This is a genomic window from Luteibacter sp. OK325, assembly GCF_003050935.1.
Lineage (GTDB): Bacteria > Pseudomonadota > Gammaproteobacteria > Xanthomonadales > Rhodanobacteraceae > Luteibacter.
The window spans coordinates 1-56,723 of the sequence record NZ_QAOX01000015.1 but is presented as its reverse complement, the minus strand read 5'-3'; the positions used below and the strand labels follow the sequence as shown (position 1 = coordinate 56,723).

Sequence of the window (56,723 nt, the reverse complement as noted above, 5' to 3'; positions counted from 1 at the left end):
GCGTGAGGTCGGCGCCATCCGGTACAAGAAGTTCCGCGGCGGCCGAAGGCGTCGCTGCGCGCAGGTCGGCCACGAAATCGGCAATGGTGAAGTCCACCTCGTGACCCACGGCGGAGACCACCGGCACGGCGCTGGCATGAATCGCCCGCGCAACGGCTTCGTCGTTGAAGGCCCAGAGGTCCTCAAGCGAGCCGCCTCCGCGGGTAATCAGGATCACGTCGTAGCGACCGCTGGCCGAAGCCCGGCGAAGCATGGAGGCGATCGCCGGCGGCGCCTCGCGACCCTGCACCGGCACCGGCAGTACGTCCACTTCGGCAAGACCAAGACGCCGGCCGAGCACGCTCAGCACATCGCGAATGGCTGCGCCGGAAGGCGAGGTGATGACACCGATGCGTCTTGGAAACGCCGGCAGCTCGCGCTTGCGTTCCTGATCGAACAGCCCTTCCGCACCGAGCCGCGCCTTGAGCTGCTCGAACTCACGCTGCAGGGCGCCTTCGCCCGCCGGCTCCATATGGTCGGCGACCAGCTGGAACTCACCACGCGCTTCGTAAAGACCGACCTTGGCACGCATGAGCACATGCATGCCGTCGACAGGGCGAAAGCGCAGGCGTGACGCGGCCGTGCGGAACATCGCGCAGCGCACCTGGGCACTGGCGTCTTTCAGTGTGAAGTAGACATGCCCTGAAGCGGGCCGCGAGACGTTGGACAGCTCGCCTTCGATCCACACGCCCATAGGCAGGGCGTCTTCCAGCAGATCGCGCACCAACCGGTTCAGACCGGACGGCGTGAAGATCTCGGGGGCAGGGCGGTTGTCGAAGTCGGACATGGACCGGAGAGGTTATCACGCTGCCCTGTAGTGTCGACAGGGCAGTGACTTACGGTCCCTTTCTCAACGAAAGGCTCACATACGGAACACGCCAAACCGCCCCTGCTCGATCGGCGCATTCATCGAAGCCGAGATAGCCAGCCCGAGCACGCGCCGCGTATCCGCCGGGTCGATGATGCCGTCGTCCCACAGCCGTGCGCTGGCGTAGTACGGATGACCCTGGCGCTCGTACTGGTCGCGCACGGGTGCCTTGAAGGCTTCTTCGTCCTCGGCGCTCCAACTGCCACCGCCGGCCTCGATGCCGTCGCGGCGTACCGTCGCGAGCACCGAGGCGGCCTGTTCGCCTCCCATCACACTGATGCGCGCGTTCGGCCACATCCACAGGAAGCGCGCGCCATAGGCGCGGCCGCACATCGCATAGTTACCGGCGCCGAAGCTGCCGCCGATCACCACGGTGAACTTCGGCACGTGCGAGCAGGCCACGGCAGTGACCATCTTCGCGCCATCTTTGGCGATTCCCGCGTTCTCGTACTTGCGACCGACCATGAAACCGGTGATGTTCTGCAGGAATACCAGGGGCACGTTGCGCTGGTTGCACAGCTCGATGAAGTGCGCGCCTTTCTGCGCTGACTCGCCGAACAGGATGCCGTTGTTTGCCACGATGCCCACGGGGTAGCCGTGGATATGCGCGAAGCCGGTGACCAGTGTCTTACCGTAGCGTGCCTTGAACTCGTGGAACTCGGAATCGTCGACGACACGCGCGATGACTTCGCGGATATCGAACGGACGGCGCGTGTCCTCAGGAATCACGCCATAGAGTTCCTCCGCGGAGAAGCGCGGTTCCAACGGCGGGCGCACGGCCAGCGGCATCTTCTTGATGCGATTGAGCGAGCCGACGATGTCGCGGGCGATGGCCAGCGCATGCGTGTCGTTCTCGGCGAAGTGATCAGCCACGCCCGAGATGGAGGTATGCACATCCGCGCCGCCGAGGGCTTCGGCATCGACCACTTCACCCGTCGCCGCCTTCACCAGCGGCGGGCCGCCGAGGAAGATCGTGCCCTGTTCGCGCACGATGATGGTTTCATCGCTCATCGCAGGCACGTACGCGCCACCAGCGGTGCACGAACCCATTACCACGGCGATCTGCGCGATGCCCTGGGCGCTCATGCGTGCCTGGTTGTAGAAGATGCGGCCGAAGTGTTCGCGGTCCGGGAACACTTCGTCCTGCAGCGGCAGGAAGGCGCCACCGGAATCGACCAGGTAAACGCAGGGAAGGCGATTTTCCATCGCCACTTCCTGCGCACGCAGGTGCTTCTTCACGGTCATGGGGAAGTACGTGCCGCCTTTCACCGTGGCGTCGTTGGCGAGTACGACGACTTCCTGGCCCATGACGCGACCGATACCTGCGATGACACCGGCAGAAGGTGCGGCATCGTCATACATGCCATGCGCGGCGAGCGGGGCGATTTCAAGGAACGGCGAGCCGGGATCGAGCAGGGCGCGGATGCGCTCGCGAGGCAGAAGCTTGCCGCGCGCCACGTGCTTTTCGCGGGCCTTGGCACCGCCGCCTTCGGCCGTGCGCTTGAGTGTTTCGCGCAGGTCGTCGGTCAGAGCACGCAGACGCAGGCTGGCAGCCTGGAAGTCGGCGGAGCGGGGGTCGATCTGCGATTCGAGAATAGGCATGGGGGCGTTCGCGCGGGGACGAAACGACCATGATAGCGGGCGCCGACGGTAGGCAAACGCTGCGGCGCGCCAAAGCGCTCCTTGTGGGAGCCGATTCATCGGCGAAAGGGCGCTTGCGGGAAGCTGGCCCGCTGCCGCGGGATCGCCGATGAATCGGCTCCCACAGAAGATCGGCTCCCACAGAAGGCAGAAAAAAAACGGCCACCCGAAGGCGGCCGTTTTCCAGAGAATAAACCCGAGGGCTTACTTCTTGGTGGAGCTGTCGTCCTTGCCGCTATTGGCATTGGAAGCAGCGTCCTTGGCCTGGTCAGCCGACTTGTCGGCCTGATCGGCGGCGTTGGAGGCAGCGTCCTTCGCGGCTTCCGGCGCATCACCGGCGGTTGAAGCGGAAGCGGCGGCCTGGGCCTGGCCGGCAGCGTCCTTGGCCTGGTCGGCGGACTGCTGAGCCTGATCGGCGGCCTGCGTGGTCGCGGCGTTCTGCGACTGGTCGGCGGCCTGCTGTGCCTTGTCAGCCTGCTGCTGTGCATCCGCAGCCGACTTCTGGGCGTCCTGCGCGGAATCCGTCGCGCCGTTGCTGCAAGCTGCCAGAAGCGCGACGAGCGCAGAGGCGAGAAGGGTACGCGTCAAATTCATGGTGTTTCTCCTTAGCCGTGGAATGCCGTTAGGCGGGCGTATTAATAGCCTAGTTGTTATGACTTAGCTACCGATCGAACAGGTGTCCTTCAGGGCGCATTAAAGGCCATGCAGAGCGCGTGATCGTTATCAAAAGTACGCCCACCCGGTTTATCGACGTCAGGTTCACACCAGTTCGATGGCGATCGCCGTGGCCTCGCCGCCGCCAATACAAAGCGCTGCGACACCCCTTTTTGCCCCACGGGCCGTCAACGCATTGAGAAGAGTCACCACGATACGCGCACCGCTGGCGCCGATCGGGTGGCCGAGCGCGCATGCGCCGCCGTTGACGTTGATCTTGTCGTGCGGCACGCCGAGTTCGCGCATGACGGCCATCGGCACGACGGCGAACGCTTCGTTGATCTCGAAGAGATCGACGTCACTCGCTTTCCAGCCGGCTTTTTCAAGGACTTTCGAAATGGCGCCCACCGGTGCGGTGGTAAACCATTCCGGTTCCTGCGAATGCGTGGCGTGCGCGACGATACGCGCCAGCGCGGTAATGCCGCGGGCCTTCGCATCATCGGCATCGAGCAGCACGAGTGCGGCGGCGCCGTCGGAGATGCTGGAGGAGCTGGCTGCCGTAATCGTGCCGTTTTCCTTGCGGAACGCAGCGCGCAACGTAGGAATTTTCGCGGTGTCGGAACGGCCCGGCTGTTCGTCTTCGGCAAAGTCCTGCGTACCCTTGCGACCCTGGACGGTCACCGGGACGATCTCGTTGGCAAAAGCATTCGCCTTCTGTGCGGCCTGAGCACGCTCCACCGAAGCGATGGCGTAAGCGTCCTGCTCTTCGCGGGTGAAGGTGTATTTGTCCGCGCACTTCTCGCCGAACACACCCATGGACTGGCCGTCGTACGGATTGGTCAGGCCGTCCCAGGCCATGTGGTCGACCAGCTGGCCGTCGCCGTAGCGGATGCCGGTACGCGCGTTGACCATGTGCGGCGCATTGGTCATCGACTCCATGCCGCCGGCGACGACGACTTTTGCCGAGCCGACCTTGATCAGGTCGTGGGCGAGCATCAGCGCTTTCATGCCGGAGCCGCACACCTTGTTGATGGTGGTGCAGCCGGCCGAAACGGGCACGCCGGCTTCGATCGATGCCTGGCGGGCCGGCGCCTGGCCGAGGTTGGCGGGCAGCACGCAGCCCATGATCACTTCGCTGACGTCGGCCGGGGCGATGCCCGACTGCTCGAGGGCGGCCTTGATGGCAATGGCGCCGAGCTTCGGCGTGGGGACGCCGGTGAACTGGCCAAGGAAGGAACCGATGGCGGTGCGCTTGGCGCCCGCGATGACGATCTCAGACATGGGAACTCCGTGGGACTCGCATGGCCGCCCTTGGGGGGCGGAAAACTTGTCGAGTATCGCAGCGGGGGCCGTGGCGGGGCAATCTGCGCCGCGTCAAGGGCTGTGCACTGCCGCACGCCAGGCGGCCTGCGGGTGTGCGAGTATCGGGCCAGGTGCGCCGTCGGGGGATGCTGGCGACGCGACATTGATGTCGAACCAAGGGGTTAAACGTGAATCAGAGCAATCTCCCGCGTCAGCGCGAGTTGGCGCTTGCCGTCTGTCTGAGCCTGGGTCTGGCGGCTTGCGGCGGTGGTGGCGGTGGCGGTACGAAGAGCGGGGGTGGAACCGGAATAGTCGTCGCGCCGCCGGCCACGCCGCCGGTTACGCCCCCGACACAACCCACCCAACCGGACCCCCCGCTGGATGCCCAGCTTTCGCTGACCAACGTCACCGCCGCCCAGGCGGCCGGGTTTACCGGCAAAGGCGTAGTCATCGGCATTATCGATAGTGGCGTGACTTCCACGCATCCGGCGCTCGCCGGCCGGGTCACGACCAACCTGACTTACGTGGATCCCAGCACCAATAACACCGGTGTCGACGATGTTGTGGGTCACGGTACGGCGGTGGCGGAAATCGCCGCAGGGCGCCCTTTCGGCAAGTTTGCCGGCGGTGTCGCGCCTGACGCGACCATCATCTCGGCCCGCATCATTAGCGACAAGGCGCCGACCGACGACGGGTCGGGCCAGGGCAATCAGGCGACGAGCTCCGATCCGCTCGGCAAGGTCAACGCCGATGTGACCGCCGCCGGGGCGAAGATCCTCAACAACTCCTGGGGCGGCGTCTATTGGGATGCCTCCGACACGGCCGCGACGAAGAGCTTCCACGACGCCTATGCGCCGTTCACCGCCGGTCACCTTTTCGTGTTTGCCGCTGGCAACGACGCCGGCGCCAATCCGTCCACGGTGGCGGCACTACCCGCGCGGGCTCCGGATCTCGAGGCCGGCTGGCTCACGGTAGTCGCGCTGGACAGCAACAACCCCACGCAGATCGCCACGTACTCGAATCGCTGCGGCGTGGCGATGAACTATTGCCTCGCGGCACCCGGCGCCGTTATCACGGCCTCGGCCACGTCAACGGCGACCAACATCTCCTACGAAGTCTGGACAGGTACCTCGCTGGCGGCACCGCAGGTCTCCGGCGCCGCCGCCGTGGTGATGCAGGCCTTCCCGACGCTCGGCGTGAACGCAGTGCGCCAGATCATCCTCGGCACGGCTGACGACCTCGGCGCTGCCGGGCCGGATGTCGTCTACGGTTACGGGCGCCTCAATGTCGGTCGTGCCATTCGCGGCCCGGCGACGTTCGACTGGGGCAACTTCGATGCACCGACCGTCGCCGGGCAGGACGCCGCCTTCCTCAACGACATCAAGGGTGCAGGCGGCCTCAACGTTTCCGGCAACGGCAAACTCACGCTGTCGGGCACGAACACGTATGCGGGAACGACGAACCTGACTGGCTCGGCGACGCTGGAATCGATGCTTGGCGTGCCGGGTGCGGTGACCATCGGCAGCGGAGCGGCCAACCTGATTGCCCACGGCGACATTGGCGGTAGCGTCAACAACGCGGGCCAGCTGACGACGCTGGATACGTCGACGCACATCACAGGTGACTTCACGCAGACGGGAAGTGGGCGGCTCTCGCAGAAGCTGGGTGCGCCTCTTGTCGTCAGCGGCACCGCGACGCTCGCCGGCGACTTCTACATCGCGGGCGCGATTTCCGGTTACACGGTGACCTCGCACCAGCAGGTGCTCACGGCCAATGCCATCTCCGGCGCCTTCACCACCACGACGAAGGCGTCCGGCGTCTTCCTCAGTTCGACGCTGCAGTACCTGCCCAAGGAAGTCTGGGTCGACACCACGCAGCTGAGCATCACCCAGGTGGCGACGACGAGCATGTCGCAGTCGGTGGCCGCAGTGAACTCTGCGCAGCGCCTCGACGGTGCATTCGCCCAGATCAACGCGAGCCTTGCCAGCGTGTCGCCAACGGTGACGGCGATGGATGAGCACACGTTGATCGCGGCGGGCAGCATCCAGCAGTCGTCCTCGCAGCAGGTAGCGCAGGCTTCGCTGGAATCGTTGTCGGGCCAGCTGTATGCGGCAAGCACGGCGGTGACGCTCGCCGGCATCGATGCGGGCAACGATGCCCTGATCAACCATCTCGACCAGCAGGCCCCGACGGGCGCGTGGACGCAGTCGCTCGGTTCGCAGGGTGGCCTCAGCCGCGCCGGTTTCGGCAACGTGAACTTCAACCTCGACGGCGCACTCGTCGGCAACGACGTAAAGATCGGCAACAACGGTTTCGCCGGTGTGGCCGTCAGCCAGATGCGCAGCACGGGCCAGTTGTCCGGCAGCGTGGATCGCCAGACCAATCGCGCGACCGAAGGCATGTTGTACGCCGGCTCGCGCGGTGCGAACTGGTATGGCGTCGGCCGCTTCGGCTTCGGCAGCTTCCATGGCGATACGCAGCGCCTGCTTCGCCTGGGCGACCAGGGCGCGTTTGCGGGTACCGACAACACCGGTCACTACAACGTGGCTTACGGTGAATTCGGCTATCGCACGAACGTCGGCGCGTTCACGCTCACGCCGTATGCGAACGCGCAGTTCGCGAGCATCCGTCGCGCGGGTTTCGACGAGGCTGGTGGCGACGGTTTTGGTCTTGCCGCCAATGGCCAGACCACCTCACGCTGGCAGGCGGGTTTCGGCCTCCGTGCGGGTAGCTCGTGGCTCACGTCGTTTGGCAAGCTGCGCATCGATGCCAAGCTCGGCTGGCAGAACGCGTTCGCCACCAGGGGTGAGGTGTTTTCGGCGCGCTACAACGGCATCGCGCAATGGGCGCCGGTGGAAGGCATCGGGCTGTCGCGCCGCGCCGGCACGGCGGGCTTCACCGTAGGTATGGACTTGAGCGAACGCTCAACGCTCGGCATCGACGTAGAGCAACGCTTCGCCGACCGCGATCACTCACACTCCGCCACCGCAAGCTACCGCCTGGCCTGGTAAATGCCGGCTCTCTGTAGGAGCCGATTCATCGGCGATGCCTTTCGCATCCACACCTACAGGCAATCATCGCTTCATATCGCCGCTGAAGCGGCTCCCACAAGGATCCATGCCAAAAAAAAGGCCGCCCCACCTTCGCGTGGGAGCGGCCCAGGTCGCAAAACGAAGCTGTGCCTGTTATGACTTGCCGTGGAACAGCTCGCGTCCGATGAGCATGCGACGAATTTCGTTGGTGCCCGCGCCGATCTCGTAGAGCTTCGCGTCGCGGAGCAACCGCCCCGCGGGGAACTCGTTGATGTAACCGTTACCGCCGAGGGACTGGATCGCTTCGAGAGCGACCTTCACCGCGTTGGTCGATGCATTGAGCAGGCAGGCCGCCGGATCGATGCGCGACTTCACGCCGTTGTCGAACTGCTGGGCCACCATATACGCGAAGCCGCGTGACGACTGCAGCGCGGTATACATGTCGGCCACCTTGGCCTGCATCATGCCGAACGTGCCGATCGGCGCGTTGAACTGCTTGCGCTCACGCACGTACGGCAGCACGAGGTCCACCGCCGCCTGCATGATGCCGATGGGGCCGCCGGAGAGCACGAGGCGCTCGGTGTCCAGGCCGCCCATCAGCACGCGTACGCCTTCGTTCACTTCGCCAACGATGTTCTCGGCGGGAATCTCACAGTTGTCGAATACCAGCTCGCAGGTGTTCGAACCGCGCATGCCGAGCTTGTCGAGCTTCTGCGCGGTGGAGAAACCCTTCATGCCCTTTTCGATGATGAAGGCGGTCATGCAGCGGCTGCCGGCCGGACGCGGCGCCGTGCGCATGTAGACCAGCAGCACGTCGGCGTCGGGGCCGTTGGTGATCCACATCTTCGTGCCGTTGGCCACCCAGACGTCGCCGACCAGCTCGGCGTGGCAGCTCATCGAGCCGACCACATCGGAGCCGGCGCCCGGCTCGCTCATTGCCAGCGCGCCGACCCACTCACCGCTCGTGAGCTTGGGCAGGTACTTGCGGCGCTGCGCGTCGTTGCCGTTGTGGTAGATGTTCTGCACGCACAGGTTGGAGTGCGCGCCATAGGAGAGGCCGACCGACGCCGACGCGCGGGAGATCTCTTCCATCGCAACCATGTGGGCAAGGAAACCCAGGCCGGAGCCGCCGAATTCCTCAGGCACGGTCACGCCGAGCAGGCCCATCTCGCCGAACTTCAGCCAGAGGTCTTCCGGGAAGACATTTTCGCGATCGATACGATCGGCGCGGGGGGCGATTTCCTTCTCGGCGAAGGCGTGGACGCTTTCGCGCAGGAGGTCGAGGTCTTCACCGAGGGAAAACGGGCGCATGCGTGCAACTCCGGGGGGATACGGGGAAAAAGCTTCCCATCGTAACGCGCCGGGGCCCCCAATCCACGGCGCGACGCAGCAATCAGGTCCCCGGCATGGCCGCGATCCGGTCGTGGACGCGGACCAGGAGGAGGCACTGGCGGTCTACAAGGCGCACAGCCTCCGGGGCTTCCGCGAGGCGCAGCGAGGTGCCGACGAACAGGGCCGAGGTGCCTAGCAGCGGAGCCGGTGAGCCGGCCCGTACGTGCTCGGCCAGCCCATCCAGGCCATGGGCGATGCGCCTGGTGAGTTCCTCGACGGCGGTGGCATCCACCGCGGCCAGGGGCTGGCGGTGCGCTCCGAGTGTGGACAGATGGGCCAGGCCGGCTTGCAGGGCGGTGAGCAGGCGCAGTGCTCGCTCGCCGCGTTCCCTCGGGTGACCAGGCTCGGCCAGTAGCTCGGTCACGTTGCCGGCGACAGCGGCCTGCGCGGCGTGCGCGTCGCGGCGGGCGATACGGTAGGGCAGGTCGTCGGCCTTGCCGGTACGGTATTGGGCGGCGATGCGCTGCAGGTAGCGTCCATAGGCCAGCAAGGCGTCGGCGACGACCTCCTCCAGGCGGCGCACGCGCCAGTCTGGCAGGACGAAGCGGATCGCCACGGCGGCGACGATGGCGCCCAGGAGCGTATCCAGCAGTCGCGGGCCGATGGCGTCGTAGCCCGCGCCGATACGGTCGAAGCAAAGCAGGACGAACAACGTGATCACGGCGGTGGCAAGCGCGTAGCGGCGCAGGCGAAAGGCAAAGAAGCCGGCGCCGGTCGCGACCAGTACCGGCAGGCGCCAGTCGCCGCCGGGCAGCAGGCGAAGCATGGCCCAGCCGGCTACCAGGCCCGCGGTCGTGCCGATCACCCGCTGGACGAGGCGACGGCGTGTGCTGCCGTAGCTCGGCTGGCAGACGAACAGCGTCGTCAGCAGGATCCAGTAGCCATGCGTCGGATGCAGCGCGAGCATCAGCAGGTAGCCGCCAAGCATCCCGGCGGCGAGACGGACGGCATGGCGGAAATGCATCGAGCGGCGGTTGAGCCGGATGCGGACGCGCGCAATCGCGTCCTTCAGCGACGACGGCTCGTTGCCTTGCAGCGAGGTGTCCATGTCCTGCGGCAGGCTTCCTTCGTCTTCGATGGCAGCCTGCAGGCGTTCCATGTTGTTCATCAACGCGGAGAGGGCATCGTCGATGGCTTCGTCGGGCGGGTCGCTGCGGCGGCGGTAGGCGATGGCCTCGCGCAGGTCGTCGAGTGCGGCCCTCGGCAGGGCGATGGCGCTGAGTGGCGCGATGCGCCTGATAGCGTCGGCGCGCTCGCGACAGGCGATGGCCTGCAGGCGCAACAGGCGACCGAAACGAAACATCAGGTCGCTGTGATACAGGGCATCGGCGAGCTCGTCGTACGGGTAGTGCGAGGAGCTGATGCGCTCGTGGATGTCCTGCGCAACAAAGAACATCGCCAGCCGAGCCGCGCTGCGTCCGCGCGGCTGGCGCCGCCCGATACGATCGATCAAGGCAGTGCGTGCACCGGTCAGGGCTTCGACCGTGCGCAGGTTGCGTTTGGAGAACTCGATGTCGAGCGCGTTGCGGTCCAGGCCGTAAACGGGCTCGAACAGGGCGGCCTTGGCTTCGATGAGCCCGGCGAGCGATTCGAACAGACGCGCCAGCGAGTGGCGCACCGCACGCTGGGGCGCCAGCGCGCTCCAGATCAACGAGAGCAGGCCATACCATGCGGCACCCGCGAGGATCGCCAGCGTGCCTTCATTGCCGGTGCCCGCGACAGTCGCATCGGAGGCGATCATGGTGTAGACCGAGAGGATCAGCGTGGCGGTGGCGATGGTTGCATAGCGACCACTGGCCGCGCCGAGCATCACGAGGATGAAGGTGCCCAGTGGCAGCGCGACGGCGAAGAAGATGGGTTGGCCGATCAGGGCCTTTACGCCGACGGCGGCCGCGGCGAAGCAGAGCAGGGTGACGACGAGCCCGCGCAACCGTCCGCGCCAGGCGTCGTCGGTCTCGGCCAGCGCGCAGGCGATGGCGCCGAGGAGTGCCGGGACGATGGCGCTGGCGGGGCCGAGGAGGGTGCACCAGGCGGTGATGCCTGATAACGTGAGGAAGGTGCGCAGGACATCGGCGAAGCGGTCGGATTCGGCGAGGTGACGTAGGGAGGGCATGGGGGTACTTTACCGTGCCTACGTCGTCTCTCCGTCGCTATCGCCGATGAATCGGCTCCAACAGGCATGGTGTCCCGGACCTAATGCCCTCGCGCGGCCTGGAGACGGCCGAACTCCCGCGCTACCGTGCGTGGCGCGATCTTCGTCCCTTCCCAGTAAAACAACTTCTCGATCCACTCCGCAGCTGTCACATCGCCGAGAAGAAAGGCGCGCAGGTAGTACCTCGCCGCTTCGTTGTAACTCTGTCGAATTCCCCATCCCCGGTAGTAAGACACTGCCAGGTCCGAACAGGCGGAAGCGATGTTCTTGTCGGCGGCGAGGCGGAGTAACCTGTTGCCCTCCTTCATGTTCCGTCGCACGTGCGTGCCGTGCAGGAACCATGTCGCGATCGCGTATATCGACGGTCCATCACCGTCATCCGCAGCCGCGCTTAGCAACGGGTAGGCGCCAGCCTCGTTACCCTCGCGCTGCATGAGGCGAAGGGCCCGCAGGTAGCGAGGGTCGACACCGGGCGCGTTCGCGTACGCGCTATCAATTGGAGGGGGATTTAGGTGGTGGCCAGGGGCCTTTCCAGTCTGAAGGCGGGTTGCGTCCAGGCCGGCGGGAGTCGTCGGCTTTTTCCCCGCCTTTGTCCTTGTCGCGTCTTGAGTTGCCTTTTTCATGCTTTGCCTCGGTGCTCTTTCGCTTGCCCTTGCTGTGCTCGGCCTGTTGCTGCACCGTGGCGACATCCTGAACCGCCTGGTGGGCCAGGACGATCGGTGTCAATGCAGCGACGCCGGTGCACGCAAAACTCGACGCACACGCCGACACGGTCTCGACGAGAGTACTTCCAGAACCGCTGACCAGAGTGCCGGTGGCCGTATCCAGCGTGGCCGTGGTGGCAGCCGCGGAACCCGTCGCCGTGGCAGTCGTGGCCGTCGTGGCGGTCATGGTGGTGGCGATCGCGCCACTTTCCGTCGTCGCCGCGACCGCCTCGGAAGCCTCGATGAGACCCGCGATGTACTCAATGCCCTCGAAGACCAGAATCGACTCGCCAACACAGAGATCTTCAACGCATCGTCCGCTCGGATCCGTATGGACGGTTGGGGCGTTCTCCGCATAAACAAAGCGATTCTGCGTGAACAGATCGCTAGGGGAGGGCAGTGACGGATCGGGGCTGAGGAATCTCCCCACGTTCGGGTCGTAGTAACGAGCCTGCATGTAAACCAGGCCGCTATCGTCGTCTGACACGTGGCCGGTGTAACCCGGACCGTTAGCGGGAGGATCCAGGACGCTTCGGCCAAACGGCGCATAGTCGTACGATGCGGTTACGGCGCCACTGGCGTCCATCTCGACCAGAGGTGTACCCAGCTGGTCGGTCAGGTAGTAGGTAACCTTGCTTGTCTGGGCCGAAGCCACGCCCGAGCATGCAACCAGCAGAGCCGCGAAGACGCTAAGGAGCGGTTTGCGCGCGCGCGTGACGAAAGCCGAACTGATTTCCATGAATCGTCCTTGTACGAAATTCAGATGTCGACGAACGAACTGAAAAGTGCAATGCGAGAGATTCGGTGGATCAGGTGCAAGAACGGGCGGCACGAACGAAGCGATCACGGCATGCCGTGTTCCGTTGCGTACTGCGGTGCGTTTCGCTATTCGGTCCCCTGGCGAGCGCGCGACGATGATTAAATGCGAGAAGTGCCCTGGTCAACGCGCAAGATATTGCGACTCACGCCCGTGTCAGCAAAGGCCGCCGTTAACCGCCAGCACCTGGCGCGTGATATAGCTGGCCTCGGGGCTGATCAGGAAGCGCACGGCCGCGGCGACTTCTTCCGGCGTGCCCGTACGCTCCATCGGGATGACCTTGAGAATCTGCTCCACCGGTACTTCCGGGTCGAGCATGTCCGTGTCGATGAGGCCGGGCGCCACGCAGTTCACGGTGATCTTACGCTTGGCCAGCTCCACGGCGAGTGCCTTGGCCGCACCGATGACGCCGGCCTTGGACGCACTGTAGTTCACCTGTCCGCGGTTGCCGATGATGCCGGAGACCGAGGTGATGCAGACGATGCGCCCGGGTTTGCGACGACGGATCATCGGCATCACCAGCGGGTGCAGCACGTTGTAGAACCCATCGAGATTGGTCCGCAGCACCTGGTCCCAATCCTCGGAGGTGAGGCCCGGAAAGGCGCCGTCTCGCGTGAGCCCTGCATTACAGACCACGCCGTAGTACGCGCCATGCTCGGCGACATCGGCCTCGAGCGCCGCGGCGGAGGCGGCGCGGTCGGCGATATCGAACTGCATGACGCGCGCTGCGCGACCCCTGGCAACGACTTCCGCGACGACGGCCTCGGCTTCTTCACGGCGGGAGCGGCAGTGCACGACGATGTCGTAGCCGGCGTCGGCGAGATTCAGCGCGATAGCGCGGCCGATACCGCGACTGGAGCCGGTGACGAGGACGGTGTCGTTCATGGCGCGGTTCCCTTGGAATCGAGAGTGTTGCGTGGGTCGAGGAAGGGCGTGGGATCCGGCGGGCTGAACACGGTCAGGCGTGCCTCGGCATGCACGCCCTGGGCGTCGACGGTACAGCTGAAGGAGCCCATGCCGTCCTCGTCATGGAAGGTTCGCAAGGCTTCGATAACGAGCTTTGCGCCATTCGGAAACGCGTCGGCGTCCACGCGATAGCTGCGCGAGCCCAAAAGGAAGCCCGGGCGGATCGCTCCACCGGCGGCGAGCACCTGGCAACCGTTCCACGCCGCGATGGCCTGCGCCATCAGTTCGATGCCGGCCCAGCCGGGCAGGCCGCTGGCTTCGATGAAGGCATCGCCTTTACGGATAACCCGTTCGCAGACGATGCGCTCCGCGTCCCATTCGACCACGCGGTCCAGCAGGATCATGCGACCGGCGTGGGGTAGCAATTGTTCGATGGGCCACAGGGTCATGGTGCGTTCGCCAGAATCAGGCTCGCGTTGTTGCCGCCAAACGCGAAGGAGTTGCTCATCAGGTGACGTCGACCCGGCGACAGGCGGCTGTCGCAGTCGGTGAAGGCCAGTGGCGGCAGTGCCGGATCGACTTCGCCATCCCACACATGTGGCGGCAGTCGCCGCTCGGTATCGGTAAGGGCGAGCCAGCAGAACGCCGCCTCGAGCGCACCGGCGGCGCCGAGCGTATGGCCGGTGAGTGCCTTGGTCGAGGAGCAGGGCACGGGACGGCCGAAGGTCGCGGCGATGGCGCGGCTTTCCATGGCGTCATTGTGTTCGGTCGCGGTGCCGTGCAGGTTCACGTAGTCGATCATGCCCGCGTCCAGGCCGGTGGACGAGAGGGCCCGGCCCATGGCGTCACTGGCACCGCGACCTTCCGGCTCCGGTGAGGACATGTGGTACGCGTCGGAACTCGCGCCGCCGCCGAGGAAGGCCACGGGAGCGCTTTCCCGCGTCATCAGGAATAGCGCTGCCGCCTCGCCGATGTTTATGCCGTCGCGCAACCGCGAGAACGGCTGGCAGCGCGCATCTGCCGTCGCTTCAAGCGCGTGGAAGCCGTTCGTCGCAAGACGGCACAGCGTGTCGGCACCGCCGCAGATCACGGCGTCGCAGAGGCCGGACTTCAGCAGGCGTTGGGCGCTGAGCAGCGCGCGGGCGCCGGAGGTGCAGGCGGTGGATATGCCGTACGCAGGACCGGCCACGCCCAGCCACTCGGCGAGGAAGGCCGCCGGCGCACCCAGTTCCTGGTCCGCGTAACGATAGTCCGCTGGCCAGGCACCGGTCTGTCCACGCGTCGCAATACTGCATGTCGCTTCCTCGATGCCGGTCGTGCTGGTGCCGATCACGACGCCGACACGCTCGGCACCGAAGCGTGCGATGGCTCCGCGAAGGTCCGCTTCGATTTCCTGCGCGGCGAGCAGCAGCAGACGGTTGTTGCGCGTGTCTCGGTGCGAGAGTTCGGCGGAAACCTGCGGTAGCGTGGCGGACACACGACCGACGGGCAGCGTCTGTCCCGGCACCCAGCCGTCCAGCTCGCGCAGGCCGTGATCCGCGGCATGGAACAGCGCCTCTGCCACGGCCTGTTTTCCCGCACCGAGCGAGCACACGACGCCGAGGGCATTCAGGTAGGTCGTCATCGCATCAGCCCGGCTTGCGCGCGGCAACGTTTACCAGGGTTTCCTCGCGCTTGCCCACAGGCGGCGCGGCCTTGATGCCCCAGCGCTCGAGCAGGCCGAAATCCTTCGCCCGGCTCCACCACAGATAGGGCAGCGACACTTGCGCATCCGTGAAGAGGAAACCGCGGGCACGCAGCATCTCGACATACTCGTTTGCGGTCTTCTGCACATGCATCGGATGGCGAAAGAACCAGCGGATCACCCAGCTATCGATGTATGCCTTGGTGGATTCGGCGAACAGCAGCAGGCCGCCAGGCTTGAGCACGCGCCAGAACTCGTCGAGCGCGTGCTCCTGCTCGACGAGGTGATGGAAGGTCTGGTGGCAGAAGACCGTGTCGACGCTGGCGTCGGGCAGGTCGATATTTGCGCAGTCACCGGTGAACAGCTCCACGTCGATACCTTCACGCGCGGCCTCGTCACGCGACAGGCCGATACTGTGTGGATCGGCATCGAGGCCGAGCATGCGCGTGGGCGCGAACACGTCTCGCAGGTAGCGGAACGAGCGGCCCTGGCCGCAGCCGACATCCAGCAGCGTGCCGCCCTGCGCCACCGGCTCGCCGGCAAGGCGCTTGAGGTCGTTGATCGCCACGCGCAGTACGTGGTGCTGCCAGGTATGGGTGCGCAGGAAGACGAAACCGATCCGGGTTTCCTCGACATAGGTGGCGCTGGCGTACTTCATCGTTGAGGCGTCCATGGCGATTCAGGGCGACGACTGGCGTGCGAGCTGGCGCTCGATGTCGTCGATGAAAACCGAAGGCGAGACCAGCTGCATTTCGCCGTCGGCGAGGCTGACCGCTACCTGGATCGTGCTGGCGCGGGTCAGGCGCTCACCGGTGACGGCGTCGCTGAGGGTGTAGTGGATTTTCAGGCGATTCTGCCATTCGACCAGTTCGGCGCGCAGGACCAGCTTCTGCCCGAAGCGAGCGGCACGGGCGTAGCGTAGCTGCAGGTCGATGATCGGCCAGGCATAGCCGGTGTCCTTCATGCGCACGTAATCGTGCCCGAGTGCGTCGAGCAGCGCGCAGCGCGCGATCTCCAGGTACTTCACATAGTGCCCGTGCCAGACCACTTCCATCGAATCGACATCGAAGAAGGGGACGGTCAATTCGGTATCGACGGCGAACACACCGTTAGCGCGCATCGGAGGCTCCGTTCGTACCGTGCCAGTACGCGTGAAAGTTGAACCATTGCAGCGGCGCGGCAAGGCAGTGCCGCGCGAGCCACTCGGCGTAACGGGTAACGGCGCCGGCGATAGTGGCATCGCGTGTCGCACGTTCCCATGTGGAGGCATCGTCGAAGCGACGCAGGTGGATCGTGTAACGGCCCGCCCGCTTGATGCAGCACACCAGGTTGACCGGGCACCGCAGCATGGCTGCCATCAGCCAGGGACCCTGCGGAAACGCAGCCGGCGCGCCGAGGAAATCGGCGTTCATGCGACGGCCGCCGTGTTCGGGTACGCGATCGCCGGCGATGGCGACCCACTCGCCGCGCTCCAGCCGCTGGGACAGATCGATCATCATCACTGTATCGAGGTCGCCCACGTGCATCAGGCGCAGGCGGCGATCGCCCGACTCGCCGAGCAGTCGATTGAAATGCGCGGCATGGGGCAGGTGCATCAGCACGTTCAGCGGCACGCCTTCACCGATCTCGGCCATGGCACGGCAAACATCCAGGTTACCCAGGTGCGTGCATACGAGCAGCTGGCCCCGTGTTCCTGAGCGGAGCGCATCGCGTACGGCGTCGGGATCGTCCATGTCCACCGAGGACAGACGCAGCTTGCCGCGCCAGACGTCGAAGCGATCGAGCATGCAATCGCCGAAGGCGAGGTACTGGGCGAGCACCGGGCGTTTGCGGGGAAACAGATCGGTGCGCCCGCTCCAGGTGGCAAGGCGCTGCTGGTAGTCCGCCACGCTGCGCCGTGTTCCCCGGCCCGTGACGAAGAAGTACAGGACGATGAGGTAGATCACCGGCGCGACGAGCCGGCGCCCGAGCAGGCGCACGGCAACGGCCGTGAGCTTCAGGCCGAGGAAGCTTCCGCGTTCTTTTCGTGACGACCAGTGCGTGGCCGCGCTTGTGGACTCAGGCATCGGTGCCTTCCAGGCGCAGGTGCGCGGACGAGTAATGCGCATCGCCGGTGCGGTAAGCGAAATGCAGGCGGCCACGGACGGTGTCGTACCTCAGCGTCAGCTCGATGCGATCGCCCGGGCGGAGCAGACGCTGGAATTTCAGCGCATCCATGCCGCGGCAGGTGGTCGGCGTGCCCAGGCGCGGCGCGGCGAGCTCGAGCGCCCAACCGATCTGCACCACGCCCGGCAGCACCGGGGCATCGGGAAAGTGGTCGGCGAAGCAGGCCAGATCCAGTGGCAACTCCAGCTCGATCACGTGGGTGTCGCCGTCGAGGCGTTCGCCGAGCACGCGGGGTGCCGTCGGCAGCGGCGCCTGCAGGAGGGCGTCGATCCGTGCGGATTCCGGGAGGACATCGACGAAGCGCCACACCATCGGTGTCGACAGCGCGTCGTCGCCGGCCGCCTGCTGTCCGAGCTCGTTGATGACGCCGGCGCGGCCGTGGCGCAGGAGCGCCGTTCGGCCGGCAGGGGCCAGCGCCACGACCATCCCCGGGCCGAGCTTGCCCGCGTAGCCTCCTGCGGCTGCTGCGGCCCAGGGATGCGAGAGCAGACGCTGTGCCGCGCCGTCCATCGGTGCCTTGTTGATCCGACGACGCAGGCGCTGCCGCAACATCCATTCGCCGATGAAGAGCACACCCATGACCGAGTACGCGAGGATGCCGTTGTAGAAGGTCCACCAAGACAACGGGCCCCACTTGGCCAGAAGACCCGAAGCGGTACCGTTGACGAAGAAGAACCCCACCCATAGCCAGGTGACCTTACGTGTGTAACGCACGGCTACGGGCGGCAGGTCGGGCTCGGTGACGCGCGCGATGCGCTCGATCATCGGTGGCCCGAACTTCAGGCTGAGGCCGAAGGTCGCCAGCAGCAGGGCGCAGATCAGGCTCGGGTACCAGCGCAGCAGGTCGTCTTCGCCGCCGAAGGCCAGTACAGCGCAGTAGACCAGGGTCACGCCGAGCATCCAGCGGCCGCCGGGCTGGTGCCAGAGGGCGGGCGCGCGCACCAGCCACAGTCCGCCGAGGATCAGTCCGAAGATCGGCGTGGACACGTGGTCCATGCCGAAGTAGACGATGAAGGGATAGAGCACGCCGACCAGCAGCAGTGCCAGGTTGCTCAGTCTGCGCATGGGGCCCGGTTCGCTTCGACGTAGTGGGCGAGGCTGAGCACGGTCTCGAAGTGGCGTCGCGCGTCGCGCGAATCCGAGGCGATCTTCAGTCCATAGCGGTTCTGCAGGGCGAGTGCGAGCTCGAGCGCATCGACCGAGTCCAGGCCGAGCCCCTGGCCGAACAGCGGCTGGTCCACGGCAATGTCGTCCACCTTGAGGTGTTCGAGCGCGAGCGTTTCGATGATGAGGCTGGCGATGTCCCGTTCGAGGTCATTCATGCCTTGAGTTCCCTGGCGTAGAGGTGATGAAGGTGTTCGTTGAGGCGACGCGAGGCTATCGGCGCGGGGGCGTCTTCGCTGAAGGCCGCCACCGGAATATCGTCGCCGACACGGATACGCACGTGCACCCGGCGTTTGGGCACGCTGTACCACGGCTCGGCCTTGGTCAGCGTGGTCGGCACCACCGTGATGAAGACCGGTGTGACCACGCGCGCGCCGCGTACCGCGATAGCCGCGGCACCCCGATGGAAAACGGGATCCTCCCCGGGTGTGGTGCGCGTGCCTTCGGGAAAGATGATCAGGGTCTGGCCATCACGTAGCACGTCAGCCGCGCGGTCGAGCATCTCGGCGCTGCCATCGTTGCTGATGTAACCGGCCGCGGTCACCGGCCCGCGCATGCACGGGTTTTTCCACAGGCTGTGCTTGACCACGCAGTTGGCCTCGGGGACGTGGCCGATCAGGTAGACCACGTCGATCAGCGAGGGATGGTTCGCCACGATCATCTGGCCGGGCTGGCCAAGACGTTCGACGCCATCGAAGCGAAAGACCACGGTGCCGGTGCGGTACATGAACTGCGAGTGCAGCCAGAACGCGCGCCCGACCGTTCTGCGGGCGCGGCGCCGACGCACGGCTTCCGGGGCGGGCCACGCCAGCACGACAGGCAGCACGGCCACGCGCAGCACGATGCCGCCGATGCCGAACAGGGCAAAGCTCAACGCGGTGCAGACGAAGCGCCAGGCCCAGAAGTCGCCCCGGCGCGTCACGGTATCGGCTGCCAGGTCCATCGTCGTGTCTTCCACGGGTGGTCGAGAGTCGCGCCATCGTGCAGTGCGCGAACGAAATGCAGGGCGTGCGGGCCTTCGGCCGACGGTGCGGCCTCCGTATTACCACGAAGCGACAACCGCCAGCGCGGGCCGGTCGCCGTGCCATCGGCGCGTGAGACGCGCAACGCGACGGCATAGGAGAAGGGGACGTCGTCGATCCAGCCGTCGTATGCCGCTGCGGGCCGCTCTTCGGCCATCACGACGATCACCGCCGCAGCACCGTTACCCAGCAGGGCGGCGGCCTCGACGATGGCGTGCTCGAACGTGTCTGCTTCGCCAGCGATCGCAACGGATTCGCCGCGCTGGCCGCGCAGGATGGACCATTGCCCGGCAATGGCGTTGTGCACGGACAAGCCGAACTGGGTGGGCGAGAGGGGCGCGTCGCGGCCGATCTCATCGAGCATGGCGAAGGTGCGCGTCGTCTCGCCGTGTCGTGAGGCGTAGACAAACGGCAGTTGTTCGTCGTCCTCGCATAGCGGCCAGGCGGCGTGCATGACGATGCGTGCGAGCCGGCTCAGACGGCGGCGCTGCATGGGCGCGACGAAGTCACAGGCGGGCTGTTCGCCGTTGTCTTCCAGCGCACGCGGTGCCGCCGACCAGCCAGCCCAATCGGCCGGCTCCTCGACTCCGGGCGCCCACGCGCGCCAGCGTTCGATGACCAGTTCGATCATGCCGCCGCCCCGGTGTACCGCCGGAAGACCAGCGCGGCGCAGCTACCACCGAAACCGAAGGTGTTCGACATCACGCTGTCCACCGACATCGCGACTTCGCCCTCGATCAACGGTGCATCGGCAAAGGCGGCATCGCGCCTTGCCGGCCTGGCGCCGCCGAGCAGCACGCCGTTCTCCATCATGGCGATGGAAGCGATGGCATCCAGCGCGCCGGCCGCGGCGGGTGCGTGACCGGTCAACCCTTTGATCGACGACATGGGCGGCACGGCCTGGCCGCGTTCGCCGAACACCCGGCTAAGCGCTTGCCACTCAGCCAGATCGCCGTTCACGGTCGCACAGGCATGCGTGTTCACGTAGCCGGGCAGCAGGCCGGCGACGCCGATGGCCTGGCGCATGGCCTCGGCCATGCCACCCGCTTCCGGGCTGACCATGCCATCGGGATCCGACGCCGCGCCGTAGCCCACCAGTTCGGCGAGGATGTGCGCGCCGCGTGCGCTCGCATGATCGAGCGATTCCAGTAAGAGTACGCCGGCACCGCCACCGAGCACGATGCCGTCGCGATCCGCGTCGTAAGGACAGGCCACGTGCTCGCCGGCCACGCTGGTGGTCGACAGCGCATTCATCACGTCGAAGCACATCGCGGCCTTGTCGTGAAGTTCCTCGGCACCGCCGCAGATGACGATTGCCTGCCTGCCCAGCTGGATCAGTTCCATCGCCTGGCCGATAGCGTGCGTCGCGCTTGTGCACGCCGAGCTGATGGTGAAGCCGCGGCCGCCGAAGCCGAAGGCGTGGGTCAGGGTCGCCGCTACCGCGCTGCCCATGCTGCGCGGCACGATGAAGGGCGACAGGCGCGAGATGCCGCGCGCGTGGAACATGTCCAGGCCCGCTTCGTATTCGGAGAGGGCGGCGGAGGCACCCATGAGGATGCCGACATCGCGTTCGCGAATGCGCGCGTCGTCTAGTCCGGCCTCCTGCAGTGCCTCGCGCGTGGCATGCCACGCGTATTCCGCTGCCTGCGGGAAGTACCGACGCAGTTTGCGATGCGGCGGTTCGAGATCACCGGTATCGGCCGGCGCGGCGACACGGCAGCGCATGCCCAGGGCGGCGAAATCGGGCATGTCACGAAAGCCCGCGCGGCCTGCGCGCAGGCCGTCGAACAGGGCGTGGCGGTCGGGCCCGAGGCAGGACACGGCGCCCATGCCGGTGACGACGACCCGATGCATCAGGCGTAAGCCTTGAAGATCAACGAGGTGTTGATACCGCCGAATGCGAAGTTGTTGTTCATCACGTAGGTGGTACGGATCTCGCGGCCTTCACCGGTGAGATAATCCAGCGGCGCGCATTCGGGATCGGGCGTGTCGAGGTTGATCGTGGGCGCGAACCAGCCGCCGCGCATCATTTCGATAGCCCACCAGGCTTCCATCGCACCGCAGGCGCCGAGCGTGTGGCCCACGTAGCTTTTCATGGAACTGATCGGCACGCCGGTGCCGAGCACATCCGCCGTGGCATGGCTTTCGGCCACGTCGCCGCGATCGGTCGCGGTGCCGTGTGCGCTTACGTAGCCGATGGCCGCCGGCGGCAGGTCGGCATCGGCGAGGGCCATGCGCATGGCGGCGGCCATCGTTTCACGCGTGGGCTGGGTGATGTGCTGGCCGTCGGAGTTGGTGCCGAAACCGACGATCTCCGCATAGATGCGCGCACCACGAGCCACCGCGTGCTCGTATTCCTCGAGAATCAACGTGGTCGCGCCTTCGCCGACGACGAGGCCGTCGCGTTTCGCGTCGAACGGGCGCGGGGTGACCTGCGGCGTGTCGTTGCGCGTGCTCGTAGCGAACAGCGTGTCGAACACGGCGGCGCCGGGGCCAGACAGCTCCTCGGCGCCGCCGCAGACCATCAGGGTCTGCTTACCTTGCTGGATGGCCTCGTAGCCGTAACCGATCGCCTGGCTGCCGGAGGTGCAGGCGCTCGAGGTGGTGATGATGCGACCTTTCAGGCCGAAGAACACGCCCACGTTAACCGCCGTCGTGTGCGCCATCATCTGTATGTAGCTGGTCGCCGTAACGCCCTGCATCGAGCCGGTTTCGAGCATGCGTCCGATGGTCCTGGCCGGCTCGATGCTGCCGCCCGACGAGCCATAGGCCACGCCCATGCGGCCGTCGGAGATCTCGGTGTTGCCGAGCAGGCCGGCATCGTCGAGCGCAAGTTCGCTGGCGGCCACGGCAAGCTGGGCCACGCGGCCCATCGAGCGTACGTGCTTGCGCGACCATGTCGTCGGCATGCTGAAATCGTCGACGGGGCAGCCGAGGCGACCGTTGAGTGCGTCGAAGTAGTCCCATTCGTGCATGCGCCGCACGGCATTACGGAACTGGCGCAGGCGCGCCTCGATCGTGGTCCAGTCCTGACCGAGCGGCGTGATGCCGCCGATGCCCGTAACGACGACGCGTTTCATCGCGCGACCTCCGGTGACGTGTGCTGGGTTGTTCATGCGGTTCGATTCTTCGGTGCGGGGACGCTCACCGGCGCAAGCAGCGCGGTGAAGCCGATCCCGAGGAGCAGGGTAAGGCCAAAGTGTCGCAGGGCCGGCATCGTGCTGAGCGCGAGCAGGCCGAAGGAAAGCAGGGCGGTGACCGCCGAGAGCAGCACGCCGGCGTACGCCGCGCCAGGAAGGTGGGCGACATGCGGTTCGCCTTCGCGCAGGAACACCGCGTAGTTCGCGCCGACGCCGAGCACGAGCATGAGTGCCATGACGTGGAAAAGCGTGAGCGGTTCGCCGAGGTAACCCAGTGCCGCCACGCTGAGCACGATGCCGGCGGCCGGCGGGAGCAGGACTCGCCACGCGGAGCGGGCGCCATAGCGCCAGACGAAGGCGAGGCCGACCAGGGCCAGGGCGCCGCCGAGCCAGATGTCCGCGTAGCCGCGATAGCGTCCGAAGAGAGCCGTGATACTCGCCGGCTTGTCGACCAGCGAGACGCCGGGCAGGCCGTCGGCCGCCGCGCGCAACAGGTTCGCATCGTCCTGGCCTTGCGGCACGACGATGCTGCCGACGCCGTGTTCGCCGCCACCCATCCACAAGTAGCGGAACGGCGTATACGCCGGCATGGCGAGCCAGTCGTCCAACGTAAACGCGCGGCCCGGCCACGCAGCGACGAAGCCGGCACCGCCTTGTGCGCGGAACCCGGCCTGGCCCAGCCAGCAGCTCATGCGCTCGCGTGGCGAAAACAGCGGGGTGAGCGCAGCGATGTTTGTCGCCTGGCGACGTGCCGAAGGCAGCATGGCGCTGATCCCCGTCCAGCCGCCGAGCTTGCCGTCGGCCACCCAGGTCTGCAGCCGGTCGGTCAGCGCTTCCTCACGCTGGAGCACTTCCTCGGTATTGGCCCCTTCGACCAGCCAGAACTGGCTGCCGCCGCCGAAGCCGGCAACGTCGCGGATGGTTGCCGTCTGTGTTTCGAGTGCCTTCGGCGGTGAGATGAGCAGGTGGATATCGTCATCGTGACCAAGGCGCAGCCAGCCCGGAATGGCGACGACGCAAAGCACGGCTACGCCCAACAGCGCGCGACGTCCCGAGGCGACGCGTTGCCAGCCAAGCGCGAGCCGGACGAGGGCAGGCGAGAGCGGTGCGCGTGCCGGTTTCTGCGCCAGCGCCGGCAGCAGCCAGAACACGCTCGCGCAGGCGACGGCCATGCCGGCGATGGCGAACACCGCCATCTGGCGCAGGAACGGAAAAGGCACGACGGCGAGCAGTGAGTAGCCGAGCAGGGAGGTGGCCAGCGCGAGCAGTAACGCCGGACGCACCTGGCGCACGCCGCGCTCGGCGTTCCAGGTGGTGCCCGCATTCGCTCGAGCGCACAGATACTGGATCGAATAATCCACCGCTTCACCGAGCAGGGCCGCGCCGAATACCAGGGTCAGCAGATGGAGCTGCCCGAACACGAGTACGGTCGTGGCGATGGCGCCGATCACGCCGAGCGCTGTCGAGACGAAGGCGATCAGCAACGGCCGCAGGGAGCGGAATACCAGCAGCAACAGGATCGCGATGCCGACGCTCGAAGCGATGCCGACCACATGCGTGTCGTGTTCGGCGGCGGCGCGGGCGGAGGCGGCGTAGAAGATGGCACCGGTGCGCAACAGTGTCGCGCCCGGATGTTTCGCGAGCATCGCCGATTCCGCGCGCTCCAGCGTCGCCAGCGCCTGGCGCTGCACGACATCGTCGTACGACGAACCCTTGAGCGTGGCGATGACCAGCACGTAGCTGCCATCGTCGCGGTGGGCGGTGAGCAGATCGTCCTCAGGGACGAGGGCCGAGCGGTTCCATGGCTGGCGGTCGAGCCAGTGCTGCATCCAGCCAAAGGGATCGTCGGTCAGCTTCGCCCCCACGTTGGCGCCGAATGGCTGGTTGAGGCGACGTTTCAGGGCATCCACCGGATCGAAGCCCGGCGTTGTGAGCGCGGCCCGGTCTTCCGGCGTGAGCAGGTGGAAACGGAACGGCAGGAAGGGCGTGACCAGCTGGTCAAGATCGAACGGTGGCAGTTCCGCGATCACCGAGGCGAACACGGGATCCTTGCCCAACGTGGCACCGAACTCACGCGCCGCGTCTTTGGCGGTGTCGTCATTGGTGTGGTGGACGAGCAGCACCATGCGATCGCCGCTGGCCCTCGCCAGCCGCTCGACGGCGTCTTCGGCAAGCGGATGGCGCTCGGTCGCGGGGAGCAGGGTCAGTACATCGGTTTGCAACGGCGAGGTGCCGCGGCCGAACAGCAGCCATGCGCACAACAGGCACACGACCAGCGATGCGAATGCGAACAGGCCAGCGCGTTGCGTGGTCGACAGCGACTTCATGGAATGCCGAGCACCTTGGCTTCGACCAGGGTGAGCGAGGCGGCATCGCGCGTATTGGCAAAGGTGATGAACGTGCGCTCGCCGCTGGCGAGGTTGACTTCGATGGACTGCAGGAAGTCGTCGCCTTTGAGCGTGATCCCGGCGAGCACTTTCGCCACGCGGGATTGGCGCGGCACGAAGTGCAGGCTCCAATGCGCTGGCGTGCCTTCGGCGCTGATCGTGAACTGGCGCATGGCGTCGCCCGACTTGCCGGCGAGCAGCGACTGCAGCATGCCGGATACCTGGCTGACGCCACGATTACCGTCGCGCACGCGTTCGAGCTTGCCCTGCGCGTTCAATCGCGAGGTATCGCCGGAGGTGAAGACCAAAGTGTCGTCGAACGGATCGCGTGTATGCCAGACCATGCCATGACCGATGACGAAGAGCAGGTCGCCATGGCTGAGCTGGGGTTCGGCCAGCGCGGGGTTCTCGCGGCTCTGGGTGAATTCGGCGCGAACCTGCGAGTGCTTCGCCAGATGGCCGAGCACGTCGTCGGTGAGCGTGGGCGTTTGCGCGTACGCGGCGAACGCGCAGAACAGGGCAAGGAAGGCGATCAGTCGACGCATCAGTGAGTCCCGCTTTTGAACTTGCGAAGGAGGAGGCGAGGGGCGCGCGGCAGCATACCCAGCAGCAGGCGCGTATGCATCGCGGTGATCCGCGCGTTATCGCGCCACATACGGAAGTGTGACAGCCCGTTCTCGGGGTAGATCACGCGGGTGGGCAGGTTGCGCACCGGCACGCCGCGCCAGAACAGGCGCACGGCAATTTCGGTGTCGAAGTCCATGCGGGTCGGCAAGGGCTTTCGTGCGATCTCCGCACGCGTGGCATCGAGGGGATAGAGCCGGTAACCGCACATCGAGTCCTGGATGTCGAACGACAGTGTTTCGGCCCAGACGCAGGCATGCGTGAGGTAGCGGCCATAAAGGCGCGCACGCGGTACGGAGTCATCGTAGATCGGTCGGCCGCAGACCATGGCGTCCGGCGAGTTCTTCGCCTGGGCAAGGAAACGCGGCACGTCGGCGGTGTCGTGCTGGCCATCGGCGTCGATCTGCAACACATGGCTGTAGCCGGCTTCGTGGGCGGCGAGGAAGCCCGCGCTCAGCGCAGCGCCCTTGCCGCCATTGGTGGGGAGGCGGATTAGCCGAAGGTCGTCGCGACCGACCACCAGGGCGTCGAGGATCGCGCGCGTCGCGGCATCAGAGCCGTCGTCGACAATCAGCACGGGCAGACCATGCCCGGCGAGCGCGTTGGCGGTCGCCGCAATGGTTCGTCCATGGTTGTAGATCGGGACAACCGCGCAGGGCGCGAAGGATCGCGCCGCGGTGTCGTGCGGTCCGGGCCTGCCCGCCACCGGTCCGCTCAGCGAGCGACGAGCGTCTGTACCGTGGCGACCACGTCGCCCACGGTGCGCACGCTCTTGAAGTCCTCGGGCTTGATCCGGGTGCCGGTCATATCCTGCACCTGGATGGCCAGATCGATGGCGTCGATGCTGTCCAGCTCGAGGTCGGTGAAGAGGTTGGCCTCGGGGGTCACCTTCGCGGGGTCGATCTCGAAGGTTTCATGCAGCACGGACCGCAGTCGCGCGAGGACGTCGTCGAAGGTGAAGGTTTCGGCTGGGATCGCGCTCATAAGCTCGGTAAGTCCATTTCATCCCCGGGCGGTGTCGGTCACCCCTTCAGGCACAAGGGCAGCCACGCCGTCATCGAGGCGACGAAAGTCGTGATCGGAAAGTTCTGATTTGTTGCCGCCGCGAACGGCGTCCCCCTTGACCCAAAAGCTCCATGTAGGCAAAGCCTTACAAGACAGCCCGGGGTGGAAGAAGTGTAGCAGATCGTCGCAGGGGATGGCCCTGTCACAGGGCAGCGCCCCACCAGAGGGGGATGTCCCTTGTGGGGCGGGGATGTCCCTCGTGGGGCGGGGATGTCCCTTGTGGGAGCCGCTTCAGCGGCGAACCCGCGGCAGCGGGCCAGACTTCCGGCTGCCCCATCGCCGATGAATTGGCTCCTACGGGGCCGCGGTTGGCTGACGGACACCCGTCCGGACGCCGCATACATCGTCCGCGGACACGGATGGCCCGGCGGACCGCTTCCCGAAAACCGCGCAGGAATGCGCCCTGCAGGGCATGGCGGCCGTTGGCACGCCCGATGCAACGTTAATCACGACCCCACCTCATTCATCGTCCAAGGAGAACGACCATGAAACTCGAAACCGCCATGCTGAAGACCTTCTTCGTCGCCGGTGCCCTGACCTGCCTGCTGATGCTCGGCGCCTTCGTCGCCTCGCCGGCGAACCATGTGGCACAGACGGTCCTGGTTGCCGCTGCTCGCTAATTCGCGGCTCCCAAAGAGAATCGGCGCGTACCTATCTGCCGCACTTTGCGATAAAAGAACCGCCGGATCGCTCCGGCGGTTCTTTCGTCACCCAGATCCCGATGCGATTACTGCCCGCGCATACGACCCTGGAAGCGCGGTGCGCCGTTGCCCATGTGGGGCAGGCGGATCTTGCCGATGGCGCTGATGCGCTCTTCCGCCATGCGATCCGCGGCCTTGTAGGTCGGGATGTTGTCGCGGGCGGAGATTTCGAAGATGCGACCGACGTTGTAGTAGATCGTGCGCATCATGCGCATCGCACGCTCGCGGTTGTAGCCGTCGATTTCGAGCGAGACGTTCATGACGCCGCCGGCGTTGACAGCGTAGTCCGGTGCGTAGATCACGCCGCGGCGGGCGAGCTCGTCGCCGATCGCGTCGGTGGCCAGCTGGTTGTTGGCCGCACCGCAGATGATCTTCGCCTTGATGCGGTCGATGGTCTGCTCGTTGATCGTGCCGCCCAGGGCGCAGGGGCTGTAGACGTCGGCGTCGACGTCGTAGATTTCATCGAGGCCGACGGCTTCGCAGCCGAGTTCGTCGACGCAGCGCTGCACGGCATCCTTGTTGATGTCGGTGACGAACACCTTGGCGCCCTGCTCGCGGAGCAGCTTGATGAACTCGCTGCCCACATGGCCGCAGCCCTGCACGGCGTAGCTGTACTTGCCCACGTCTTCGTTGCCGTGCTTGGTCTGCAGCGCGGCCATCAGGCCCTGCAGCGTACCGAACGCGGTGAACGGCGAGGGATCGCCCGAACCGCCGTGGACCTGGTGCACGCCGGTGACGTACTCGGTTTCACGGTAAACGTATTCCATGTCGTTGACGTCGATGCCGACGTCCTCAGCCGTGATGTAGCGGCCGTTGAGCGAATTGACGAAGCGACCGAAGGCGCGGAACAGCGCTTCGGACTTGTCCTTGGAGGGATCGCCGATGATCACGGCCTTGCCGCCGCCCAGGTTCAGGCCAGCCACCGCGTTCTTGTAGGTCATGCCGCGCGACAGGCGGAGCACGTCGTTGATCGCGTCCTGCTCGGTTTTGTACGGCCACATGCGCAGGCCGCCCAGCGACGGGCCAAGCACCGTGTTGTGGATCGCGATGATGGCCTTGAGGCCGGCGTCTTTGTTATGGCAGAAGACGACTTCTTCGTGGCCCGTGTTGGCGATGGTTTCGAAAATCATCGAACGCAAACTCCAGTTACTAGCGGCAGCAGCACCGCGCTTCTAGGTGAAGACCCGTGATGGGGATCACGTGTCGATAAGGACCGTGCAAAAAAATCGCCCCGGCCGTGTGGCGGGGGCGAGATGTCGTGTCAGCTGCCTAGTTTAAACCGTTGTTGGCGTCCGTGTAGGTGCGGCGCAGCAACCGGGCCGTTCAGCGATGCCAGTGCGGGTCCCGGACCCAGGTCTCACGCTGGATGCGATAACCGCGGCCATAGGGACGCCAGACCGGCGGACGGTAGACGTAACCCGGGCGATAGGCGTTCCAGCGGCCGCCGACCCACACGTAACGGCCGCCGTACCAGTTCCAGTAACCGGGCGCCCAGGCGTAGCCGGAGCGCGGCGGCGGGACACGCTCATAGCGCGGCGGCGGCGGGCGGGTGCCGACAGTGACCTCGACGTACTCCCGTGCGGCGGCGGGCGGGGTGTAACTTGCGGCACCCGCGGCCAGGCCAAGGGCTGCCAGGGCAACGAGTTTGCGGGTCAGGGTCGTCATATGCACTCTCTCCTCGGGACGTCCGCGAATGCGGATTCGTGCGCCAGAACGCGGTTTCCTTGCGACGGGTTGACCGGCCCTACGCGCTAGTGTTCAGCTTCGTGAAAGCTTACCTCTTCCCCTGAATCCTTTGGCCCTTACCTCATGAAGCCACCTCGCCGCTTTGGCGTGCGCACCGTCGCGACCCTGCTGGGCATCCGCTTGGCCTTTCGTTTCGGTAGCCGCGTGGCGCCGGTCCGAACGGTTGCGCACGCGGCCCGGGTTTTCCAGACACCGTTGCCGAGCAGCCGTCAGCGGGCCGCCCAGGCCCTGACCACGATGTCGGCGCGAAAGGAGAGCGTCGAGGTCGCCGGCGAATCCATCGCCACTTACGTCTGGGGCGATCCGTCCAGCCAGCCTTATGTACTCCTGGCGCACGGCTGGTCGAGCCTGGGCCTGCGCTGGGAGAACTGGGCGCCGCAACTTCTTGCGCGGGGCTGGGCCGCGGTGTCCTTCGACCAGCCGGGGCACGGGCATAGCGGCGGGACGTTGTGCACCTTGCCGGACTTCGCACGCACCGTGGCGGCGATCGGTCGCCACTATGGGGATGCGGAAGGGGTCGTCGCGCATTCACTGGGCGGCGCGGCGGTCACGCTGGCACTGGGCGAGGGCTGGACCGCGAAGCGCGTGGTGCTGATCGCGCCGGCGGCCGACCCGATGGCGGCGACACGCCGTTTCGCACGGTTTGTCCGCCTCGCCGAGCATCTTCGCGAACCACTGCATCGCTTGCTGGCCGCCCGCACCGGGGTAACGATCGAAGCGCTGCACGTGGACAGGCATGCGCCCCAACGCACGCAGCCCGCGCTGATCATCCACGATGTGGCCGATCGCGACGTGCCGGTGGAGGAGGGCGAGCTGTATGCGCGCCTGTGGCCGGGAGCGGTCCTGGTGAAGACGCGACGCCTGGGCCATCGCCGTATCGTCGACGATGCGGACGTGATGGCGACGGCGATGGCCTTTCTCGGTGGCGCACAGGTCAGCTGAGCTACCATCGGCGTCTACCTCACGGAGCGGTCCCATGACAGCTACCTGCGCGATCTGTGGAGCGACGCACGAGGAAGACGAGCTGGAACTCAGCTACGGCCGGCCCGATGCCATTTTCGACATGGCCAACGACGAGCGCTCGCTCGATGTCTACGAGAGCGACGATGCCTGCGTGATCGAAGACGAACGATTCTTCCTGCGGGCGACGCTCCCGCTGCCCGTGCAGGGTCGGAAGGACGACTATCACATCGGCGTGTGGGTCGAGGTCAGCGAGGACCATTTCCACCGCGTCGGCGATCTCTGGGACGACCCCGAGCAAGCGGCTGAGCCGCCCATGTCCGCCACGCTGGCCAACGAAATCCGGCATCACGAGGGAAGTCTCGGCGAGCGGGTGCTGATGCAGCTCACCGGTCCCGATACAAGGCCGCAGGTGTTCATCGTGAACCCTGAGCTTCCGCTGGGCCATGAGCAGCGGGCAGGCATAACCACCCACCGTGCGAGCACCTATTCCGCCGGACTGGGGTGAACTGGCGACCGGGCGGGTTCGCTGCACTGCAGCAGGGCCCGCACCGCCCCCGGCGGTAGAATTGACAGGTTCCCGACCGCAGTCAGTCTTTCCCCGGAGTTTCCATGAGCTCGCAGCCCAAGCACATCCCCGCCAGCCACACCGACGCGGAGGCGACGCCGTTGCGCTTCGTCACGGCGGCGAGCCTGTTCGACGGCCACGACGCGGCGATCAACATCATGCGTCGCATCATCCAGAGCCAGGGCGCCGAGGTGATCCACCTGGGGCATAACCGCTCGGTGGAAGACGTGGTGCGCGCCGCGCTCCAGGAAGATGCCGATGCCATCGCGTTGTCGTCCTACCAGGGCGGCCACGTGGAGTACTTCAAGTACATGGTCGACATGCTGCGTGAGCGCGGTGCGGGCCATATCCGCGTGTTCGGCGGCGGCGGCGGCACGATCACGCCCGAGGAAATCCGTGAGTTGCAGGCGTATGGCGTGGAGCGCATTTACCACCCGAACGACGGCATGAAGCTCGGCCTCACCGAGATGATCGAGGATGTGATGTCGCGTACGCGCGCCGCCGCCAGCCAGCGCGTGGAAGCGGCCCCGGTGACGGCCTCGGTGGAAGACGAGATCTCCATCGGCGCCATGCTCTCGGCGATCGAGGAAGACCTGCTGCCCGAACCCGAGCTCGCCCGCCTGCGCAAGGAATGGCAGCTCGCCGGCAACAAGACGCCCGTCCTCGGCCTGACCGGCACCGGCGGCGCCGGTAAGTCCAGCGTGGTCGATGAACTGCTTCTGCGCTTCCTGCATGCCTTCCCGGAAATTCGCATCGCCGTGCTCGCGGTGGATCCGACGCGCCGCCGTAGCGGCGGCGCCCTGTTGGGCGACCGCATCCGCATGAACTCGCTGCGCAGCCCGCGCGTCTACATGCGTTCCATGGCGACGCGTCGTCAGCATGCGGCCACGTCCATCGTGCTGCACGACTGCATCGACTTCCTGAAGTCGCAGGCGTACGACCTGGTGATCGTCGAGACCGCCGGTATCGGCCAGAGCGATTCGGAAATCGTCGACCTCGTCGATTTCCCGGTTTATGTGATGACCAGCGAATACGGCGCGGCCAGCCAGCTCGAGAAGATCGACATGCTCGACTTCGCCGAACTCGTCGTGCTCAACAAGTTCGACAAGCGTGGTGCCGAAGACGCGCTGCGCGACGTACGCAAGCAATGGAAGCGCAACCGTGTCGCGTTCCAGCTGGCCGACGAGAACGTGCCGGTCTACCCGACCATCGCCAGCCAGTTCAACGATCCGGGCGTCACCTGGATGTTCGCCAATCTCTGCCGGCTGATGCGCGGCAAGCTCTCGCTGCCCGAAGCGGCGTGGACGCCGGATATCGACACGACGCTGCGCGAGCCGCGCGCCACCGTGTTGATTCCCGGTAACCGCGTGCGTTACCTCGCCGAGATTGCCGAGCAGGGCCGTGGCGTCAACAGCGGTATCGCGAAGCAGGCGGAAGCGGCGAGCAAGGCCCAGCACTATTTTGAATCGCTCAAGGATATCGGCGACGACAGCCTGCCGCGCGCGTTCGATCTCTACGACCACGACGCACTGAGTGTCGAGGGCGACCGTTCGCTCTCTACGCTTCGTCAGCGCTACAACGAGGCCGTGCGCGAGCTGACCAGCGAAGCCATCGCGCTGCTGCGCGAGTGGCCGTCGCGCTTTGCCTCGGTCACCGACGAGTTCACCGAGTACCAGGTGCGCGACAAGGTCATCCGCGTCGAGAACTATCGCACCTCGCTGAGCCACCAGAAGATTCCCAAGGTATCGCCGCCGAAGACGAAGGACTGGGGCGAGCTGCTCTCCTTCCTCATGCGCGAGAACCTGCCGGGCTACTACCCGTACACCGGCGGCGTGTTCCCGTATCGCCGCGCCGGTGAGGATCCGACCCGCATGTTCGCGGGCGAGGGCACCCCGGAACGCACCAATCGTCGTTTCCATTACCTCTCGCTGGGTGGCGCCGCTGCGCGCCTCTCGACGGCGTTCGACTCGGTCACGCTCTACGGCGAAGACCCGGCACCGCGCCCGGATATCTACGGCAAGATCGGCAACTCCGGTGTTTCCATCGCTACGCTCGACGACATGAAGAAGCTGTACTCGGGCTTCGACCTGTCGGCACCGTCCACGTCGGTCTCGATGACGATCAACGGCCCGGCGCCGATCATCCTCGCCATGTTCATGAATACGGCGATCGACCAGAACGTCGAGAAGTACCTCAACGAAGAGCCCTCCCGTTGGGATGCCGCCAAGGCGCGCATCGCGCAGCTGTACGCCGACGGCAACCGCCCGACGTACACCGGCGGCTTGCCCGAGGGCAACAACGGCCTCGGCCTGGGTCTGCTCGGCGTATCGGGCGAGGAAGTGGTCGACGCGGAAACCTACGTGCGGATCAAGACATTCACCCTGGCCAATGTGCGCGGCACGGTGCAGGCGGACATCCTCAAGGAAGACCAGGCGCAGAACACCTGCATCTTCAGCACGGAGTTCGCCCTGCGCATGATGGGCGATATCCAGCAGTACTTCGTCGATCACAAGGTGCGCAACTTCTACTCGGTGTCGATCTCCGGGTATCACATTGCCGAGGCCGGTGCGAACCCGATCAGCCAGCTGGCTTTCACGCTGTCAAACGGTTTCACCATCGTCGAGTACTACCTGGCTCGCGGCATGAAGGTCGACGACTTCGCGGCGAACCTGTCGTTCTTCTTCTCCAACGGCATGGATCCGGAGTACACGGTGATCGGCCGCGTGGCACGTCGCATCTGGGCCCGCGCCATGCGCGAGCGCTACGGTGCCAGCGCACGCAGCCAGATGCTGAAGTACCACATCCAGACCTCCGGGCGCTCGCTGCACGCCCAGGAAATCCAGTTCAACGACATCCGTACCACGCTGCAGGCGCTGTACGCCTTGTTCGACAACTGCAACAGCCTGCACACCAACGCGTACGACGAGGCGATCACCACGCCGACGGAAGAAAGCGTGCGCCGTGCGGTCGCCATCCAGCTCATCATCAACCGTGAGCTCGGCCTCAACTTCAACGAGAACCCCTGGCAGGGCAGCTATGTGGTCGACGAGCTGACCGACCTGGTCGAGGAAGCCGTCTACAAGGAGTTCGAGGCCATCAGTGAGCGTGGCGGCGTGCTCGGTGCCATGGACACCATGTACCAGCGCGGCAAGATCCAGGAAGAGTCGATGTACTACGAGCACAAGAAGCACGACGGCTCGCTTCCACTCATCGGCGTCAACACCTTCCTGCCCAAGGACCACGGCGGCGAGATCTCCACCGAGATCGAACTCATCCGTTCCACGGAAGAAGAGAAGGGCCAGCAGATCGACAACGTGCTGCTCTACGGGCGCGCCCGCAACAGCCTCGCCCCGGAAAGCCTGCGCACCCTGCAGAAGACCGCGCGCGATCGTCGCAACGTGTTCGAACAGCTCATGGACGCGGTGAAGAACAACTCCCTCGGCCAGATCAGCCACGCCCTCTACGACGTCGGCGGCGAATACCGCCGCAATATGTAACCAGTGGCTGGCCTTTCCGCGCGGCTCGCTGCGCGACTTGCTGCGCAACTCGCTTCTGTGGGAGCCGCTTCAGCGGCGAAGGGTGCTCGCGCCAGGGCCACGATTCTCGCCCTGGCGCTCTGCATCACATCGATAACCGCGCAAGCCCAAACTCCGCCGCAGCGCCACAATGAAGAGCACCCACGCCACATCCTCTTCATCGGCAACAGCCTCACCTACGTCAACAACCTGCCATCCGCCTTCGCGTCCCTCGCACCCGCGGACATGCACCTCAGCGTTGACATGATCGCGCGCGCCGGCGCAGCGCTCGAAGACTACGAGCATGACCCGGTAGTGGCGCGTGCGCTGGCCACAGGCGGCTACACCGACGTAATCCTTCAGGAGCGCGGCGGCAACGCCATGTGCGCTCCAGGTTGCGAAAAGCATCTGGCGGCATTCGCACGCACGGACCAGGCGACGGTCGCTCTCGCTCGTGCGGCACGTGCCGCGGGAGCCCACGTCTACTACCTTGGGACCTGGCAGCGCGCGAACCGTGAGGTCAGCGAAAGCGAGGTAAGGGGAGAGCATCGCATTGCCTCATTGGCAGGCATACCGTTGATCGAACTCAGCGAGACGCGTAGACGGCTGGTGGAGATGTATCCGGAAGCCGCGTGGACACACGCGGACGGCGAGCATCCCGGGCACACGATGACGGCGCTGATGGCATTGCGCACATGGCGCGCTGTCATGGGTGAGGTGTCGACGCGGCCCCCATGTGTCGCCGGCCCGCTCTGGTACCACGCGCCTGACCCGGAAGGCATCGTGCACATCGATAGGATGTCGATATCGCCGACCTGCCTCGTTGACGCGGCCATGGCTGCGAAACTCGCCGCGGCGCCTTGAGTCGGGCGGGGTTGCCCCGCCCGGCATCGCGTGACTCAGTGGTTAACGAAGTCGATCTTCGACAGCCCGTTGACCTTCGCCTCGGCGAGTACCTTCGCCACATCCTCGTACGCAGCGTTGTCCGACGCGCTGATGTGGATCGCCGGCTTGTCGCCTTCGCGCGAGCCGAGAATCTGCATCTGCGTCGCGAGCGCGGCGTCCGTCACCAGTACGTGGTTCCAGAACGTCATGCTGCCCGCTTCGATGGTGATGTCGATGGGTTCCAGCATTGCCGTGGATGGTTGCGTGCCTGGCGAAGGCAGGTCCACGCGAGCTTTATGGGCAACGACCGGTGCCGAGATCATGAAAATGATCAGCAGGACCAGCAGGACGTCGACGAGCGGGGTGACATTAATGCCCGAGATCGGGGCAGCGTCTTGCCGTGCAGAGAAAGCCATGGTGCCTCCTACAGACGTTATCGATGGGGTGGTGCCCTGGTGCCAGACCAAGGGGGATGTCCGGCGTGACCAGCCTAGGTGCCGAGTGGCTCTTCCCGCAAGCGACCAGCCCGGTGCATCATGGGGGGATAGACGGAGGCATCATGGAAGACGTTTCAACGGCACCGACACCACGGGTGTCGCTGGCAGGATTCTGGCGAAGGATCGGCGCTTTCGCCGTGGACTGGGTGATCCTGGCACTAGGTGGCTACGTCCTTGGCCAGCTCCTGTTCGACCAGCTGGCGTGGCTGGGTGGTTGGGATCGTCTGGTCGGTTTCGTGGCCGCCACGCTCTATTTTGGCTTGCTCGACAGCGGGCGCTTCGGCGCATCCACGCCGGGAAAGCGAGCGCTCGGGCTTCGCGTGGTGGACACGGCAGGCCGTGTGGTGTCGCTGCCCAAATCGTTTCTTCGCGCCGTCGTGCTGGCGGCGCCAATCATGTTCAGCGGTACCATCCTCGTAATGAGCGATGCTTCCTATGGCGAGCGTGCAGCCAGCGGCCTGATGGGCGGCCTGGCGATAGCATCGCTCTACATGGTCGCTTTCAATCGCTCGACCCGCCAGGGTCTTCATGATCTGGCGTCGGGCGCGTTCGTCGTGCGAGGCCGCGCGTCGCGCCAGGCGATGAGCGGATTGACTCTGTGGCGAGCGCACCTCGGTATCGCAGCAATCTTCGTCGTAATCGGTGTGCCCATCAGCATGGCGGGATATCCGGTCTACTTTGCTTTTGCGCCGAGCGCCTGGTCTCAGGCGACGCTGTTGCCGTCGCTGGGGCCGCCCTTGGTGCGCGCCGCGTGGATTCGCTGGACACCTGTCGAAGGCTCGCCTCGCACCTGCACAAGTGTCACCGTGTCGTTACGTGGTACTGGCCTTGATGATGAGAATATCGCGCGGAAAGTGGCTCAAGGCCTCGTCTTGCGGTTCCACTGCCATGTGGATACAAACCTCGCAGTACGCATGGTTTACGGTTTCGACCTCGGTTTCGCCGGCGGGCATCGCTTCCGTGATTACGTGATCGACGCGGATCAGTTTCCCCACAATCCTTGAACCAAACCCGCCATTCGTAGTCCCATGGGGCTAGGTTTTGGCAGGAGCAGGTGTGGTGAGCAGTCATTCATCGGGTTCAAAATGGGTCGCGGGTTTACTGATCGTGGCGATTCTGGTCGTGGTCGGCATCTTCATTTACCGGGAAAAGCAGGCGCGCGATGCGGTCAGTGCACCGGCCTTCTCGAACGGTCCGGTCGCCTCCGCGACGTCGACCACCGTGCACGATGCGCCGCTCGTGCAGCATCCGATCGGCCCTGCCGGCGGATCGACCGCGGGGCTGCCGCCACTGGACCAGAGCGACGACGATGTTCTGGCCGGATTGATGGCCCTGACCAGCGACGGTGCACTGAAGTCGTTGCTGCGCCCCGAGGCCATCGTCTCGCGCATGGTGTCGACGATCGACGCGCTGCCGAAGCAGAGTGTCGGCATGAACGTCGTGCCGTTGCGCACGCCGACGGGTCGTTTCCAGGTGGTTTCCGACGACGGCAATTTCATTGCGTCAAAGAAGAACATTGATCGCTACGCCACCTATATGTACGTGGCCGATCGCATGAATACCAAGGCGGCGGCTGCCTGGTACAGGCGCAACTATCCGTTGTTCCAGCAGGCGTATCGTGATCTCGGTACAAACGGCTATTTCAACGATCGCCTCATCGAGGTGATCGACCACCTGATTGCCGCGCCGGAACCGAAGGGCAACCAGCAGCTGCTTCCGGAGAAGGTGGGTTATGTCTATGCCAACGAGGCGCTTGAGCAGTTGTCCGTCGGCCAGAAGTTCATGATTCGCGTGGGGCCGGAGAACGAGGCGAAGCTGAAGGTGAAGCTTCGTGAGCTGCGTGAGGAGATCGTGGGGCAGAAGGCAGCGGGTTCGGACGGCGATTGATATCTGGCCTGCTTAGGCGGGATCGCCGATGAATCGGCTCCCACAATAGACCTGTGGGAGCCGCTTCAGCGGCGATGCTTTCCGGTCAGGGTGCAACAGGCTTCGACGGATCGCGCACCGGCACGCTGATATTGCAAAGATCGATCTTCCCGGCCGGGCGCGTATAGAAATCGTCCTTCCGGTTGCGCTTGGCCTCGATCACCGCGGCAAACGTCTTGCTGTCGGTGCGCAGAACCTGGATCGGCGTGCGCTGCGCTTCGGGAACATCCGCGGCGAGGCGCACGCTCTTGATCGTCACGCGCTGCGCGGGCTTGTCGTAGAAGCCCATCGGCTCACCACCACGCGGGTAGGCGGCGAGAAATTCCATGCCCTTGATGACCTTGCCGGCCACGGCGAGGTTGCGGTCGAGGTTTCGCGGGGCCTGGCCGATGATGGCGTAGAGCGAGCTGCCGTTACCGGTTTCCGCGCCGACGTCGCGGGCAACACCCACGGTGCCGTAGCAATGGGTAATCCAGGCTTCACCGGCCTTGGCGTCACGGGCCACGGGGAAGCCGTCGGAGAAGCCGACCTCCGGCGCATAGACGTCACCATCGGGTAGCTTGGTAAAGGGAATGGCTTTGCCGCCCAGCTTGCGCGTGAACTCCGGCGTGAGCGTTTCCTTGGCGCTGCCCAGGCTTTTGGCCTTCTTCTTGTCGTCGCCGTCCGGGTCGCCCCACTGGGTGACGAAGTTGTCCTGGACGCGGATGACCTGGGTGCCGTCGAAGTAGTGCTCGCGAATAAGGGTACGGATGTTGGCCGTATGCTCCGGCGACCAGTCCTGGGCGAGCTCGATGATGACCTGGCCCTGCGGCAGGTCCATGTAGACGAGGTTCTGCGGATCCGGGGTGCGCCATTCGGCGGCGGTCGACTTGGCCAGCAACTCCTTGGCCGTGGGCGTATGCGCCTTCTTCGCCTCCTCGGCAACGGCGGGCAGGGCGAGGGCAAGGGCGAGAACAAGGCAGGTACGAGCGAGCATGGGATCCCCGGAATGAGTGCTAACGGACGAAAAGTAGCAGAGCCAGTTGTGATGCGCGCGGGTTGACCCCCATGATGTGTCATTCGTCATCGGAAGGCAGGCATGGATCCCTCCGTACTCGATAACCCGCTGTGGTACTCGCTTACCGGCGAGCACGCGGCGCTGGCCCGGCGATCAGGCGATGCGCTCTGGTATGGCGACGCCTATGCACCCTTCGTGGCGGTGGCGAGCCCGGCTGCCCACGTGATCGACGACCCGCGGCTGGTGGGGCGGCGTTACTTCCTGGGCGTGGCGCCCGACGTGCTGCCTGAGCGCTGGATACCTGCTCCCATCGATGCCGGTCACGCCGTGCCCGATACCTTGCAGCTTGTGCGCCCCCTGAATGCTCCTGACCTGGATACGGAAGAGACTGTCTCCGTGCTTGGCAACGAGCACCGGGAACGCATGCGGGCCCTCACTTCGTTGGTCTACCCGGAATTCTTCCGCGAGCACACGGCGGCATTGGGTACCTATGTCGGCGTGTTGCAGGAAAGCCGGCTTATCGCGATGGCCGGCGAGCGGATGGCCGTGCCAGGTGCCCGCGAGATCAGCGCCGTCTGCACGCATCCCGAGTTCGCGGGGCGCGGTCTCGCGCGCGCACTCCTGGTGGCATTAGTAAACCGGCATCGCGCCCAGGGACTGGTTTCCTTCCTGCACGTGTCCGCCGGCAACGAAGGCGCCACGCGTCTCTACGAAAAACTCGACTTCGTCCACCGCGCAACGTTGACGCTGACCGCGGTGGATATCGCCAAGTCGCACTGACCCTCGGTCAGGCATTCACGCCGAGCAAGGCCTTCGGCTCGAGGTAAGCCTCCAGGCCAAAGCTGCCGTACTCACGGCCCAGCCCGGACTGCTTGAAGCCGCCGAACGGCGCCTTCGGCTCGTGCGCAATCGTGTTGACCAGCACTCGTCCGGCATCGATGCGCGAGGCCACGCGGCGAGCACGCGCCGCATCCGCGGACAGCACATAAGCCTGCAGGCCATAGGGCGTGTCGTTGGCGATCGCGATCGCGTCCTCGTCGTCGTCATAGGCGATGATCGACAGCACCGGCCCGAAGATTTCCTCGCGGGCGATCGTCATGTCGTTGCGCACGTCGGTGAACACGGTCGGGCGGACGAGCCAGCCATGCGAATGGCCTTCCGGACGGCCTTCGCCGCCGGCGATCAGGCGTGCGCCTTCCTCCATACCCTTGCGGATATAGCCCTGCACACGGTCCCACTGCTTGCGGCTGACCATGGGGCCGACGTCGGTGGCGTGGTCGGACGGATCGCCCGAGATGACGGTGTTTGTCGCCGCGGCCATGCGCGATTCGAAGTCTGCCAGCCGTGCGCGCGGTACCAGCAGGCGCGTCCCTGCGATGCAGGCCTGGCCGCTGTTCGCGAAGCCGGCCATCACGACCAGCGGTATGGCGGCGTCGAAATCCGCGTCGTCCAGGATCACCACGGGGGACTTGCCGCCGAGTTCCAGCGTCACGCGCTTGAGCGTGTCGGCCGCAGCGCGGACGATGCCCTTGCCGACGACGGTCGAGCCGGTAAACGAGATCTTGGCGATGTCCGGGCTACCGACGAGGGTCGCGCCGACCACGTCGCCACGGCCGGTCACGATGTTGAACACGCCAGCCGGTGCACCGGCCGCATGCAGCGCCTCGGTGACGACGCGTGTCTGCAGGGCGCTCATCTCGCTCGGCTTGATCACGGCGGTGCAGCCGGCGGCGATGGCGGTGGCGAGCTTGCCGCAAATGAAGCCGGCATTGCTGTTCCACGGCGTAATGAGCCCGACGACACCGACCGCCTGCATGACCACGGTGGCCGTGCCCTTGCGGCGTTCGAACTCGAAGTGCTCGAGCGTCTCGATCGCGTCGAGAAACACGCTGGATGCATGCTGGACCATCCAGCGACCGCGGTTGACCGGCGCGCCGTATTCCTCGAGCACGGCGGCGAACAGGTCATCGCCGCGCGCCTCGACGGCCGCATGCATGCGACGGAGCAGGGCGATGCGCTCAGTCACGGTGGTCCGGGAGAACGCCGGGAACGCCCGCTTCGCCGCGGCGATGGCACGGCGCGTATCTTCCTCATCGGCGAGACGCACCATGCCGATGACCTCTTCGGTGGCCGGATTGAACAGCTCGAAACGCTCTTCGCCGTGCGGGGTAACGAACGCGCCGTCGATGTAGATCTGGTCGATCGTGTGCATGAGGTGCTCCAAGAGGGGGGTGGATTCGATGGAAAGGATGGGCGCAAAGGATTAGCCTGATAAGCCGGACAAATCTGGATAGGGCATGAAGCGGGAGCGGACAATACGTTCAGGACTGACGGAATTCGAAGCGGTACTGGCCGTGGCGCGACTCGGTAGCTTTCGGGCGGCGGCCGCCGACATGGAAATGTCGACCTCCGCGCTGAGTCAGTCGGTGGCTTCGCTGGAAGCGAGGCTGGGCACGCGGCTCTTCCATCGCACCACGCGCAGCGTTCGGCTGACGGACGCAGGCGAGCGCTTTGTCGCGGACCTGGCACCTGCGCTCGCCGGCATTCGCGACGCGATCGACCGCGCAGGCGACGACGCAGCGACACCGAGCGGTACCTTGCGGCTGAACTCATCCACCGGCGCTGCGCGCTGGCTGATGCTGCCCTTGCTCATCCCCTATCTGCAGCGTTATCCGAACGTCCACCTCGACCTGGTCACCGAAGAACGGATGATCGACATCGTCCGCGAGGGTTTCGATGCGGGTTTCCGCACCGTCGACACCGTGCCCGGCGACATGATCGCCGTACCGCTGGGACCGCCCATCCGCTTTGCCGTGGTCGGATCGCCGGCGTACTTCGCGATGCACGGCCGACCGCACACGCCTGCCGACCTGGCGCGGCATCGCTGTATCCGCGCGCGCATGCCGGCCGGACACATCTATCACTGGGAGTTCGAACGCCACGGTGAGGCGGTCAGCGTCGACGTGGAGGGGCAGATGACCCTGGGCCAGCCCGATCTCATGCTGGAGGCCGCGAGGGCAGGGTTGGGGCTCACCTACCTGACCGAGTTCAGCGTGTCGGACGATCTTGCGGCGGGCACGCTGGAGCGCGTGCTGGAGGACTGGACGCCGCCGTTCGACCGTCTGTGCCTGTATTACCCGGGCCGGCGGCATGTGCCCGCCAACTTGCGGGCGCTCATCGACCTCATCAGGGAGAACGGCTGAGCGCATGGGCCAAGGGTCATGGCAAACCCTTGCGAGGCGGGCGGCATCCTATCCGCAAGATTCCACGTCCCGGATGACCCATGCATCGCCGCTTCGCCCTGTTCGCCATGCTTTGCCTCGCTGCTGTCTCGGCCCATGCCGAAGTGACGATCGACGGCCACATCGACCCGACGGAATGGATGGGCGCGCAGCACATCACCGACTTCCGCGACACGCAGCCCAAGACCGGCAAGCCCGGTAGCCAGCCGACCGAGGCCTGGGTGCTCTCGACACCCAAGGGACTGGCCGTAGCCATTCGTGTCATCCAGCCGGCCGGTGTACCTCGTACGACGCAGCAGACCCGCCGCGACGAGGACGCTCTCGTCGACCGCATCAATGTCATGGTGGATTTCGACGGCGACGGCCGCGTGGGCTATGACTTTGAAGTGCGCTCGCTCGGCGGCGTGGCGGATGAAGTGATCACCAATGAATCCGACTTCAGTTACGACTGGGATGGCCGCTGGGATCACGCGGTCAGCCAGGACGCCGAAGGTTATTCGGTGGAGATCCTCATTCCCTGGTACATCGCGCCGATGCGCCACGCCGACGGCGATAACCGCCACATCGGCCTGTATATCGATCGCATCATCGCGGCCACCGGCGAGCGCATGGCCTGGCCGGCGATCAGCTTCGACCAGGGCCGCTTTCTTTCCAGCTTCCAGAAGGTGTCGCTGCCGTCGTATTCGCAGTCGCTGTTCGCGGTGACGCCGTACGTGGTCGGCAGGGTCGACCGTGCGCACGGCGGCGCCTCGTTCCAGGAGGGCGCCGACATCGTATGGAAGCCGAACGGGCAGACGCAGCTGACCGCCACGATCAATCCGGATTTCGGCCAGGTGGAGAGCGACGATCTGGTCGTGAACTTCTCGCCGGAAGAAACCTTCTTCACCGACAAGCGCCCGTTCTTCACCGAGAACCAGGGCATCTTCGACTTCAGCCTGCTCGACGATTACTCGCAGCTGGTCTACACACGACGCGTGGGTGCCGAGTCAGACGATGGCCACGGCAACGCGGATATTTCCGCTGCGGTGAAGGTCAATGGCAGCGTGGGCGATACCAGCTACGGCATCCTCACGGCGCAGGAAAAGGGCGACGACGGCCGCTCTTTCGGCGCGCTTCGCCTGACCCAGACCGAAGGTACGCAGACCTTCGGCATGCTTGCCACGCGAGTGAATCATCCGTACCTGGACCGCGACGCGAACGTGCTCGGCTTCGACCACCGCTGGCAGCCGAGCGAGACATTCACCGTCACCAGCAATGTGGTCGGCAGCAAGATCGACCAGCCGCAGGCGAATGCGTCGGGCCTTGGCGCGACCAGCATCGTGTACTGGGAGATGAACCCGGTATGGAGCCAGCAGTGGCTGGGCATGTATTTCGGCCATCGCCTGGACATCGACGATTTCGGCTACCTGCCGCGCAATGACATGGAATACCTGCACTGGGAAGTGCGCCAGCGCGTGACCGACCTCCCGGCAGATTCCGCGTATGCCTCGCATCTGTGGCGCTATCGCATCTCGGCGCAGGACAACACGGAAGGCCGGCGCATTTCCCGTCGCTTCCGCATCCAGCGTGACAGCCGGCGTCGCGACGGTGGCGACGAAGAATGGCGGCTCGATGCGTTCACTTCCGCCTACGATGACCTGCTCACCCGCGGCGGCAACCCGTTGCACACGCCGCCGACGGCCAAGCTCACCTATGAGCGCGAAAGTCCGCGTATCGGCCACTGGAGCTGGAAAGACGAGGGGTTCATCGGCGGCAACCAGCTCACCGGTTACCACCGGCTCGCGTACTACTTCAAATTCACGCCGACCTATTTCATCACCGACGCCTTCAGCATCTTCGCTGGCGCAAGCTACGAGTGGGATCCGAACTGGCTGATCTGGCAGGATGGAGGCTCGCAGGTCTCGAACCTGGTTGGCTCGTTCGATGGCCGGACCGTCGGCATCGACAGTGGCGTGAACTGGAATTTCGGCAACAAACAGGAACTTCGCGTGAAGCTGCAGACCCTGGCCGTGGGGGCAAAGCTGCGCCAGGCCTACGAGATCAACCCGGAAGGACGTGCCATTCCTACCGACGAGCATGTGGATGGCCTGGGCGTGGCGAATCTCGGGTTCCAGATCCGCTACCGCTACGAAATCGCGCCGCTGTCCAACCTCTACATCGTCTACAACCGTGGCGGCTACGAGCAAGACACGGATGACGCGTTGGGCTCGCAGTTCCGTCGCGGCTTTGGCCTCAAGGACGTCGAGGAAGGCCTGGTGAAGGTGGCCTACCGGCTGGAGTTCTGACCTTCTTCACGCCGGTTGTGGCATTTCTCCGCCACCTTCCCGCCGTCGGAGAACGGTGTGTCCCAGCGCGAGAATCCCGTTCCGGGCCGGACCATCGGCGAGCACGGTATCGTCGGCAACCTCGACACGGCTGCCCTGGTGGCGATCGATGGCACCATCGACTTCATGTGCTGGCCACACATGGACAGCCCGACCGTATTCGCAGGCCTGCTGGATCCGGAGAAAGGCGGCGAGTTCTCCATCGAACCCGAGCTGGACAATGCACGCACCATCCAGCTCTACATCCCCGAAACCAATATCCTCATGACCCGCTGGATGTCAGAACAGGGCAGCGTGGAGCTCACCGACTTCATGCCGCATCCGCAGACCGATACACGCCTGCCGATGAGTCTCATTCGTTGCCTGCGCGTCCCTCGTGGCACGGTGACGATACGGGTGCGCTGCCGGCCGCGCCTGGATTACGCGCGGAAGCTGCCGGAGACCGAACACTATGGTGAGAGCGTCGTCTTCCATGATGGACCGACATCGCTGCGTCTCGGCGCCAGCGTGCCGTTGACCTGCGGCGCAGGCGAGGCTACCGCTGAGTTCACGCTCGAACCAGGTGACGCCGTCTGGTTCGTCCTGTGCGGTGAGGAGCATGATCCGCTCGACGTGAAGGAGTGTGTCGCCGCACTCGAGCATACGGCTTCCGCCTGGCGCCGCTGGGCGCGGCGATCGAATTATCGCGGTCGCTGGCGCGAGCGCGTGGAACGTTCCGCGCTGGTGTTGAAGCTACTTACCTCGCATCGTCACGGATCGATTGCCGCGGCGGCGACCTTCGGCCTGCCAGAAGCGACGGGCTCGGAACGCAACTGGGATTACCGTGCGACGTGGATCCGTGACGCGTCGTTCACCGTGTATGCGTTCATGCGGCTGGGTTACATAGAGGAGGCCGAGCACTTCCGTGAGTGGTCCGAGGACCGGATCATGGAGCTCGGCAAGGATTCGGCGCTTCGCATCATGTACGCGCTGGACGGCAGCGAAGTCGCTGAGGAATCCACGCTCGAACACCTCGCCGGCTATGCAGGCTCGCGGCCCGTACGCATCGGCAACGCCGCACGCACGCAGACACAGCTCGACATCTTCGGCGAGCTGATGGACAGCCTCTACCTGGCAAACAAATACGGTACGGCCATGAGTCATGCCGGCTGGGAGCACGTGCGCCGGATGGTCGAGCACGTTCGCCATCGCTGGCGCGATCCCGACGAAGGCATCTGGGAGGTTCGTGACGAGCCGCGTCACTTCCTGCATTCGCGCCTGATGTGCTGGGTGGCACTGGATCGCGCGGTGCGTCTTGCCGGCAAGCGCTCGCTTCCCGCGCCCGTGGTGGAATGGGCTCGCGACCGCGACCGAATCGCCGAAGACATATGGGCGCATTTTCGCCACCCCGAGCATGGGTATTTCGTCCAGAGTAAAGGCAGCACGGACGTCGATGCCGCCTTGTTGATGATGCCGCTGGTGCGTTTCGTGTCCGCGACCGATCCGGTCTGGTTGAGCACGCTGGAAGCGATTCGCGACCAGCTCACCGATGACGGCCTGGTCTTCCGTTACCGCAACGCCGACGGCCTTGAAGGCGGCGAAGGTGCCTTCACCACCTGTACGTTCTGGTACGTGGAGTGCCTTGCCCGCGCCGGGCGCCTGCACGAGGCGCGCGAGATCATGGCGCGCGGTGTGCTGTACTCAAACCACCTCGGACTGTTCTCCGAAGAGTTGAGCCTGCGTGCCGAACCGCTCGGCAACTTTCCACAGGCCCTTACCCACCTGGCCTTCATCAGCGCGGCGTATTACCTCGACCGCCGGCTTTCCCATCCGGGCGGGCAGCTCTGGCAGCCTTAGACCAGTTGCAGGTCGCGCGGCTTCGATCCCGGAAACACCTTCGCCAGGTCGGCATCGGAGAGGCCGTACGTGCGGCGCATGAGACCACCGAGTACGTCGCGATAATTGTTTAGCACGGGGTAGTCGCGGTTCTGCAGCAGGCTTCCGGCGTTCACTGCGACTTGCTGGCCCGCGACACGGCCACCGTTCACCTTGCCGCCGAGCACCCAGTAGGTGGTGCCGTGCCCATGGTCGGTGCCCTTGTTACCGTTCTCACGGAAGGTGCGGCCGAACTCCGAGACCACGACGACGACGGTGTTGTTCCACTCCGCTTCGCCGAGCCCATCGGCGAAGCTGGCCAGGCCCTGCCCGAGGTTGTCCAGGTTGTTGGCGAGCTGGCCGTCGGCACCGCCCTGGTTCACGTGGGTGTCCCAGCCGCCCACGTCGACGAAGCCGAGCCGGAAGCGATCACGCATGAGGGTAGCCATGCGCCCGCCCTGCTGCGCGAAGCCACGCGCATTCACCGCGCCACGGCTGGCCGCGACCATCTCGGTCTGCAGATCCTGCGCGACCTGCTGGCGCAGTTGCAGCCCGTCGGTGGCGGCAGCCTGCAGCGATGTCCCCTCGTACATGCCGGCGAGGATCTTCGACTGGCGGTCGTCGAAGACGGCCTTGCCGCCGCCCTTGAGTGAGATGTTGGGGATGTCGCCCGCACCGCGGAACGACAGCGGTAGCGCATCGGTAAAAGCGATCGGCGGGGCGCCGCGTAGCACGCCCGAGAGACGGCCCATGAAGCCCGAGCCATAGTTACGCGCGTCGCCGGCTTCGCCGGCCTCGATGTTGTCCTGTGTTTCGAAATGGCTGCGCGAGAGATCGTCCGTGCCCGAGAACGGAATGAAGGCAAGCTGGCGCTTGTCCCATAGCGGGCCCATGGAGGCGGCGAGCGCCGGGGTCAGGCCCCAGTTCGCGTCGAGTGCTCGCACGGCTTTCGGATTGCCCACGTCGGGCTTCGCCAGCGCGATGGTGGGCCGCGATTCGTAGTAGAAGTCGCTGGCGTAGGGAACGAGCATGTTGTTCGCGTCGTAGCCTCCACGCAGGAAGACGAGCAGGAAACGCGGTGACGATGCCGGCGCGGCGAACACCTTGCCGCCCAGCATGAGCGCGGGCACGGCAGCGGCGGCGGCTAGCAGGAACTGGCGGCGATCCATGGGAAGCCTCAGCGGTAGTTGAAGTCGGGCGACGAGAGCAGGAACGTGTTCCATTCCTGCTGCGACGTAGCCTGGGTGAGCGCATCGCGCGTTTTTGGCGCCAGGTAAGGATCGATCGTGGCGTAGTACGTCGGCATGGTGAGCTGCGGGAAACCGCCTCGCGCGTGCGTACCGTCTTCATCAAGGTCGAACAGGTGGTTGGCGCCGCTGCCGATCGCCCGTGCGATCTCGAAACGCTTGGCCACCTGGCCGGAGCTGGACCATTCCGAATCGGTCGTCGGCCAGCCGTCGGGCGTGATCCTTCCGTAAGGCGCTTGCCCGAGCTGGTTGATCCAGTTCACCAGGGGGCGAGGGTTGGATACGGGCTTGCCGTCGTACGCCAGGCGCATGGTCGAGACCAGGAACTGGGTGGGATCCTTGTAGCGCTTGCCGAGCGAAGCGGTGAATTCCTTCGAGGTGAGCATCGTGTCCATCACCGCGGCGATGTCGCCATCGGTGTGGCGGAAGGTCTTCGCCATGGCCTTGACCAGCTCCGGCGGCGGATCGTTGGCGACGAAGTACTGCGCCAGCTTCGTCGATATGAAGCTGGCGCAGGCGGGCTGGCTCACGATGAGGTCGACAGCCTTCTCCACTTCGTCGAAGCCGCCACCCTTGATCGGCTTGCCGAGCAGCCGCTTGTCGCCGAAATCGTGGCGGTTCGGATTGAACTCGAACACCCCTTCCTGCAGGTAGTACGCCTGCATGTCCGGACGCAGCTTGCGCGGCTGGCCGTCGAAGTTCACGCCGACGCCGGTAAGGATTCGTGCGAGGTTCTGCACGTCGTCCTGGCTATAGCCGCTGCCGACGCCGAGGGTGTGCAGTTCCATCAGCTCGCGTGCGTAGTTCTCATTGATCTTGTCGCGTGCGTTCTGCACGTTGTCCAGGTATTCGAGCATGGCCGGGCTTTTCAGCGTGGCCAGAACGAGGTCGCGGAACTTGCCCAGCGCATGCGGGCGAATGGTGTTCTGCGCGTAGTCGGCGACGACCCAGCGCACGCGACCCTTCTGCTGGAATACGCTGAAGTGGTTCAACCAGAACCAGACCATCTGTTCGCGCAACTGGTTTTCGTCGTAGATGGCGTAGAGCAGTTCGGTCGCCTGTGCTTGCTGCGCGTACTGGTTGCCCTGCTTCTGCAGGGCCTTCTTCGCTTCCTGCTTTGCATCGCCATCGGGCATCGCGTTGATGCCGCGATACTGGTCGCGCACCTGCGCCACCAGCGTAGCCATAGGTGTTTTCATCACATCCAAACCGTCGATCTGGGCGCGCACATCGGCGGGCAGGCCGTCGGTTTTCGGATGCAGTTGCCGGTCGAGAAAGCGCCGCCGACCAAGATCGCGATAGCTGGCGAGGGTTGCGGAGTCTACGCCGAAGGTCACCCGGTCAAGCCAGGCTACATCGTCTTTCGACAGGGCATCGTCGCGTGCCGCGGCGGGCAGGGCGATGAGGGCAAGCACGACGGCAGCGGCCAACGCTCGCATGGAACCTCCGGTTTCGGTGCGTGTACCACCTTAAACGGGAGTCGGTGCCGAAGGTTTACTGCAGCCTGACCGCAAGAACCTGTCGGGCGTAGCTTGGCAGGAGCCGATTCATCGGCGATGTGGGAGCCGCTTCAGCGGCGATCCCGCGGCAGCGGGCCAGGGCCTCGCGAGCACCCCTTTCGCCGATGAATCGGCTCCTACAGGGAGCCGGGTCGGCTACATTTCGATTTCGTCGTCGCCGATGAACTCGATGGCGGCTTCACGGTTGCCGGCGGTTTCCTCGGCGATTTCACGCACGCGCTCGCCGACCTTGTCGTTGGGCACTTCGACTTCGACGGTGAACGTGCGTGAGCCGACATCGTCGGACAGCTCACTCGAACTGGAATCGTCGCGCACGCCCATGCCGAAATCGTCGATCTCTTCGACGCGTTCCACGCGGTCGATGCCGTGGATGGCGTTGACCACGTCGTCGAAGATGTCGCGGTCGCCGGTAATGCGGAGCTGGATGCGGGGCATGGGATTCTCCTGGAGCAATGACTTCCGATGCTGCGGCCGGGCATGTATGCCCGAAGTGTAGGGCCGGCTAACATGTGCGTTTTCGGCGGCCGTGCATATGCCCAAGACCTACGACCAGGCCTATTTCGACAAGTGGTACCGCAGCGCGAACCACGCCGTGGGCTCGCCGGCCGAGCTTAACCGCAAGGTCGCCATGGTGCTCGGCCAGGCCGAATTTTACCTCGGCCACCCGGTGCGCAACGTCCTCGACATCGGCTGCGGCGAAGCGCCCTGGCGAGCCGTGTTACGAAAGATGCGCCCGGGCATCGAGTATCGCGGACTGGAGGCCAGCGAATACGCGGTGGCGCGCTATGGCCGCTCGCGCAATATCGGCTATGCCCGTTTCGGCCAGCTCGCCGAGCTGCGTTTCGACACGCGGTTCGACCTGATCGTCTGCACCGACGTGCTGCATTACCTCAAGCCGGCGGAGATTCGTGCCGGCCTGACCGGCATCGGCGAGATGCTCGAAGGCCTGGCCTTTCTGGAGCTGTACACGCGCGAGGACGATCCCGGCGGCGACCGCGAGGGCTTCCTGTCGCGCCCGGCAGGCTGGTACCGCGACGCGTTCTCCGAGGTTGGTCTGCTCGCCGTGGGGTCACAGTGCTATGCCGGTCCGCGGCTGTCCCGCCACGTTGCCTCGCTCGAGCGGCTTTAGCTGTCTGATCGCCCTGGCCCACCAGTTCGCGACGCAGCAAAATTCTGTCAACATCGGGTGGGATATGCCCCATTTTGTTAAAAGAAACGACAAAGATGCGGATTGATCACATAAATGTAAGTAATTTCAAGGGTTTTTTGCAGCGTGAGTTCTCGCTGCACCCCGAGTTCAATCTCATTGTCGGCACCAATGGCACTGGAAAGACGAGCGCGCTCGACGCGCTATCCGTTGCGATCGGGAGTTGGTTCTTGGGTGTTCGTGGCGCGGACAGTCGCCACATTCGAGCGACTGAAGTCCAATTGGCCCGCTTTACCGAGGGTCTTGTGGGGTCGTCCATTGCGGACGCGGAGGTCCGCTGGGAACGAATGTATCCCTGCCAGATCGTTGCTCGAGGAGAGGTGCAGAGCCGAAAAATCACGTGGAAGCGCGCTTTGAACGCCCCTAATGGGCGCACGACGTACGGCGAAGCCGTTTCGATCAAACGGCTCGCCGCGGAAGCTGATAAGGCCATCCGCGCCGGCGGGGACAGCTCATTGCCACTGATCTCCTATTACGGAACCGGGCGGCTTTGGCAAGAACCAAGGGAATCGTTTCAGGTTTCGAATCCGGAGGCAGTCACGAGCAAGGATGAGCAATCGAGACTCGCCGGATATTGGAATAGCGTGGATCCCAGGCTCTCAGTTGGGCAATTCACTCGCTGGATTGCGAGGCAGTCGTGGATTGCGTATCAGCAAGGAGGTCGTTCCAGTCTTGCGTACCGCACGGTTATCGACGCGATTGTGCGATGCATCGAAGGTGCACAAAGCCTCCGATTTGATGCGTCGCTTGGTGAGGTCGTCGTTGAGTTCGAGCATGGCATTCAACCCTTTTCCAATCTTAGCGACGGGCAGCGTTGCATGCTTGCGATGATCGGAGACCTTGCTCAGAAGGCAGCTAAGCTGAATCCGCATCTAGGTGGCAGGGTTTTGGCAGAAGTGAAAGGCGTGGTTTTGATCGACGAACTGGATCTTCATTTGCATCCGCGCTGGCAACGACGCGTCATCGAGGATCTGCGGACGACATTCCCCAAAATTCAGTTTGTTTGCACAACACACTCCCCCTTCTTGATTCAGTCTCTAAGAAGTGGCGAAGAGCTAATTATGTTGGACGGCGTACCGGCCGCCGAGGTGTCCAATATGTCGATCGAGCAAATTGCCGAGGGAATTCAGGGTGTTGAAAGCTCGCGTGTCAGTGAGCGCTATGCTGAAATGAAAGAGGTCGCGAAGGAATACCTTAGCCTGCTTGATTCTTCGAGAAGGGAGCCGATCGATAGGAGCGTCGACGTTCGCGCGCGCTTAGCAGCGAAAATTTCCCCTTACGCGGACAACCCGGCCTTTCAGGCATTTCTGGAAATGCAGCGAGTGGCAACACTTAAGGAGTAACAATTGAGGCCGGTACGAAGGGATGCTTCCCCGCTTGCGGGGAACTACGGAAATTACGCCGATGCGAAGGCCGAACTCGTCTCGCGAATGGGACCATATTGTAGTTTTTGCGAACGAAAAATGCCCACGTCGCTTGCTGTTGAGCACATTCAGGCAAAAGGTTTAGCGCAGTATGCGAATTTGATCGGTACATGGGAGAATTTTCTCCTCGCGTGCGTAAACTGCAATTCGACAAAGGGCACGAAAGATGTCGTGCTTAACGCGCTCTTCTTGCCTGATCGCGATAACACGTTCCATGCTCTTGCGTATCACGCGGACGGTTCTATTACCGCATCAGCGCATGCTCAAGCGGCGGGTTTTGAGCCGATGGTAGATGCGACGCTGGCCCTGACCGGTTTGGACAAGGCGGCCGTCAATACAGCCGACCACCAAGGCGTCTTAATTGCACTGGACCGTATTCTCCAGCGTGCCGAAGCGTGGGCAGCAGCCGACATCGCGCGTGCAAACGTCGCAGCAAATCCAGATAGTGATGCGATGCGGTCGATGGTGGTGCAGTTAGCCACGGCTACGGGATTCTTCAGCGTATGGCTGACTATCTTTAGCGGTGATAGCGATATGGTCCTTCGGCTCATTCGCGCATTCCCCGGGACGGAAGCAAGTGGTTGTTTTGAAGCGCTTATTGGAACGTCGCGAACGCCCTCTCCAAACTTAGATGCGTTGCCGTTCGGGGCGAAGATCTAGCCCTTGTCTCTGCTCATTCAAATAGTTCTACGTTCCGTGCCAGATAGTGCTTATTCCGCGAACATCTAGCTCGCGCTCATGAACCAGCCCGCCGTCGCCAGCGCGTTGTTGGCGGCATGAGCGACAAAGCCCGGCCAGATCGACCCGCTGCGCACGCGCAACCAGGCGCAGAAAACGCCGATCAGGACCAGATTGGGCACCGCGTACCAGAGCCAGTCCAGATCGGGCAGGTGCACCGCGCCAAAGACGATGGCTGAGACCGCGATGGCCCAGCCGTCGCCGAGGCGCGTACGGAGCACCGAAAGAAGGGCGCCGCGGAACAGCAATTCCTCGACCAGGGGGCCGATCAGGACCACGATCGGGAGCAGGGCGACCCGCATGCCGACATGGGCATGGTCGGCGATATCGGTCACCGCCTGGCTGACGTCGTGGTCGCCGGCGAGGAACTGGGTGAGCAGGCCACCGAGCAAGGGGGCGAGGATGCCCAGCGCCGTGCCGAGCGCGATGTAACGGCCGGAGGGTGGGGTGAAACCGAGTCCGCCGGCGCCACTATCGAGCGTCTTTGCCGCCCAGCGTCGCACGACCCACGTTATGACAACGCTGGCGGCGCACAGAAGGGTAAGGATCACTACGACGATCAGGCGGTCGGGCTGATCCGGGACCGCCTGCGGAAACGTCCGGGCGATCAGTTGCGAAGTACCGCCGAACGCGCCGCCGAACCCTGCCTGCAGCGCGAAATAGGCAAGGATGGTCAGGACGGTCTCGATCGTGCCGGGTGTTCTCGCCGGCAGTTCGGGGGGGGAGGGCGAGGTTTCCAGGGGAGGGGAGACAGGCAAGAGATCGTGAGGCATGAACCACCGTAGCCGACGGACAGGGCCATCGCAACGGCGCTTCTGGCACAGACCGTCACGCACCCCCTGTATAGTGTTGCGTCCCTTCCGGAGGAAACCGGGCGCCTCCCGCGCCGACCCATGTTCGCTTTCGACTGGCTTGCCGACCCTTCGGCCTGGGCGGGTCTTCTCACGTTGATCGTGCTGGAGATCGTGCTTGGTATCGACAACCTTGTCTTTGTCGCGATCCTCGCCGACAAGCTTCACGCCCGCCAGCGCGATCAGGCGCGGCTCATGGGTCTTGGCCTCGCGCTGGTCATGCGTCTGTGCCTGCTGGCCGCCATGTCCTGGCTGGTCACGCTCACCCGCCCTTTGTTCAGCTGGAACGGCTTCGGCCTCTCCTGGCGCGACCTGATCCTGGTGATCGGCGGCGCTTTCCTGCTGTTCAAGGCCACCCTGGAGCTGCACGAGCGCCTCGAGGCCGACGACGACAGCGACGGCAAGGCAGCGCGTCGAGCCAGCTTCTGGCTGGTGGTGGCGCAGATCGTCATCCTCGATGCCGTGTTCTCGCTCGATTCGGTGATCACTGCCGTCGGCATGGTCGACCATCTGTCGATCATGATGATCGGCGTGGTGATAGCCATGGCCCTGATGATCACGGCGAGCAAGCCGTTGACGGTATTCGTCAACGCGCGCCCGACGATCGTCATCCTCTGCCTGTCCTTCCTGCTGATGATCGGCTTCAGCCTCATTGCGGAAGGCTTCGGCTTCCACATTCCCAAGGGCTACCTGTACGCCGCGATCGGTTTCTCGATCATGATCGAGGCGTTCAACCAGACCATGCGGCGCAATCGCCGTCGGTCGCTACTGGTTGGTGGCCGCATCATGCGCGACCGGACGGCGAAGGCCGTATTGCGCTTGTTGGGTGGCGCGCCGGACGACGAAGGCGACAACGGCAAGAGCGCGCCCACCACCGAGACCACGGTTACCGCCGTATTCGGCAAGGACGAGCTGGAGATGGTGCAGGGCGTCCTCGACCTCTCGCAGCGACCGGTTCGCTCGATCATGACGCCACGCACGGAAATCGTCTGGGTAGATCCGGGCGAAGACCTGCCGACGCTGTTGACCGAAGCACGTGAGTCGCCGCATCACTGGATGCTGGTCGCCAACGGCGACCTCGACGAACTGGTGGGCGTGGTGTCTTCGCGCGACCTGCTCGCCAGCCTCGCCGATCATGGCCGCCTGGAAACCGAGCGCGTGGTGCGCAAGCCCATCACGGTGCTCGAATCGCTCAGCGTGCTGCGCCTCATCGACGAGTTCCGCCGGGCGCCGCTACAGGTGGCACTGGTGGTCGACGAGTACGGCAGCATCCTTGGCCTGGTCACGCCGGCCGACGTGCTTGAAGTGATTGCCGGCGAGTTCCCCGACGAAACCAGCGAGGGTGATCCCTCGGCGGTGAGCGAACCCGATGGTGCCTGGCTACTCGACGCCAGCCTGGACGTGCGCCGTGTCGAGCATCTGCTCGGCCACCGCCTGCCGGGAGCCAGCGACGGCAACTTCTCCACGCTTGCCGGATTCGTGCTCCAGCGGTTGGGCCGCCTGCCCAGCGCCGGTGACCGCTTCGAGACCGACGGCCTCGAATTCGAGGTCACCGCGATGGAAGGCGCGCGCATTCAGCGCGTCCGCGTGCTGGCACTGGCCCGGGACGACGAGGATTAACTCACCGTCGTTGTAGGAGCCGATTCATTGGCGATCAGGACCTGTGGAAGCCGCTTCAGCGGCGAAAAGCCAACGGAGCGGTTTAGCGGGGAACGCCATCGCCGGCGCAGCCGGCTCCCACAAAAAACGGGCTCCGCACTTAGCCCGCGGCGGCTTCTTCAGCGGGAGCCGCGTTGTTTTCCATAATGGCCATGCCGATCCCACCGGCCGCCATCAGCATCAGCGCCGCCCAGGCGATCATCGAGACCATGTAGCCCGGACCGCGGCGCGAAGCTTCGCGCGCATAGGCCCAGGCATACCAGACGCGGCCGACCAGCCAGATCAGCCCCGCGATCCCGGCCCACAGTGGGTCGGCGTACTGGGCGGCCAGCCACAGTGCGGGGATGAACATCACCGCGTTCTCCAGCGTATTCATCTGCACGCGCCAGGCGCGTTCAAAAGCCGGGTCGCCGGAGATGGAGGGTGCCTTGATCCCGTAGCGATTCCGCGCCCGGCCCACCATCCAGACGGTGGCGAACATCAGGAGCAGGGTGAGCAGGGTGACGACGGCGGGGAGCTGACTGGTCATGAAGCCTATCCGAGGAGCATATTCAGCCGCCGAGTCTAGCGGTTCTGGTCCATGCGATCATGCCGACCGTGTCTCGCTCCGGGGACGCATCCATGGGAGGAGGGCGCCATGCTCTGGCAAAAAGGCCGTAGAAGCGACAACGTGGAAGACGCGGGCGAAGGTGGCGGAGGCGGGGGGCCTTCCTTCGGAGGACGCGGCCTGGGCATCGGCGGCATCATCATCCTGGCCATCCTCGGCATGGTGTTCTACAAGGACCCCACGGCCCTCCTGGGCCAGGGCGAACCCGGGGCGGCGCCCCAGCAACAGACTCAGGCGGCGCCGCACCAGGCGGCTGCCAACGACCCGCAGGTGGACTTCGTCCGCGCCATCCTCGGTGAGACCGAAGACACCTGGGGCGAGATCTTCGCGGCCAACGGCCAGACCTACGAACGGCCCAAGCTGGTGCTGTTCCACGGTGGCGTGCGCACGGCCTGTGGCTCGGCCTCGTCGGCGGTCGGGCCGTTCTATTGCCCGGGGGACCACAAGGTCTATCTGGACCTCGACTTCTTCCGGACCATGCAGGAGCGCTTCCATTCGGCGGGGGATTTCGCTCGCGCCTATGTCATCGCCCACGAGGTCGGCCACCATGTGCAGAACCTCGTCGGCGTGTTCGACAAGGTAGGCGACGCGCGCCGACGCGGTGCGCGCCTGGAAGGTGCGACGGGTCTTTCAGTCCGACAGGAGCTCCAGGCCGACTGCTTCGCCGGTGTCTGGGCCAACCACTCGCAACAACGCCAGCAATGGCTGCAGCCCGGCGACGTCGAATCGGCGCTCAACGCGGCCACCGCCATCGGCGACGACGCCCTGCAAGAACAGGCACAGGGCAGGGTGGTGCCGGACTCGTTTACACATGGCACCTCGGCGCAGCGTGTGAAGTGGTTCAAGACGGGTCTCGAATCCGGTGACATCGGCAAGTGCAACACTTTCTCCGGTTCGATCTGACACAAGCAACGTATGACTCATCCTTGCCTTCTTTGTGGCGCGTGCTGCGCAACGTTTCGCGTGGCCTTCCACTGGATGGAAACCGATCTCGCCGGCGGCATCGTGCCGTCGGCGCTGACCGAAAACCTGGACCCGCACCGGGTGAACATGCACGGCACGAACACCTATGAGCCGCGCTGCAAGTCGCTGGTCGGCGAGGTGGGTAAGGCCGCCCACTGCGGCATCTACGAAGTGCGCCCTTCGCCCTGCCACGACCTCCAGCCCGCCTGGGAATACGGCGAGCCGAGCCCGCAGTGCGACAAGGCGCGCATCAAGCACGGGATGCAGCCGCTGACGCTGGACATGTGGGAGCCGCTTCAGCGGCGATAGCCAGTTTGCCGCGAACCCATCGCCGCTGAAGCAGCCGAAGAAAAGGCCCGCTCACGCCGCGGCGGGCGGGGGCGTGGCGGAGCAGAGCCTTCGGTGCGCAGACGCCGCGGAGCAGAGCCTTCGGTGCCCTGAGGTGGTCAAGTATTTCTAGACACTCGATAGGGCGTTTTTTCGGACCGTCAGCATCTCGTGGATGGCTGGCGGGACCTGTCCGTTGGCCGCAT

52 protein-coding genes (1 of these 52 running past the window's edge) are annotated in these 56,723 nt (G+C 65.1%); 18 read left to right on the top strand and 34 right to left on the bottom strand.

What is annotated here, in order from left to right; all coding sequences use genetic code 11:
• The 4 genes from xseA to C8J98_RS21445 all read right to left on the bottom strand — a co-directional run.
• Nucleotides 1-826, bottom strand: the 5' portion of a protein-coding gene (gene xseA / locus C8J98_RS21460) for an exodeoxyribonuclease VII large subunit (protein ID WP_107915928.1). The gene continues 521 nt to the left of window position 1, outside the view; only the first 826 of its 1,347 coding nucleotides appear in the window; it begins with the start codon at nucleotides 824-826; the stop codon falls past the left edge of the window.
• Nucleotides 827-901: 75 nt separating this feature from the next.
• Nucleotides 902-2,509, bottom strand: coding sequence for a carboxyl transferase domain-containing protein (locus C8J98_RS21455; RefSeq protein WP_107915926.1), 1,608 nt, complete (start codon nucleotides 2,507-2,509; stop codon nucleotides 902-904).
• A gap of 243 nt (nucleotides 2,510-2,752) precedes the next feature.
• Complete coding sequence (locus tag C8J98_RS21450; RefSeq protein ID WP_107915925.1) at nucleotides 2,753-3,142, bottom strand: hypothetical protein; 390 nt, start codon at nucleotides 3,140-3,142, stop codon at nucleotides 2,753-2,755.
• A 165-nt stretch (nucleotides 3,143-3,307) separates the two neighbouring features.
• Complete coding sequence (locus C8J98_RS21445) at nucleotides 3,308-4,483, bottom strand: acetyl-CoA C-acyltransferase (RefSeq protein WP_107915923.1); 1,176 nt, start codon at nucleotides 4,481-4,483, stop codon at nucleotides 3,308-3,310.
• Between the two features lie 209 nt (nucleotides 4,484-4,692).
• On the opposite strand from C8J98_RS21445, the gene C8J98_RS21440 reads away from it, so the two are divergent.
• Nucleotides 4,693-7,515 (top strand): S8 family serine peptidase, encoded by a 2,823-nt coding sequence (locus C8J98_RS21440; protein WP_107915920.1) that lies wholly within the window; start codon nucleotides 4,693-4,695, stop codon nucleotides 7,513-7,515.
• 174 nt (nucleotides 7,516-7,689) lie between these two features.
• Here the strand turns inward: C8J98_RS21440 and C8J98_RS21435 are convergent, their stop codons facing one another.
• The 20 genes from C8J98_RS21435 to C8J98_RS21335 form a co-directional block, all read right to left on the bottom strand.
• On the bottom strand, nucleotides 7,690-8,847 hold the full coding sequence (locus tag C8J98_RS21435; RefSeq protein WP_107915918.1) for an isovaleryl-CoA dehydrogenase: 1,158 nt from the start codon (nucleotides 8,845-8,847) through the stop codon (nucleotides 7,690-7,692).
• An 82-nt stretch (nucleotides 8,848-8,929) separates the two neighbouring features.
• Nucleotides 8,930-11,041 (bottom strand): YccS family putative transporter, encoded by a 2,112-nt coding sequence (gene yccS, locus C8J98_RS21430; protein WP_107915916.1) that lies wholly within the window; start codon nucleotides 11,039-11,041, stop codon nucleotides 8,930-8,932.
• Nucleotides 11,042-11,121: 80 nt separating this feature from the next.
• A complete protein-coding gene (locus C8J98_RS21425; RefSeq protein ID WP_107915914.1) occupies nucleotides 11,122-11,514 on the bottom strand; it encodes an SEL1-like repeat protein in 393 nt (130 codons plus the stop codon).
• A 58-nt stretch (nucleotides 11,515-11,572) separates the two neighbouring features.
• Entirely contained in the window at nucleotides 11,573-12,631 is a 1,059-nt protein-coding gene (locus tag C8J98_RS21420; protein WP_146171696.1) for an RHS repeat-associated core domain-containing protein, read from the bottom strand.
• A 126-nt stretch (nucleotides 12,632-12,757) separates the two neighbouring features.
• Nucleotides 12,758-13,486: a 3-oxoacyl-ACP reductase FabG gene (gene fabG, locus C8J98_RS21410; RefSeq protein ID WP_107915908.1), complete on the bottom strand. Its 729-nt coding sequence runs from the start codon at nucleotides 13,484-13,486 to the stop codon at nucleotides 12,758-12,760.
• Nucleotides 13,483-13,956 (bottom strand): hotdog family protein, encoded by a 474-nt coding sequence (locus tag C8J98_RS21405; protein WP_107915906.1) that lies wholly within the window; start codon nucleotides 13,954-13,956, stop codon nucleotides 13,483-13,485. Before C8J98_RS21405 ends, fabG begins: the two co-directional genes overlap by 4 nt.
• Complete coding sequence (locus C8J98_RS21400) at nucleotides 13,953-15,131, bottom strand: beta-ketoacyl-[acyl-carrier-protein] synthase family protein (RefSeq protein ID WP_107915954.1); 1,179 nt, start codon at nucleotides 15,129-15,131, stop codon at nucleotides 13,953-13,955. The genes C8J98_RS21405 and C8J98_RS21400 overlap by 4 nt, the downstream gene beginning before the upstream one ends.
• A gap of 4 nt (nucleotides 15,132-15,135) precedes the next feature.
• Nucleotides 15,136-15,864, bottom strand: a complete 729-nt coding sequence (locus tag C8J98_RS21395) for a class I SAM-dependent methyltransferase (RefSeq protein WP_233260333.1) — start codon at nucleotides 15,862-15,864, stop codon at nucleotides 15,136-15,138.
• A gap of 6 nt (nucleotides 15,865-15,870) precedes the next feature.
• A complete protein-coding gene (locus C8J98_RS21390) occupies nucleotides 15,871-16,311 on the bottom strand; it encodes a thioesterase family protein (RefSeq protein ID WP_107915904.1) in 441 nt (146 codons plus the stop codon).
• Nucleotides 16,301-17,257 carry a glycosyl transferase gene (locus tag C8J98_RS21385; RefSeq protein ID WP_107915902.1) on the bottom strand — a complete coding sequence of 319 codons (957 nt, stop codon included), beginning with the start codon at nucleotides 17,255-17,257 and terminating at the stop codon, nucleotides 16,301-16,303. Before C8J98_RS21385 ends, C8J98_RS21390 begins: the two co-directional genes overlap by 11 nt.
• A complete protein-coding gene (locus C8J98_RS22430; protein ID WP_233260332.1) occupies nucleotides 17,250-18,422 on the bottom strand; it encodes a hypothetical protein in 1,173 nt (390 codons plus the stop codon). The genes C8J98_RS21385 and C8J98_RS22430 overlap by 8 nt, the downstream gene beginning before the upstream one ends.
• On the bottom strand, nucleotides 18,410-18,679 hold the full coding sequence (locus tag C8J98_RS21375; protein ID WP_107915900.1) for a phosphopantetheine-binding protein: 270 nt from the start codon (nucleotides 18,677-18,679) through the stop codon (nucleotides 18,410-18,412). Before C8J98_RS21375 ends, C8J98_RS22430 begins: the two co-directional genes overlap by 13 nt.
• A complete protein-coding gene (locus C8J98_RS21370) occupies nucleotides 18,676-19,464 on the bottom strand; it encodes a lysophospholipid acyltransferase family protein (RefSeq protein ID WP_107915898.1) in 789 nt (262 codons plus the stop codon). The genes C8J98_RS21375 and C8J98_RS21370 overlap by 4 nt, the downstream gene beginning before the upstream one ends.
• Nucleotides 19,440-20,174 (bottom strand): beta-ketoacyl synthase chain length factor, encoded by a 735-nt coding sequence (locus C8J98_RS21365; RefSeq protein ID WP_107915896.1) that lies wholly within the window; start codon nucleotides 20,172-20,174, stop codon nucleotides 19,440-19,442. The genes C8J98_RS21370 and C8J98_RS21365 overlap by 25 nt, the downstream gene beginning before the upstream one ends.
• A complete protein-coding gene (locus C8J98_RS21360; protein ID WP_107915894.1) occupies nucleotides 20,171-21,397 on the bottom strand; it encodes a beta-ketoacyl-[acyl-carrier-protein] synthase family protein in 1,227 nt (408 codons plus the stop codon). Before C8J98_RS21360 ends, C8J98_RS21365 begins: the two co-directional genes overlap by 4 nt.
• A complete protein-coding gene (locus C8J98_RS21355; protein WP_107915892.1) occupies nucleotides 21,397-22,623 on the bottom strand; it encodes a beta-ketoacyl-ACP synthase in 1,227 nt (408 codons plus the stop codon). The genes C8J98_RS21360 and C8J98_RS21355 overlap by 1 nt, the downstream gene beginning before the upstream one ends.
• A gap of 32 nt (nucleotides 22,624-22,655) precedes the next feature.
• Nucleotides 22,656-25,010 carry an MMPL family transporter gene (locus C8J98_RS21350; protein WP_107915890.1) on the bottom strand — a complete coding sequence of 785 codons (2,355 nt, stop codon included), beginning with the start codon at nucleotides 25,008-25,010 and terminating at the stop codon, nucleotides 22,656-22,658.
• Nucleotides 25,007-25,615, bottom strand: coding sequence for an outer membrane lipoprotein carrier protein LolA (locus C8J98_RS21345; RefSeq protein ID WP_107915887.1), 609 nt, complete (start codon nucleotides 25,613-25,615; stop codon nucleotides 25,007-25,009). Before C8J98_RS21345 ends, C8J98_RS21350 begins: the two co-directional genes overlap by 4 nt.
• Nucleotides 25,615-26,400 (bottom strand): glycosyltransferase family 2 protein, encoded by a 786-nt coding sequence (locus C8J98_RS21340; protein WP_107915885.1) that lies wholly within the window; start codon nucleotides 26,398-26,400, stop codon nucleotides 25,615-25,617. The genes C8J98_RS21345 and C8J98_RS21340 overlap by 1 nt, the downstream gene beginning before the upstream one ends.
• An 8-nt stretch (nucleotides 26,401-26,408) precedes the next feature.
• Nucleotides 26,409-26,678, bottom strand: coding sequence for an acyl carrier protein (locus C8J98_RS21335; protein ID WP_063572332.1), 270 nt, complete (start codon nucleotides 26,676-26,678; stop codon nucleotides 26,409-26,411).
• Between the two features lie 566 nt (nucleotides 26,679-27,244).
• Here C8J98_RS21335 and C8J98_RS22510 point away from each other — a divergent pair.
• Complete coding sequence (locus tag C8J98_RS22510) at nucleotides 27,245-27,379, top strand: hypothetical protein (protein ID WP_255417758.1); 135 nt, start codon at nucleotides 27,245-27,247, stop codon at nucleotides 27,377-27,379.
• 107 nt (nucleotides 27,380-27,486) lie between these two features.
• Here C8J98_RS22510 and C8J98_RS21330 read toward each other — a convergent pair whose 3' ends face one another.
• The gene (locus tag C8J98_RS21330) at nucleotides 27,487-28,590 is read right to left on the bottom strand and encodes a Glu/Leu/Phe/Val dehydrogenase dimerization domain-containing protein (RefSeq protein ID WP_107915883.1); all 1,104 of its coding nucleotides are present in this window, start codon (nucleotides 28,588-28,590) and stop codon (nucleotides 27,487-27,489) included.
• A 193-nt stretch (nucleotides 28,591-28,783) separates the two neighbouring features.
• On the bottom strand, nucleotides 28,784-29,125 hold the full coding sequence (locus C8J98_RS21325; RefSeq protein WP_107915881.1) for a YXWGXW repeat-containing protein: 342 nt from the start codon (nucleotides 29,123-29,125) through the stop codon (nucleotides 28,784-28,786).
• A 144-nt stretch (nucleotides 29,126-29,269) separates the two neighbouring features.
• On the opposite strand from C8J98_RS21325, the gene C8J98_RS21320 reads away from it, so the two are divergent.
• From C8J98_RS21320 to C8J98_RS21305, 4 genes are all read left to right on the top strand, one after another.
• Complete coding sequence (locus C8J98_RS21320; RefSeq protein ID WP_107915879.1) at nucleotides 29,270-30,148, top strand: alpha/beta fold hydrolase; 879 nt, start codon at nucleotides 29,270-29,272, stop codon at nucleotides 30,146-30,148.
• A 34-nt stretch (nucleotides 30,149-30,182) separates the two neighbouring features.
• A complete protein-coding gene (locus tag C8J98_RS21315; protein ID WP_107915877.1) occupies nucleotides 30,183-30,674 on the top strand; it encodes a DUF2199 domain-containing protein in 492 nt (163 codons plus the stop codon).
• Between the two features lie 104 nt (nucleotides 30,675-30,778).
• Nucleotides 30,779-34,231 carry a methylmalonyl-CoA mutase family protein gene (locus C8J98_RS21310; protein ID WP_107915875.1) on the top strand — a complete coding sequence of 1,151 codons (3,453 nt, stop codon included), beginning with the start codon at nucleotides 30,779-30,781 and terminating at the stop codon, nucleotides 34,229-34,231.
• Nucleotides 34,232-34,288: 57 nt separating this feature from the next.
• Nucleotides 34,289-35,113 carry a hypothetical protein gene (locus C8J98_RS21305; protein WP_107915873.1) on the top strand — a complete coding sequence of 275 codons (825 nt, stop codon included), beginning with the start codon at nucleotides 34,289-34,291 and terminating at the stop codon, nucleotides 35,111-35,113.
• A gap of 35 nt (nucleotides 35,114-35,148) precedes the next feature.
• On the opposite strand, the gene C8J98_RS21300 is transcribed toward C8J98_RS21305, so the two are convergent.
• Nucleotides 35,149-35,550 carry a biopolymer transporter ExbD gene (locus C8J98_RS21300; RefSeq protein WP_107915871.1) on the bottom strand — a complete coding sequence of 134 codons (402 nt, stop codon included), beginning with the start codon at nucleotides 35,548-35,550 and terminating at the stop codon, nucleotides 35,149-35,151.
• A 56-nt stretch (nucleotides 35,551-35,606) separates the two neighbouring features.
• Here C8J98_RS21300 and C8J98_RS21295 point away from each other — a divergent pair, with 56 nt between their 5' ends.
• Together C8J98_RS21295 and C8J98_RS21290 are read left to right on the top strand one after the other, a co-directional pair.
• A complete protein-coding gene (locus C8J98_RS21295) occupies nucleotides 35,607-36,635 on the top strand; it encodes an RDD family protein (protein ID WP_158272772.1) in 1,029 nt (342 codons plus the stop codon).
• 55 nt (nucleotides 36,636-36,690) lie between these two features.
• Complete coding sequence (locus C8J98_RS21290; RefSeq protein WP_146171694.1) at nucleotides 36,691-37,518, top strand: DUF3014 domain-containing protein; 828 nt, start codon at nucleotides 36,691-36,693, stop codon at nucleotides 37,516-37,518.
• A gap of 85 nt (nucleotides 37,519-37,603) precedes the next feature.
• Here C8J98_RS21290 and C8J98_RS21285 read toward each other — a convergent pair whose 3' ends face one another.
• Nucleotides 37,604-38,533: a peptidylprolyl isomerase gene (locus C8J98_RS21285; protein WP_107915865.1), complete on the bottom strand. Its 930-nt coding sequence runs from the start codon at nucleotides 38,531-38,533 to the stop codon at nucleotides 37,604-37,606.
• Nucleotides 38,534-38,635: 102 nt separating this feature from the next.
• On the opposite strand from C8J98_RS21285, the gene C8J98_RS21280 reads away from it, so the two are divergent.
• Nucleotides 38,636-39,334, top strand: coding sequence for a GNAT family N-acetyltransferase (locus tag C8J98_RS21280; protein ID WP_107915863.1), 699 nt, complete (start codon nucleotides 38,636-38,638; stop codon nucleotides 39,332-39,334).
• Nucleotides 39,335-39,341: 7 nt separating this feature from the next.
• Here C8J98_RS21280 and C8J98_RS21275 read toward each other — a convergent pair whose 3' ends face one another.
• Nucleotides 39,342-40,766, bottom strand: coding sequence for an aldehyde dehydrogenase family protein (locus C8J98_RS21275; RefSeq protein WP_107915861.1), 1,425 nt, complete (start codon nucleotides 40,764-40,766; stop codon nucleotides 39,342-39,344).
• Nucleotides 40,767-40,851: 85 nt separating this feature from the next.
• Here C8J98_RS21275 and C8J98_RS21270 point away from each other — a divergent pair, with 85 nt between their 5' ends.
• The 3 genes from C8J98_RS21270 (at nucleotide 40,852) to C8J98_RS21260 (ending at nucleotide 45,956) form a co-directional block, all read left to right on the top strand.
• Complete coding sequence (locus tag C8J98_RS21270; RefSeq protein ID WP_107915859.1) at nucleotides 40,852-41,757, top strand: LysR family transcriptional regulator; 906 nt, start codon at nucleotides 40,852-40,854, stop codon at nucleotides 41,755-41,757.
• A gap of 80 nt (nucleotides 41,758-41,837) precedes the next feature.
• Nucleotides 41,838-44,081 (top strand): DUF5916 domain-containing protein, encoded by a 2,244-nt coding sequence (locus C8J98_RS21265; RefSeq protein ID WP_233260330.1) that lies wholly within the window; start codon nucleotides 41,838-41,840, stop codon nucleotides 44,079-44,081.
• Between the two features lie 57 nt (nucleotides 44,082-44,138).
• A complete protein-coding gene (locus C8J98_RS21260; protein ID WP_199229984.1) occupies nucleotides 44,139-45,956 on the top strand; it encodes a glycoside hydrolase family 15 protein in 1,818 nt (605 codons plus the stop codon).
• Here the strand turns inward: C8J98_RS21260 and C8J98_RS21255 are convergent.
• The 3 genes from C8J98_RS21255 to C8J98_RS21245 form a co-directional block, all read right to left on the bottom strand.
• A complete protein-coding gene (locus tag C8J98_RS21255) occupies nucleotides 45,953-47,143 on the bottom strand; it encodes a DUF1501 domain-containing protein (RefSeq protein ID WP_107915855.1) in 1,191 nt (396 codons plus the stop codon). The genes C8J98_RS21260 and C8J98_RS21255 overlap by 4 nt on opposite strands.
• Nucleotides 47,144-47,151: 8 nt before the next feature.
• Nucleotides 47,152-48,660, bottom strand: a complete 1,509-nt coding sequence (locus tag C8J98_RS21250) for a DUF1800 domain-containing protein (protein ID WP_107915853.1) — start codon at nucleotides 48,658-48,660, stop codon at nucleotides 47,152-47,154.
• A 216-nt stretch (nucleotides 48,661-48,876) separates the two neighbouring features.
• A complete protein-coding gene (locus tag C8J98_RS21245; RefSeq protein WP_199229983.1) occupies nucleotides 48,877-49,176 on the bottom strand; it encodes a hypothetical protein in 300 nt (99 codons plus the stop codon).
• Nucleotides 49,177-49,273: 97 nt separating this feature from the next.
• Here C8J98_RS21245 and C8J98_RS21240 point away from each other — a divergent pair, with 97 nt between their 5' ends.
• The 3 genes from C8J98_RS21240 (at nucleotide 49,274) to C8J98_RS21230 (ending at nucleotide 52,032) form a co-directional block, all read left to right on the top strand.
• On the top strand, nucleotides 49,274-49,870 hold the full coding sequence (locus C8J98_RS21240; protein ID WP_107915851.1) for a class I SAM-dependent methyltransferase: 597 nt from the start codon (nucleotides 49,274-49,276) through the stop codon (nucleotides 49,868-49,870).
• A gap of 95 nt (nucleotides 49,871-49,965) precedes the next feature.
• Entirely contained in the window at nucleotides 49,966-51,291 is a 1,326-nt protein-coding gene (locus C8J98_RS21235; protein ID WP_107915849.1) for an AAA family ATPase, read from the top strand.
• A gap of 87 nt (nucleotides 51,292-51,378) precedes the next feature.
• Nucleotides 51,379-52,032, top strand: a complete 654-nt coding sequence (locus C8J98_RS21230; protein ID WP_255417759.1) for an HNH endonuclease — start codon at nucleotides 51,379-51,381, stop codon at nucleotides 52,030-52,032.
• A 65-nt stretch (nucleotides 52,033-52,097) separates the two neighbouring features.
• Here C8J98_RS21230 and C8J98_RS21225 read toward each other — a convergent pair whose 3' ends face one another.
• Entirely contained in the window at nucleotides 52,098-52,883 is a 786-nt protein-coding gene (locus C8J98_RS21225) for a CPBP family intramembrane glutamic endopeptidase (RefSeq protein ID WP_107915845.1), read from the bottom strand.
• 120 nt (nucleotides 52,884-53,003) lie between these two features.
• Between C8J98_RS21225 and C8J98_RS21220 the strand changes: the two genes are divergently transcribed.
• Nucleotides 53,004-54,581, top strand: a complete 1,578-nt coding sequence (locus C8J98_RS21220; RefSeq protein ID WP_107915843.1) for a TerC family protein — start codon at nucleotides 53,004-53,006, stop codon at nucleotides 54,579-54,581.
• Between the two features lie 139 nt (nucleotides 54,582-54,720).
• On the opposite strand, the gene C8J98_RS21215 is transcribed toward C8J98_RS21220, so the two are convergent.
• The gene (locus tag C8J98_RS21215) at nucleotides 54,721-55,149 is read right to left on the bottom strand and encodes an MAPEG family protein (RefSeq protein WP_107915841.1); all 429 of its coding nucleotides are present in this window, start codon (nucleotides 55,147-55,149) and stop codon (nucleotides 54,721-54,723) included.
• 108 nt (nucleotides 55,150-55,257) lie between these two features.
• Between C8J98_RS21215 and C8J98_RS21210 the strand changes: the two genes are divergently transcribed.
• Both C8J98_RS21210 and C8J98_RS21205 read left to right on the top strand, forming a co-directional pair.
• On the top strand, nucleotides 55,258-56,130 hold the full coding sequence (locus C8J98_RS21210; protein WP_107915839.1) for a neutral zinc metallopeptidase: 873 nt from the start codon (nucleotides 55,258-55,260) through the stop codon (nucleotides 56,128-56,130).
• A gap of 12 nt (nucleotides 56,131-56,142) precedes the next feature.
• Nucleotides 56,143-56,499 carry a YkgJ family cysteine cluster protein gene (locus C8J98_RS21205; protein WP_107915837.1) on the top strand — a complete coding sequence of 119 codons (357 nt, stop codon included), beginning with the start codon at nucleotides 56,143-56,145 and terminating at the stop codon, nucleotides 56,497-56,499.
• Nucleotides 56,500-56,723 lie beyond the last annotated feature (224 nt).

Coding starts and splice junctions, on each gene's coding strand:
- C8J98_RS21350 (WP_107915890.1), bottom strand. CDS start 25,010: ATGAAGTCGCTGTCGACCACGCAACGCGCTGGCCTGTTCGCATTCGCA.
- C8J98_RS21220 (WP_107915843.1), top strand. CDS start 53,004: ATGTTCGCTTTCGACTGGCTTGCCGACCCTTCGGCCTGGGCGGGTCTT.
- C8J98_RS21335 (WP_063572332.1), bottom strand. CDS start 26,678: ATGAGCGCGATCCCAGCCGAAACCTTCACCTTCGACGACGTCCTCGCG.
- C8J98_RS21280 (WP_107915863.1), top strand. CDS start 38,636: ATGGATCCCTCCGTACTCGATAACCCGCTGTGGTACTCGCTTACCGGC.
- C8J98_RS21320 (WP_107915879.1), top strand. CDS start 29,270: ATGAAGCCACCTCGCCGCTTTGGCGTGCGCACCGTCGCGACCCTGCTG.
- C8J98_RS21245 (WP_199229983.1), bottom strand. CDS start 49,176: ATGCCCCGCATCCAGCTCCGCATTACCGGCGACCGCGACATCTTCGAC.
- fabG (WP_107915908.1), bottom strand. CDS start 13,486: ATGAACGACACCGTCCTCGTCACCGGCTCCAGTCGCGGTATCGGCCGC.
- C8J98_RS21240 (WP_107915851.1), top strand. CDS start 49,274: ATGCCCAAGACCTACGACCAGGCCTATTTCGACAAGTGGTACCGCAGC.
- C8J98_RS21390 (WP_107915904.1), bottom strand. CDS start 16,311: ATGCGCGCTAACGGTGTGTTCGCCGTCGATACCGAATTGACCGTCCCC.
- C8J98_RS21425 (WP_107915914.1), bottom strand. CDS start 11,514: ATGCAGCGCGAGGGTAACGAGGCTGGCGCCTACCCGTTGCTAAGCGCG.
- C8J98_RS21385 (WP_107915902.1), bottom strand. CDS start 17,257: ATGCCTGAGTCCACAAGCGCGGCCACGCACTGGTCGTCACGAAAAGAA.
- C8J98_RS21230 (WP_255417759.1), top strand. CDS start 51,379: ATGGGACCATATTGTAGTTTTTGCGAACGAAAAATGCCCACGTCGCTT.
- C8J98_RS21285 (WP_107915865.1), bottom strand. CDS start 38,533: ATGCTCGCTCGTACCTGCCTTGTTCTCGCCCTTGCCCTCGCCCTGCCC.
- C8J98_RS21235 (WP_107915849.1), top strand. CDS start 49,966: ATGCGGATTGATCACATAAATGTAAGTAATTTCAAGGGTTTTTTGCAG.
- C8J98_RS21345 (WP_107915887.1), bottom strand. CDS start 25,615: ATGCGTCGACTGATCGCCTTCCTTGCCCTGTTCTGCGCGTTCGCCGCG.
- C8J98_RS21405 (WP_107915906.1), bottom strand. CDS start 13,956: ATGACCCTGTGGCCCATCGAACAATTGCTACCCCACGCCGGTCGCATG.
- C8J98_RS21360 (WP_107915894.1), bottom strand. CDS start 21,397: ATGCATCGGGTCGTCGTCACCGGCATGGGCGCCGTGTCCTGCCTCGGG.
- C8J98_RS21310 (WP_107915875.1), top strand. CDS start 30,779: ATGAGCTCGCAGCCCAAGCACATCCCCGCCAGCCACACCGACGCGGAG.
- C8J98_RS21355 (WP_107915892.1), bottom strand. CDS start 22,623: ATGAAACGCGTCGTCGTTACGGGCATCGGCGGCATCACGCCGCTCGGT.
- C8J98_RS21250 (WP_107915853.1), bottom strand. CDS start 48,660: ATGCGAGCGTTGGCCGCTGCCGTCGTGCTTGCCCTCATCGCCCTGCCC.
- C8J98_RS21215 (WP_107915841.1), bottom strand. CDS start 55,149: ATGACCAGTCAGCTCCCCGCCGTCGTCACCCTGCTCACCCTGCTCCTG.
- C8J98_RS21265 (WP_233260330.1), top strand. CDS start 41,838: ATGCATCGCCGCTTCGCCCTGTTCGCCATGCTTTGCCTCGCTGCTGTC.
- C8J98_RS21450 (WP_107915925.1), bottom strand. CDS start 3,142: ATGAATTTGACGCGTACCCTTCTCGCCTCTGCGCTCGTCGCGCTTCTG.
- C8J98_RS21375 (WP_107915900.1), bottom strand. CDS start 18,679: ATGAATGACCTCGAACGGGACATCGCCAGCCTCATCATCGAAACGCTC.
- C8J98_RS21210 (WP_107915839.1), top strand. CDS start 55,258: ATGCTCTGGCAAAAAGGCCGTAGAAGCGACAACGTGGAAGACGCGGGC.
- yccS (WP_107915916.1), bottom strand. CDS start 11,041: ATGCCCTCCCTACGTCACCTCGCCGAATCCGACCGCTTCGCCGATGTC.
- C8J98_RS21435 (WP_107915918.1), bottom strand. CDS start 8,847: ATGCGCCCGTTTTCCCTCGGTGAAGACCTCGACCTCCTGCGCGAAAGC.
- C8J98_RS21365 (WP_107915896.1), bottom strand. CDS start 20,174: ATGATCGAACTGGTCATCGAACGCTGGCGCGCGTGGGCGCCCGGAGTC.
- C8J98_RS21400 (WP_107915954.1), bottom strand. CDS start 15,131: ATGACGACCTACCTGAATGCCCTCGGCGTCGTGTGCTCGCTCGGTGCG.
- C8J98_RS21395 (WP_233260333.1), bottom strand. CDS start 15,864: ATGGACGCCTCAACGATGAAGTACGCCAGCGCCACCTATGTCGAGGAA.
- C8J98_RS21315 (WP_107915877.1), top strand. CDS start 30,183: ATGACAGCTACCTGCGCGATCTGTGGAGCGACGCACGAGGAAGACGAG.
- C8J98_RS21325 (WP_107915881.1), bottom strand. CDS start 29,125: ATGACGACCCTGACCCGCAAACTCGTTGCCCTGGCAGCCCTTGGCCTG.
- C8J98_RS21295 (WP_158272772.1), top strand. CDS start 35,607: ATGTCCGGCGTGACCAGCCTAGGTGCCGAGTGGCTCTTCCCGCAAGCG.
- C8J98_RS21205 (WP_107915837.1), top strand. CDS start 56,143: ATGACTCATCCTTGCCTTCTTTGTGGCGCGTGCTGCGCAACGTTTCGC.
- C8J98_RS22430 (WP_233260332.1), bottom strand. CDS start 18,422: ATGCGCAGACTGAGCAACCTGGCACTGCTGCTGGTCGGCGTGCTCTAT.
- C8J98_RS21330 (WP_107915883.1), bottom strand. CDS start 28,590: ATGATTTTCGAAACCATCGCCAACACGGGCCACGAAGAAGTCGTCTTC.
- C8J98_RS21445 (WP_107915923.1), bottom strand. CDS start 4,483: ATGTCTGAGATCGTCATCGCGGGCGCCAAGCGCACCGCCATCGGTTCC.
- C8J98_RS21455 (WP_107915926.1), bottom strand. CDS start 2,509: ATGCCTATTCTCGAATCGCAGATCGACCCCCGCTCCGCCGACTTCCAG.
- C8J98_RS21275 (WP_107915861.1), bottom strand. CDS start 40,766: ATGCACACGATCGACCAGATCTACATCGACGGCGCGTTCGTTACCCCG.
- C8J98_RS21300 (WP_107915871.1), bottom strand. CDS start 35,550: ATGGCTTTCTCTGCACGGCAAGACGCTGCCCCGATCTCGGGCATTAAT.
- C8J98_RS22510 (WP_255417758.1), top strand. CDS start 27,245: ATGAAACTCGAAACCGCCATGCTGAAGACCTTCTTCGTCGCCGGTGCC.
- C8J98_RS21270 (WP_107915859.1), top strand. CDS start 40,852: ATGAAGCGGGAGCGGACAATACGTTCAGGACTGACGGAATTCGAAGCG.
- C8J98_RS21225 (WP_107915845.1), bottom strand. CDS start 52,883: ATGCCTCACGATCTCTTGCCTGTCTCCCCTCCCCTGGAAACCTCGCCC.
- C8J98_RS21370 (WP_107915898.1), bottom strand. CDS start 19,464: ATGGACCTGGCAGCCGATACCGTGACGCGCCGGGGCGACTTCTGGGCC.
- C8J98_RS21255 (WP_107915855.1), bottom strand. CDS start 47,143: ATGGATCGCCGCCAGTTCCTGCTAGCCGCCGCCGCTGCCGTGCCCGCG.